The organism is Weissella paramesenteroides (genome assembly GCF_036327715.1).
Lineage (GTDB): Bacteria > Bacillota > Bacilli > Lactobacillales > Lactobacillaceae > Weissella > Weissella paramesenteroides.
Genome location: NZ_CP130559.1, coordinates 173,015 through 230,685 on the forward strand (window position 1 = coordinate 173,015; position 57,671 = coordinate 230,685).

Consider the following 57,671-nt stretch of genomic DNA (forward strand, 5'->3'; position numbering starts at 1 on the left):
ATGAAGTTGTTCAATTTGCTAAGGACATTCGGATGGTGCCATTCCGATTGTATAAGGAACAACATGGTTATATCCTAAACTCATTGCTAGTGCCGCTGCTAGATGCTGCACAAAAGCTCTGGGTAAATGGAGTTGCTGATCCCGAAACAATTGATAAGTCATGGATGATTGCTACTGGTGCACCACAAGGTCCGTTCGCGATTTTAGATGTGGTTGGTCTAAATACACCTTACAATCTATCGTTGGCGCAAGCCGAAACTGATGCAGAAGCTGGAGAAATAGCCAAGGCGTTAAAGGCAATGATTGATGCAGGAAAGACGGGAGCTGCTTCAGGTGAAGGATTCTATAAGTATCCAAATCCAGCATTTTTGGATCCGGATTTCTTGAAATAAAGATTAAAAGTTTTTAGTATGGAAGAGAGCGAGACAAAAGTTGTTTTGGAACGCGTTTATGCTATCAAGCTTTCATGACTATAATTAAGACGTTTTTAGCAAAAAGAGGTTGGGACATCATCTTTTGTCTCAACCTCTTTTTTTTAAAATACTATGAAAAAATTTTGGAGCAAGTGAATGACGAAATATAAAAATATCTTGGTGACAGGTGGTGCTGGATTTATTGGCACTAATTTTGTTCGCTATGTAATCACTAAACATCCAGATGTAAAACTAACAGTGTTAGATAAATTAACCTATGCAGGCAATGCTGAAAATTTGGCTGATTTACCAGATGAGCGTGTGACATTGGTTGTTGGAGATATCAATGATGCACAGTTGGTGGATAAATTGATGCGCGAGACTGATGCTGTCGTTCATTTTGCAGCAGAAAGTCATAATGATAATTCACTAACTGACCCATCACCATTTATGCAGACAAATTTAATGGGTACCTTTACACTTATTGAGGCAGCTCGTCGCTATGATGTCCGCTTCCACCATGTCTCAACGGATGAGGTTTACGGTGATTTACCATTAGATGAAACTAGTCGAAATGAAAAGTTTACGCCAGTGTCTAGGTATAATCCATCTTCACCATACTCAGCAACGAAAGCTGGCTCAGATTTACTGGTTCGAGCGTGGGTGCGTTCTTTTGGATTAAAAGCAACCATTTCTAATACATCGAATAATTATGGTCCCTATCAACATATTGAAAAATTTATCCCACGCCAAATTACTAATATTATGAGTGGCATTAAGCCAAAAATATATGGTAATGGGCGAAATATTCGAGATTGGATTCATGTTACTGATCATGTCGCTGGTATTTGGGAAATTCTAATGCACGGGACCATCGGTGAGACCTATCTTCTTGGTGCAAATGGTGAACAGGATAATCTCACTGTTTTAAAGAAAATTTTACAGGCAATGGGAAAACCTGTAGATGATTTTGAATTTGTTAAGGATCGTGCCGGTCACGATTTGCGATATGCAATTGATGCAACGAGAACGCAGGAAACATTAAATTGGCAACCAAAGTATTTGGATTTTGATGCGGGGTTAAAACAAACCATTGACTGGTATCAGCAAAATCAAGCATGGTGGGAAAAAGACAAAGCGAAAATTGAAGCGAATTATGCGAAAAATAGACAATAAATCAAGCAAAATTTATTCATAATGTCAACACTGTTTCTCAGTAGAAAAGAGTGTAAAATGTACCCTGAAAAGGGAGGAATGCAAAATATGTCACAAATTAATTTAGGTGGTTCTGGTTTGATGGTACCAACAATTGCGTTGGGGGCCATGCGCATGGGGGATAAAACAGATGCGCAAGCACAAGAAGTCGTAGAAACCGTGTTATCAAAGGGTGTTAATTTTTTTGATACAGCTGATATTTATGGTAATGGTCAGTCAACTTCAAAGTTGGCAGGGGCACTAAAAGCGGCTGGCGTTCAGCGTGAAGATATCATTCTACAATCAAAGGGTGGTATCTTATCGGACAAGGGACCAGTGGCTGAAGATGGTATTTTGGGACCACGTTACGAATTTTCTAAGGAGCATCTGATTGCCTCAGTCGATGCAGAACTATCACGCTTAAAGACAGATTATTTGGATGTTTTCTTATTACATCGGCCAGATGTGCTAATGCAACCTGAAGAAATTGCGGCTGCATTTGATACATTATCAGCAGCAGGTAAAGTAAAGCATTTTGGTGTTTCAAACATGAATCCTTGGCAAATTGAATTGTTACAATCAGTTTTGAATCAAAAATTGGTTGCTAATCAACTGCAATTTGGTGTGATGCATACGGGGATGGTTGATGCAGGTTTGCACGTTAACATGGCAGACAGTCGCTCAGTCGATCATGATGGTGGTATCTTACCATATTCACAATTAAAGAATATGACAATTCAAGCATGGTCACCATTCCAGTATGGGATGTTTGAAGGTCACTTTATTGATAATGATAAGTTCCCAGAGTTGAACAAGAAGTTACAAGAAATTGCCGACAAGCACCATTCAACAAAGAATGGGATTGCAGTCGCATTCATTTTGACACACCCAGCAAATATGCAAGTTATCCTTGGTTCAATGACGCCGAGTCGTTTGACTGAGATGATTGATGGGCGTGATGTGCAGTTATCACATCAGGAATGGTACGACATCTATTTTGCGGCAGGTAATGATTTACCATAAAATATTGATTAAGAAAAAATGGTTGGATGCTAACTAAAAGCATCCAACCATTTTTTATTCATGTGTTATTTCATTTACTTAATCGTGATTTATTAAGTAAATTGGCTTCTAAAATTATTCACCATAATCAATTGTTTTATCCAACTTATTAAAACGATTCTTTTGTAAATCCATAATGTAGGCTTTTAACTGTTGCCAATCACTTTTTTGGGGCATTGCAGGCCAAATGATTTGTTGTTTGGTGTACGAAGGATTAAAAGTATCGGTTAAATAGATATCCGTCAGACTGCTAAGGTGCTGATCGATTTTAATATTTAAACCAGTAATGCTTTGAATCCCACTGGCAATATAATCATTGAATAAATTGCCTTCAGAAAAATCAATGACAATATGAACTGGCAAAATGAGATTGTGAATTGATAATTTAGGTAAAATAATCAAGGCGTAATCCTTTTTTATTTGAGCAATTTCTTGTTTATTGAAAGGAGTAGAATTAACGCTACCAATTAAGCTAGTAAATTCATCGATTAAGTTCTCAACAGCACCATTACGCAATAAATTGGCATAGTGCCAGTGCTGTTCGGTGAAAAATAAATCAGTTTTAAAAAAAGGACTTAAGATTCTGGCATTCGCTTTTAATAATTTATTCTGACAATCTATTATGTCAGTATCAACCAGTGATGTGCCAGCCAAATCTTTAATAATGTCTACTTGTTGATTTGTTACAGATTGAATTTCATCAAAATTCTTTAAAAATCCTAACTGCGATACGGGTAAATTGTTGATGCTAATAAGAAAAGTCAGTGCATAGCGAGTAACTAATAAAGCATTTTTTTCAAGCAGGTACCAGTCTTTAGATAAATGTTTCATGAACAATAACACTTGTTCCTGTGAAAGTACTTCTACTAAATATTTATTGTCGTTTTCGGGGATATGATGTTGATTTTTCGATCGTAAGATACCGATAGCGACAAAATAATTAATTTGTTTTCGTTGACTTTCAGTCGGTGTAATTTTCCAGATCAATGAGCAGTAAGCAATGGAATTTTTCATTTTAATAAATTTTTTACTGTCTTTTATGCATTTTGGAAAATAGTCAAAGTATGAGAAATAAACTAGTACTTGATAAATATAGTATCGTGCAAAAACTTCACTCTTTCTAATACATTCAATTTTACTTGAACCGATATCCTGGTAAAGCCCTTTTTTTAAACGAAAGTAAGTGGATGGACTAATACCGACATTGCGCTGAAACTCTGTGTCAGACTCACTGTAAATATTTAAGGTCGTGTGCAAAAATATGCGGAAACGCAGAGATTTATGAGCCTCAAAATCAATGATTTTATTTAATAAGGAGTTGTTGATATTAAAGGCAGATAAAATATCATTTTCAAATGTTAGTTTGAAGGTTGGAAAATCTTTTGAAAGGTTAATAGCATCATGAATAGTTATTTTCACTCGATATTGACTAACTTGTAGAGCTTCCTGGATTTCAAAAAATGTATGAACTGTCTTTTTTTGTGATGCTAGAAACTCAAACAGTTGAATAGTGAGGTAACGGTCTTTATCGATAAATGGAATAAATTCTTTTAGCATTTTAAATACCTCACATTGATTACATGGTTGATTGTTTAAGTTATACTTAAGCAATATATACCGATAATCATAGTTCGAAATTTATGTTAAATTTCTTCAAAAAAGAAGGTGAATTATCATTTTTTTGTGAATTTTTGAAAAATATGATAATTTTTTGACAAAGAAATTATGATTTGTTCTTGATAGTATTGACCTTAAAATAGATTAACCGTGTATCTTGCGTACATAAACTTTAGCCACTTAATTGTGGAACTTTTATTTCCTAATCAATAATTCTGAAATAAAATGGTGTAAATGCTCATTCATAATTATAGGCGCACTATAATTTCAACTAAGATTGATAGTATAAATAAAAGCCATCCGTTTGACGGGTGGTTTTTATTTATGATTAAATGTCACATTTTTATACATAACAAAAAATATTGATATTTTTTTGAATAAATTAAAAATTTCACCTTACACAATTAGTCTATTGTATTAAATGTAACTTAAAGTAGAAAAAAGCAGGAGGGGAGAAGGTATGTGTTAACAAAAAAATGGCATTGGGTAATGGCACTTCTTATGGGAATATTTGCTATGGTATTCATGATCAATCATGTATATGCAGCGGATAACTCGTTATTAAATTACACAAATGATAGTAACGGCATTTATCCAACAGCAAGTTGGCAACCAACGGGACAAACGACGGTTATTAACCACCAAGGTGGCTTTGGTACACAAGTTGATGGTAATAAGTCGTGGAGTGGTGATTCGTCAGATACCAAAAATTCTTATTTAAAATTTGGCGCTGATCAAAATAAGCCAGATTATGCAATTCGTAAATATGCTAAGGAAACCAGCACACAAGGTTTATATGATGTTTATTTGAATGTTAAGGGATCTGCACAACAGGATATAAAACCAGTTGATATTGTTTTGGTTGTTGATATGTCTGGTTCGATGGAACAAGGAACTGGTCGAGCAGAAGCCGTTCGACAAGGTGTAAAAAATTTCATGTCGTCAATTAGCCAAGCTGGCGTGGGAAAGTACGTCAATGTTGGTTTAGTTGGCTATTCGAGTCCTGGCCGCGGATATCGAAATGAAGAAGTTGGTATGGCATCGCTTTCAGATGCTCATCAAAATCAAATAAATAATGCTCTGTCAGGTGCATTTAATGGTGGGACATATACACAGGACGGTATTCAACGCGGGGCCAACATGTTATCTAGTGATAATAGTGGCAACAGGAAAATGATGATTTTGCTGACTGATGGTGTGCCAACATTTTCTAATAAGGTCACATCAGCAACAACGATTGATGGCACTATATATGCAACTGGTTTTTCTACCGCAATGGATCAACCAGGAAATACTTCTAAGTTACAACGTAGTTATACTGTAGGTTCTGGTCAAAATAGGTTAACAATCAGTGATACTTTTCCAGCGACATTGGGGCAAGCAAAAATTGCCAAAGATAATGGGGCTGAGATTCACACATTAGGGATCCAATTATCTAATGATGGCAACTATCTTACAGCTGCTGAAGTTCGAAACCGTATTAGTAAAACTGCATCACCAGGCATGTATCAAGATGCCAATTCTGCAGATGATATCGTGACTTATTTAAATTCACAATCAGATAATATTATCAACAATTTTAATAATGTTGCTAATGGAACAATTGCTGATCCTCTGGGAAAACAATTCATATATGCTAATCCAAGTTTGGTTGATGTAACCAGTGTTGGTTCTAAATCAATTGATAATGATCATTTGCCTAAGGCTGTTATCTCAGGTAATCAATTGAACGTCTCAAATATCACTTTAGGTGATGATCAAGAAATTCAAGTACATTATCAAGTGCATATTAATACCGAAACGAATGATTTTAAACCGGATTATTGGTATCAAATGAATGGTAATACGACCTTTAAGCCCAAGGGTGATGAGGATACGACTGTTCAATTTGGAATTCCTTCAGCGAAGGCACCAAGTACAACATTAAATGTTAAAAAAGAATGGCATATATTAGGTGATGAAAAAGTACCTGATAGTATTACTTACACTGTTAGTCGTGATTCAGTAACTGATGCTAATAATTGGACGACTGCCACTGGCACGTTAACAAAGGCGGACAATTGGCAACAAGAAAAAATTGATCATCTATTGGTCAATAATCAAGAAGTTGCTCTGCCAAAGTTTAACAATGCAGGCCAAAACTTCAACTATCAAGTAAAGTCAGAAGTAGATGTGCCGGGTTTCGTATCAACAATCGATGGTCAAGATAATACGTATACGATTACCAATACTAATTTAGGTGTAACCGTTAAAAAATTTGCTGCAAATAGTCAAAATTCGTTATCGGGTGCTAATTTTAAATTGACACAGTACACAGATAAATGGGCAGCAGTCGATACAAGTTTTACGCCAGTTGATTTTAACGGTGTTGATACGTTGAAATCAATCAAACCGGGCTACTATGAAGTTATTGAGGAAAAGGCACCACAAGGTTATGATCTTAAAACTTCAAGAGTTCGTTTCCAAGTAACTGATGATGGTAAATTCTTGAATGAAAATGGTCAGGAAATAACAGCAACAACGACACCGAATAATGATGGCTTTTATGTTTATAAAGATAAGAGCGGTGCACCTGTATTAACAATTGTGCAATATGATGCATTGAAATTATTTGATTTATCAGTTGTGAAAGTAGATGCAAGTAGTGGTAAGCATTTAGCTAATGCTGAATTTCGTTTAACTGGTGATAATAATGTGAATGTTACTGGCAAATCAGATGATGACGGTCACTTGACCTTTACCGATTTAAAACCTGGTCAGTATGTTCTGGAAGAGACCAAGGCGCCAAGTGGGTATCACATTATGGCTAAAAAGTTGAACATAACGATTGATAATCAAGGAAAGGTATCATTCTCTGATAGTACCATAGCAAATGAAGTAACGCTTTCACAAGATGACAAGCATAACCAAATTACAGTAACGATTAAAAATAGTGAGAATGGTGTATTACCTAAGACTGGTGGTACAGGCATTTGGCCATATATTTTAACCGGGATGATTATTTTTATTAGTTCACTAGTATTTGGTTACTATGGCTATCGTCATGCTGATGGGGAGGTGTAAATATGAAATTACGATTCTTATTTACATCATTCTTATTAGTTATTGTTGGATTATTTGTAGAATCGTCGCCAACCGTTAATGCACAAGAAATTGTGCCAACTGTAACTCAGCTGGTCATTCACAATGGGCAGTTGTTGGATATGGACGGTAGGACTGATGGTAAGGATACAACGTTCCAAGTTTATGATTTATCAAATCAATATCAAATTTCATCTGATCCCACTAGCTTGAAGAAACATTTAGCAGGTAAAGATGCCATGCGGATACAGTCTTATATTGGGGCAAATCATTTGTCATTGATAACAACTGTAAAAACAAATAATAATGGTCAAGCACCAAATGTTGTGCTGAATCAGGATGTCATAGCTATTTTAATTGTTCAAACAGGTGATAGTTATAATCAGAATGGGGACAAGGTATTTGCGCAACCGACAGTTATTAATTTACCCGTTAAAGATGATACGGGTCATCAACAAGGGGTGGTCAATATCTTTATTAAAGCGACTGTTTTACCAGGTGATGTGCCACCGATTGTGCCATCTCATCCTGAACAACCAGCAACTGTTACGCCATCTAAGAGTGGGTCAACAACATCAAGTAATCAACCACATAGTTGGTTACCTACAACCGGGCAAATGAAACGTCAGACGTTTTGGATTGGTATTTTTGTAATGCTAATCAGCGGTGTAATAATTATTTATCTCAGAAGGGAAAAGAAGACGAATGAAAACTAGGAGTGGGTTTTTCCATATTTTAGCAAGCATCATTTTAGTGGTACCGTTGGTATTTCAACTATTTGCTAGTGTGCAAACAGTTAACGCAGATACGACAAGTGATGCATTTAATGTGACATTACACAAACGTGTGTTTGATGAAGGGCAAGTACCTGCAGACAAGCAAAATACAGGTGATGTGATGAGTGATTTTGGTGGTACTGGATTAAACGGGGTCACATTTACTGTCTATGATGTCACTGATCATTACTTAAGTTTACGTGCTGCCGGTGATACAGCCGAACAAGCAACGACAGCTGTCCAAAAGGATGCTGTTGATGCTGCACCAGCTTACGCTAACAAAGTAGCAGATCAACTAACGACAACGACAAATCAGGAAGATGGTGTTGCAACATTTAGTAATTTGCCAATGAAAGATAGCAAGGGAAACTATAAGACATATTTATTTGTCGAAACAGATTCTCCTTCAAATATCACACAAAAGGCTGCACCCATTGTTTTGACTTTGCCAATTTTTAAGTCAGGATCAAATACGGAAATTAATAATGACGTACAAATTTATCCTAAGGATGAGCAGACAGAAGCAATCACAAAGGATTTAAATGATGATTCAAAGAAATCATTAGAAGTTACTTTACCTAATGGTGATAAGGTTTACAACGCTGAATATGGACAGACATTTGGGTACAACATTACTGTGGCTGTTCCTTGGAACATCAAAGATAAAGCAACTTTTGAAGTAGTGGATACACCAAATAAAGGTATCAAAGCTGATGTCAATAGTGTTGCCGTTACTGGGTTAACAAAAGGTACTGACTATACAGTTACTGCTAACGGTGATGGTTTTAAGGTAACGTTTGATACATCAAAGGCAGCTGTTCAAGCAGCAGCTGGCAAGAAGTTAGTTGTTAATTATGATGTGACATTGACTAATGATGCTGTGCCAGATGTTGCTATTGGGAACAAGGCAGAATTGACCATTGGTAATGGTAGTGATGTCACAACTACACCTGCAGAGGGTCCTAAGATTTATACTGGTGGTGCTAAATTTATTAAGCAAGATAAGGACAGCCACAAGACGTTGGCCAATGCTGAATTCCAATTAGTTAAGGTTGATAATTCAGGAAAGGTTGTTTCTTATGCAAATCAAGCTGCTGATGGCAAGTATACTTGGTCAGGTACAGATACTAATGCAACAACTTACACTTCAAATGCAACTGGTTTAGTTGAAGTAAAGGGTCTTCCTTATTCAAGTAAGTTAGAAGAAGGTCAAAGTTATGCTTTGATTGAAACAAAGGCACCTGAAGGTTATGCAAAGTTAACTGCTCCAGTTAAGTTTGTCGTAACACAAGGTTCTTATGCTGATGCACAAAAGGTTGAAATTGATAATATTACTAAGGGATTGTTACCTTCAACTGGTGGTAATGGTATTTATATTTACATTGCTGCAGGACTTGTTGTTGTTGTACTAGCAGCAATTGGTTACCGTATTGCAAAGCGTCGTGAAGAAGTCTAATTTTTGATTTCATAAATGAGGAGTTGACTTTAAACAAAGTCAGCCCCTTTTTTAATACATATCAATTTAATAAAGGAAATAAGATTATGCGTAGAAAAAGACCACGTCATTTTAATAAGTTATTACAAATATTGATGGTTATTATGGTGTTTATTGGACTGGGCATTGCGCTCTATCCATTTTATGTGAACGCTGCAAATAGTTTTATTGATGATTTTCGTCTTGCTCATTTAACGGGTATTAACAATCAGACTGCTGATAAGATGCGTAAGGAGAATGCGAGATTAGCTGGAGTGGGTATGACAGCTGGAAAAGATCCATTTTCAGGTAGTTCTAAAACTGAGCGAATTAACATTGATAAGCATTTAATTGGAAGTGTTTCAATTCCAAAAATTAAAGTAAATGTACCACTTTTTGATAAAACAACACCACTGTTGTTAAATTATGGCGCAACTGTTGTTCAAGGAACTTCATATCCTGTAGGCGGTAAAAATACGCATACTGTCATTTCAGCACACCGTGGTTTAGCAAGCCGTAAATTATTTACTGATTTAAATCATGTCAAAAAAGGAAACGTTTTTGTACTGACAGTTAATCATAAAAAGATGGCATATAAGGTGTATAAAATTCAGGTCGTTAAACCAACAAATACGGCTGTCCTTAAAATTACAGCAAATCAGGATTTAGCAACGTTATTAACTTGTACACCATACATGATCAATACCGATCGCTTATTGGTTACAGGACATCGAGTGCCATACACGAAAGGAATTGCTAAACAAATTAAGCGAGCTAATCAACAAAATGTAATTAATCAATTATTGATTTTAGTAGCAATTGCTGTATTGGCAATATCATTGTTAATCCTACTAGCGAGATTGATTCATAGGTATCTATTAAAGGGCTATTCTTACGATTTTATCTTTAAAGTAGTTGACCAAAGTAATCAACCAGTAGCTGGTGTGCAATACCAGTTATATAACCAGAATGGAAGAAAGAAAATTTTTAGACACCAAGAACCATATATTGTTATGACAGATAAAGAAGGGTTAGCACAATTCAATGACTTACCAGGAGGTTTGTATTGTATGAAAACAATGGATCCGATACAGAATATGTCAATTTTATTTGGTACAAAGAAAATCAAACAACTGTATATGAAGAGTTATCCATCAAGGAAGACAACGATAATGAATGAGGATAATGGTCAGTGGTCGGTAAAAATTTAATATGAAAAAAGCAAAAATATTATTGCAGATCCTTTTATCTATTATCATTTTATGTAGCATTAGTTACATTTGCTACCAACAAAATTGGTTTGATGTTCATAATAAAATCGTGCAAGAAATACGTTCACATAGGGTCGTAGTTGATGATAACAAGAAGACGAGTTTAGTTGATCGTAATAGAATTAGACAACGCCTAATGCGTGAAACGCAAACTGGTCTAAAAAAGCAAGGATTTGTTAGTATACCTGTTGTTGGTATTCTTGAGCCTATTTTTAATGATGCTTATTCAGAAAAAGGTCTGCAAGCAGGTGCAAATTATGCAAATCGTAGCTCGGTAGATCCAACTGGTAAGCAAGTACCAGTAATGGGGCAAGGTAATTATGGACTGGCTAGTCATAATTCTGATGATGGTTTAACGGGGTTTAGTGGTTTGCAGCAAAATTATCAAAATGATTCACCTTATCTTGTGAATGGGCAGAGACAAAAAAGTAATTGGTTGAATAATCAAGCCATTTACCTAGCTAATAGTGACGGCATTTTTGAATATCGTATCAAACAACAACGGCTGGTTAAGGCTGATGACGTGAGTGTGCTTGATCCCAGTCAAAAGGCACAGGTAACAATTATTACTTGTTTATTTCCAAGTACAGCATATCGTATTACAACAATTGGGCAGTTGAAGAAAAGCTATACGTGGGCCAAAGCACCTGATCCTATTATTAACTATTTTGATTTAACGAAACAAAAAACGAATGCTCACGTTGATTGGTACAATCCAGGTGTAGAAGAGGGGGTTAACGGTGATGCTGGTGGTACAAAAACTGTAAAATAATGAAGCTCTGTACACCTCCAACTAATTTTTTCAACACTTATAACTTAACAACAACAAAGTAAATATGTTATGGTGTGGATATGGTAGATGATAGGTCTACTAACCACGGGAGGTTATTAACAATGAAAAAGAAAGTTGCAGTTCTTGTTACTGATTTTGTAGAAGATGTTGAGTATACTGATCCGGTTAAAGCAATTGAAGATGCTGGTCATGATGTGGCCACAATTGGTTTTGAAAAGGGAACCGTCACAGGAAAGCATGGGACAAAGATTACCATTGACCAGGCGATTTCTGAAGTAAAGCCAGAGGACTTTGATGCATTATTTATTCCTGGCGGCTTCTCACCTGATCAACTACGTGCTGATCAGCGATTTGTTGATTTCGTCAAATATTTCTTGGCAAAGAATAAGTTAACAGCAAGTATTTGTCATGGCCCACAGCTGATGATTCAGACGGGCTTGGTTCATGGACGCACGATGACATCTTATTTGACGGTCCAGCCTGATTTGTATTATGCTGGGGCACGCATTGAAGATAAGCCGGTGGTAATCGATGGTAATTTGATTACAAGCCGTGAACCTAAGGATTTGCCTGTGTTTAACGATGCGGTTGTTGCGGCACTGGGTTAACGGCGATTAAGACGTTTTACTTTTTATTACGAATTCGTTCTGTTAGAATAACGTCATAGCCTACAAGGATTGATTAGTTTTATTCACCAAGGAGGGTTTTATTTAATGACTGAAAAAGATAACAAACCAGAAGAAGTAGAAAAAGATTCTCAAGAAGAGGAATCAACCCCATTTAGCCCACAAAAAGAAGTTAAGGGTAGACCAGCACCGGCCGATTATAAAAAGGCTGATTAATGGTCACATAATCAATTTTGAATAAAGTAATTTAAATTTTGTTCTGGAAGGAATCGTGAAAACGATTCTTTCCAGAACTTTTTTGTTTGTTGTTTTAAATGAAAATAAAATGAGTGGGTCAAAATTGCTAGTAATTTTAAATAATTTATTAAAAACTTGTTTGTGAAAAAAAGTTTTTTTAAATTTTATTTGTTAATGACTTTCATTATACAAATTACATAAACAGTAAAAATGTAAAACAATTTCATATGTGGGTATAATGAATGTTCAATAGCATGCATTATGACAATGTTTTACCTGTTTAGTCATGAAATGAATTCAAGAATTAGTTGATAAATTACTGTTTTGTGAATTTTTTAATGATTTAAATTGAATTAAAAATGAACATTGTGAAATTTATTGTTTCGTTGTACGCTGGATGAGTTGTTAGAAAACGCTTACACCATCAATGACATGAAAAGTCGTCTGTGTGGTTGAGTCATCCAATGGGGGTATTAATATGCAAAAGTATGTACTATCAATTGACGAGGGGACAACAAGTACTCGTGCCGTGATTTATGATAAGCAAGGCAAGATTATTGCATCAGCACAACGTGAAATCACAATGTTCTATCCAGAACCAGGATGGGTTGAGCAAGATGCTAATGAAATTTGGATTGCTGTTCAAGCAGTGATCGCTACGGCTCTGATTCAATCAGGTATTCATCCTAATGATATTGCGGGCGTTGGTATTACTAACCAACGAGAGACAACCATTGTCTGGGATAAGGAAACTGGATTACCAATTTATAATGCGGTGGTTTGGCAATCACGTCAAACGGCACCAATTGCTGAAAAATTGATTGCTGACGGTTATCAAGAAATGATTCAAGAGAAAACAGGATTAGTGCCGGATGCTTATTTCTCGGCAACTAAGATTCGCTTTATTTTGGATCAAGTCAGTGGAGCTCAAAGTCGAGCAGAACATGGTGAATTACTGTTTGGTACGATCGATACTTGGTTGGTATGGAAATTAACGGGTGGTAAGGTGCACATTACTGACTACACCAACGCTTCTCGTACCATGATGTTTGATATTAAGAACTTAAAATGGGATCAAGAATTATTAGACTTGTTGAACATTCCGGCAAAGATGTTGCCAGAAGTTCGCCAGTCTTCAGAAGTTTATGGGACAGCCATTCCGGTCCACTTCTTTGGTGCTGAGGTACCAATTGCGGGGATTGCAGGTGATCAACAGGCATCATTGTTTGGTCAACTGGCTCTTAATAAGGGGGATGTTAAGAACACATACGGTACTGGAGCTTTCGTTGTCATGAATACAGGTGATGAAGCGAAGATTTCAAAGAATGGGCTGTTAACAACAATTGCCTACGGTATTGACGGTAAGGTAACTTATGCGCTTGAAGGTTCAGTCTTTGTTGCTGGTTCAGCATTGCAGTGGTTACGTGACGGAATGCGAGTGATTAAGCAAAGTCCTGAAAGTGAAGATATGGCCAATGCTTCAGCTGATGAAGATGAGGTTTATGTTGTACCAGCCTTTACAGGATTTGGTGCACCTTATTGGGATTCAGAGGCCCGTGGTTCAGTCTTTGGTTTGACTCGTGGAACGACGCGTGAAGATTTTGTGAAGGCAACCTTGCAATCATTGGCTTATCAAAGTCGTGATGTTGTTGATGTTATGCGCAAGGATACTGGTCTTGATATTGCTAAGTTACACGTTGACGGTGGTGCATCAATGAATAATTACCTCATGCAATTCCAATCAGATTTGTTACAAACAGAAGTATCACGTCCTGCCAATGTTGAAACAACTGCCATGGGATCAGCATTCTTAGCCGGTTTAGCTGTTGGTTTCTGGAAAGACATTGATGAATTAAAGACAATGACTCAACAAGCAACGGAGTTTAAACCAGAAATGTCCGTAGAAGATGCTGAAGAACTGTATGAAGGATGGCAATTGGCTGTTAAAGCTACTCGGGTCTTCAAACCTAAGAAGCGAGGCACGAAGTAATGCGATTTAAGAGTGAACAACGTATCGCAGCCATTCAAAAATTAAAAGATGAAGATTTTGATGTTGTCATTATTGGTGCTGGTATTACAGGTGCTGGTATTGCGCTTCAAGCAGCTGCGTCAGGATTACGCACAGCAATTATTGATATGCAGGATTTTGCTGAAGGAACAAGTAGTCGTTCAACTAAACTGGTACATGGTGGTATTCGTTACCTAAAGACATTTGATGTTGATGTGGTTGCTGACACCGTTTCAGAACGTGCCCGTGTGCAACAGGTTGCACCACACATTCCGCGTCCATCGCATATGTTAATGCCACTTTATGATGAACCTGAAGCAACATTCACGCCGATGGGTGCTGAAATTGCCATGGAAATTTATGATAAGTTGGCCAATGTACCTGATGATAGTCCGTATGTTCATCGGTTGTTGTCAGCTGAAGAAGCCCACGACTATCTACCAATGTTGGATAATGAAGGCTTGGTTGGATTAGCAATTTACCTTGATTATCAGAATAATGATGCACGCTTAACCATTGAAAATATTAAACAAGCCGTGAGTGATGGTGCTGTTGCTGTTAGTCATTTAAAAGCTACCGCAGTTGTGGCTGATCGATCAGAAAAACGAATTAGTGTGGTAGATACTTTTACCAAGGAATTATTTGATATTAAAGGAAAAGTTGTAGTAAATGCGGCCGGTCCTTGGCATGACACGATTACAAAATTTGCGGATGAAACCACCAGCGATGCGATTCGTCCGACAAAGGGTGTGCATTTAGTTATTAATCAGGATCGTTTACCAGTGCCAAATACGGTGTACTTTGATTCTGGCTTCCATGATGGTCGCATGTTATTCGTTATTCCACGTGCCAATAAGACTTACTTTGGGACAACTGATACTGATTATACTGGGGATTATATGCATCCAAAGGTAGAAAAGGCGGATGTTGATTACCTATTAACGGCAATCAATCGTCGGTTCCCTAATGCGCATATTACCATTGATGATGTGCAAGCAAGTTGGGCTGGCTTGCGTCCATTGATCAGTGGTGTCGGTGATTATAACGGCAATACTGCTAAGAAGGTGGCATCGGATGAAAGTTTGCATGCCTTAGATGAAAAACTTGATCAGTATTTCAACCACGAAATTGAACGACAGGTAGTAGATGAACAATTAGATCATCTGACTGGCTTTAAAAAGAGTACGTCAAGTGTTTCACGTGGTTTCCAAATTAATGTAGAGAATGGCATTGTTAATGTATCAGGTGGTAAGTTAACGGATTATCGTTTGATGGCATCAGAAACGATGACTGAATTAACAAAACTCTTTACTGACAAATTTGATAAAGCAGTGACACCAATTGATTCAACTAAATATCCAGTATCAGGTGGCCATTTTAATCCAAATGATGTTGATGGTGAACTTGCGAAGTATGCGGAAGAATTAGAAAAACATGATGTGAATGAAGTTAAAGCGATGGAGATTGCAAATTTGTATGGCTCTAATACGCCTGAAATCATTGCATACATTGAATCAGGAGTTTCAGCACCTAAACTATCTGTCGCTGAAACAAGTATGTTGCATTACGCCATAGATAAAGAATTTGTTCTACGACCAATTGATTATTTCTTACGTCGTACGAACTATCTATTATTTAAATCAGAAAACTTAGCACGCATTGAAGAACCTGTGATTGATGAAATGGCTAAGATATTGGATTGGTCTGATGAGACAAAGCAAGCTATGACAGCAGAATATGTACATTTACGTGATGAAGCGCAATTAAAAGCGCTAAAAGAGGAGTTAAATTAATGACGGGGAGAATTCCTTTAATTGTTGCAAACTGGAAGACCAACAAAAAGGTTGCCGAAGTTTATGATTTCTTACAAGAAATCCAAGGAAAACTGCCAGATCCTAAAAGAGTAAGGGTAGGTATTGCAGCGCAAGATATTTATTTACATGAAATGGTTAAACAGAGTCAAGAGCTGGACATACCAGTCGCTGTGATTTCTGAAAATTTGCACTGGGCTGATGAAGGTTCATATACTGGTGAAACATCACCGGCTGCCTTGGCTGATATTGGTGTGTCAGGATCGATTGTCGGTCACTATGAGCGACGTAAAATGTTTAAGGAAACCAATGGATCAGTGGGACTAAAGGTTACCGCAGCACTACGTAACGAGTTGATACCAATTGTTGCAATTGCTGAAGATACGACACGCTATAACCCGGATGACGAGGATATGGCACCGTTGACAGAGATTGCAGTGGGCTTAGCAGGTGTTGATAAACAAAGGGCGGAAAATATTGTGATTGCTTACGAGCCAGCTTGGGCAATTGGCGCAAGTGAGACGCCATCACTAGAAGTAATCGAACACTCTGCTAAGGTTATTCGTCAGTCATTAGCTATCTTGTTTACACAAGAAGTCGCTGATAAAATTCGCATCCAATATGGTGGGTCAGTCACGCCAGAAAATTCGAAAGAAATTCTTGGCTTAGCAGATATTGATGGGTTGTTAATTGGTCGCGCATCACTAGAACCAGCTGCATTCTTGCAGATGGTCAATGATGCAATTGAGGGGTAAAAAAGTGAAAAAGAAGATTTTTGGGGAAGTTTTTGGAACAGCATTGTTGGTGTTTTTTGGACCTGCTTTAGTCGTTATGGGTGGATATAATGACTTATTAGGACCTTCAATTGGTTGGGGTGTTTCACTAGCCGTCTTGGTTTATGCTTTTGGACCATTGTCTGGGGCACACTTTAATCCAGCTGTGACATTGATGATGTTTTTAACAAAGCAAATGAAGGCGGCTGAAGCAGTTGTCTATGTTATTGCACAATTAGTCGGTGGTCTTATTGGTGGATTGTTTTTGACTTTAACTTACAAAGCTTACCTCAAAGGGGCAGGCTTAAGCTGGTCAACAGAAATAGCTAAGAATAATCTGAATGGTACGGTATTTCCTAATATATCTGCCGGTATGGCTTTTCTGGTCGAGGTAGTTTTGACCACAGTATTGTTAGTTGTTATCTTGGTATTAAACAATGAAAAGACAAAATCATATAATTTACAAGCACCAATTGCAGTGGGGCTAACAATTGCTATTTTGGTCTTTGCTGCGGGTAACTTAACTGGTGCATCAATGAATCCGGTTCGTTCGTTATACCCAGCATTATTTGCTGGTGGATTGCCAATGAAAGATTTGTGGGTCTACCTCACAGCACCATTTGTTGGATCAATTGTTGGGGCATTGATCGATCGTTTTATTATGAACGATTAGTGGGTTGTGTTTTGAAGTATTAGAAAATTTTGATTAAATAAAAAGCCTGTGTCTGATTGTGTTCAGACACAGGCTTTTCACTGTTACTGTTTGAAAAATTTTAGAACCATAATAAATGGCGATTTTTTAATAAAGTTTCCTATAATGTTAGAATATTAAGGACGTGTTGCGTAGTATTTGAGCATTAGGAGGGAATCTTTTGTCTTTAAATGAACATCAAACATGGCTAGTTAACTTCTATAAAAAACGTAATTGGTATCAATATTCAGCGTTTATTCGATTAAATTTTTTGACTGAAGAGGTAGGAGAACTTTCTAGATCCATCAGAGCTCTAGAAATTGGTAGAGATCATCCAGGAGAAAGTGAGCAGTCAACCAGTGATGCAAAAGCCAATTTAAAAGAAGAGTTAGCGGATGTTTTAGATCAGGTTTTGATTATGAGTGCAAAATTTGATATTGATCCGCAAGCTTTACTTAAGCAAAGTGAAAAGAAATTAGAGCAAAGGTTTAATGAATGATAATTAAATAAAGTCGACATCATTTAACATAGCCTCAGTTCTGGAAGGGTAAGGATCCAAAAAATCTAAGCTATTTTTGTCCCAACCTCCTGCTATTTTAGTTAATGGTTTAATTTGTCTTCAGCATCTTAATGAAACCGATACCACCGCCAAATCCAATGGGTGCCGTATGCACCGAGTACTAGCCAGCTAAGAGCTGCCAACCAAAGTAAACCACTGACCCAGGTGGGGGTCTCGTATTTAAGAATCAATTTATTGTTTCCTTTGTGACTCCAAACAATGGGCGCGCTGATACGTGTCCTGCCATATTGCGATCGGTTGAGCGTTTTACCATTTAGCGTTAACAACGAATTATAGTATGTTACAACAGGAATCACAGCCTGCGACTGCGTTGTTGCGCGCCACTGAACCTCGAGGCGACTACCGTTGCGTACCATGAACTTGTAAGATTTGTGGTGCTTGAGAACCTGTTGTTCATAGAGACTACCAGGACTGTTCGATTCATTTTTAAACGTGTGTGTTAGAGGTAAGTAGTCACCGCTATGCTTTTCTGCTAGCTGTAATAGGATTCCAGGATGTTGACTGTTCAATGCCGCGCGCAGTTGTTCTGGTGAACGTTTGGTCAACGATGTCCCACCCAAATGCCTGAGCACACGATGATGCTGAATTTGTTTGCTTGTTATTGCAATTTGACGCACATTGATCCCGATGAGCAATCCAGTAACCAATATTGCGCCAATCATAACCAATTTTTTTTGTCGTATTGGTCGAATCGGCTGTGAAAACGTCAATGCCAACCCACAAAGTAGCAATGGGTAAGCCAAAACGGTCAGCCGCACAGGAAATTGGAGCATTGATGAGAGGCCCGGCACTGATCGGGACACCAGCTGCCATGGAAATAGCAAAGTGGTCATCCAAAGTACAGTAAAGCCTAGACCGCTGATAAACCAGTTCATTTTGGAAGGGTGTTTACGTTTCGCTACCAGAAGACCTAACTGGATGGCAAATATTAAGATTAGCAACCAGTTCACTGTTTGCCGTTTATCCTCAAGCCAAGTCATTTGAAGGGTGTTATGTACCAATGATGAGGTGTGGGGCATTGCTAGCGAATTATGGCTATACAGAGACAACATTGCACCCCAGACATTCGCGGACAATAGCAACGTAATTCCTACTGCAATGGTGGTATCCCAGATCATTTTCGACCGTGAGTTGGCGTGGTAGAGACCAACTAGCCAAAATGGTATCAGAATCAAGAAGGCCATCAGCGTACTCAGAACATGGATTTGACAGAGAACTGCCATTAAAAGGGCAAGCTTTATCGGTTGCATTGGCCGGTCATGTTGTTTCACCATAACCACACCGCAAGCAATCACGGAAGGCAAAATGGCTGCCCCAATTCCGCTCATGTTTTGATCTACTCCCCAGCGTGGCAACCAGCCGACATTGACAAAGATCAGGGCGGCAAGCAAGCTAGGATTTCGTCGTGCACCAGCTATTTGGGCCAGTCGAAACATACTCCAGCCGCTGATGGCGTACACCGCAAACGTTGAGACTAATTGAAACCGATACCAGTTTCGGCAAATTATTAACAATAACCCCGCAATATAAGCGAAGTATGGACCATAGACGGCATTGATCACTCGACCACTCTGTTGAAAACCATAGTTCATTTGAAAATAGCTAAGTTTTAGATTACTAATTTGTTTTGCGGTTTCGTAAAATCGGTTAAAGTGGAAAATACCATCAGTTCCGACAATTGTACTGCCAGTGATGAGCTGTGGTACAAGAGCAAGCAATGCCATTAATACAATAATTGAAATGGGAAACCAGCGTTGGTACCACCAACGTTTAACTATTGTTATGAAATTCCCTTCCATATAATGTCTTTCAGAAAATAATTATCTATATTGTTTAGAATAATTAATTAATCTCAAACATTCCTTTAATGTGAGGATGGATATCTTTACATAATTGACTTATTTTAAATAGATACACATTGCTTGGTCCTTGATTTCTCCTAACTTTGTTTTATCTATTCTAGGTTTTCCAATTATTTTGAATCCCATTTTGCTATAAAATTTTATAGCAGGCACATTATTATAAAGCACCCATAGAAAAACAGAATGGTAACCATGTTGCCTTAAGTTATTTAATGCCTGTTTTAGAAGTTGTGAACCAGCTCCTATATGTTGGTATTCAGAATCGATATATATTGAATATACCTCACCGTAGTTCGAGAACATATCGGATCTCGATGGTCCAAAGCTACAAACACCAATTATTTTTAAATCGTTTTCTGCAATAAGGGTATTTTGCCATCTTTTTTGTGGTGACCAAGTATGTTCGCTTAATTGCGTAAGTAACTTTTGTGACAATAAATTTTTATAAGCACTTTTCCAAGTTTTTAAATATAGCTTGGAAATTTCAGAAAAGTTTTCATTTTTTCTACATGGTCTGATAGTTATGCTTTTAGTCATTGAAACTCACCTCATTCTCCATAAAAATACAGCTAATTTGTTTTCAGAATAATTTTATCTATTGTTTTTTGAGTCAATTAAATTCATGATCAAGCTCATCATTGCAGCTATGAAGATAGCTACGGCACCGGTAACAATGAAAGACGTATAATTAACGTAGCTACCATCAAAGAACATTTCAACTGAAAGATAGGTAAATGTTACTAGAAAGGCAGCAAAAACTCTGACATACTTAGAGTGAAATAACTTGGTTATTATCCAAGAGACCAAGTAGAATCCAGCAATGAAAAATACTGAATCCATGTCATTAAATATTTGACGACGTTGGATGACATTTAGCAGTATTTTAAATAGAGCCATCAAAACTGTTAAAAAGAGTAAAAAATACAAGGGATTATTTTTCAATAAATTATCAAATTTTTTCATGCATGTTCACCCTCTTTCCATGTTTTAATTATAGTTACTTCGTCCCTAAGTATTATAAAAAATAGCTAATTATGCAAAGAATGTGTTTGTGTGGGATACTGGTGAGGTTTAGAAGTTTGCTGGAACAGCAATTAATAAAATTTATAACAGATAAATGCACCCATTAACTTCCGGACGGTTAATGGGTGCATTTTTATTAAGAATTGAATTGAGCAAGTACTAATTAATACACAGACCACCTGTTATAAAACTATTTTGCAATGACTAAGCTTGGCGAGATAAACCCCACCAATTTGGTATTAATTTTTCTAAAGTAGTAGTCTCTTTATTTTCGTAATCGACTAATATTTCGGTGTCTTTATTTTTTGAATCCAGTTGCATTAGAAATTCGCGACAAGCACCGCAAGGTAAACTATTATTTTCATCTGCAACAGGTGCCTTGTCTCTAAAAGCGATTAGGCGTTTGATATGAGTTTGACCACTGTTAGTGTACATATTAAGTGCTGCTACTCGTTCTGCACATAAGTTACAAACACCACTACAACTTTCGATACAAAAGCCGGTAAAAATTTCACCATTTTCAGCTTCAATGGCACTAACAACATTGTGTGCGTAAATAAATGGTGTGACATCCTCTGGATGGTATTCTTTCTTTGCTGCTGTATACATTTGTTCCCATATATCCATTACTATTTCCCCACTAAATAAAGTTATGTCTGACGACTTCAATATATCTTCTTAAATTTTAATTAATTATTCGCTTGTAATGGTAACCAAGCAAAAACTTTTTTAATTTCATCATCCCAGAAAAACCAATCATGATCACCAGGTGTGACTGAGTATGTTTCATTGATGTCTAATGAGTTCATGAAACTTGTGAAATTATCATTGGCAACACGCATAAAATCATGATCACCAATTGATCGATACCACTGCATTGCTTGTAATTGCTCCTTTGGTGCAGCCAGTGCCAAATCTTCTAGATAGCTTTCAGGTAATTTTGGACCAAACACACGTGAAATATCAGACATAATCGGAATGATATCGCGCAAATCAACAGCAGGAGATAATGCGGCAACTGCACTAAACCACTCGGGATGACTGAAAGCCAACTTTAATGCGCCAAAACCACCCATAGAATTTCCCACCACAAAGTTTTGTTCACGTGAAGTGCTCAGCGGGAACATATGCCGTATTTCTGGCATGAATTCTTCAGTTAAATAAGTCCAATATGGTAAACCATTGGCTTCATCCATGTAAAAACTGCGATTAACATTTGGCATGATTACTGCAACTTGATATTGCATGGCAAGATTTTCAATACTTGTAAAACGTTCCCAACAAGTACCGTTTTCTCCTAGTCCATGTAGTAACCAAATGGTAGATAAGGGCTTGTTTGGTAAGACATCTGGCAAGATAACACTAGCCTTTAAGTGTTCCTGTAAAGTTGTTGAAAAACGTGTGATGTGAATTAAAGACATTGTTTTTACCCCTAAAAATAATTTAATTGTATTTAGAAATAAACGATAGTTCGTTTTATTCAGAATAGTAGACGTTAGCTTTGATATTTTGACGATGATTACCAAAGTGTTCACCGAAAAGTGTTAGACCACCATAAGTATCTTTTTCGATTGGCAAAACGGACATTTTTAAAGCTAATCGTTTGCTGTCTGATAAATGTAAATCACTGATTTTAACATCTGAAATGCTCTTACTATCAACAGAAGTATCCAGTTCGCCAATCCGAAGATGTTTAAGTAGACCATATTGACTAAATTTTTCGGGCCACCAGTCAGGTGTGTAATTTCCTTGCACATCAGAATAATTACCTGGCAATTCAGTTTCACCAACAAAGGTATCGTTGATCCAAAAGCCGATTTTAGAATGCCAATTATTATTAGATAGTGGGAATTCACTCGCCATTTCTAACTCAAATTCAATCATCTCAATTTTACCGTCCGCAGGTAACTCATTTGGAATAATATATTCAATTGTTCCTTGTGTGAACCACAAGATTTGTGAACGAAAGCGTTCAACAGAGAAAAACGCATTGACGTCATCCATGCTGCCAATAATTGCATTTTCAGATGATAAGCCACAAGATGGCATGACCTGATTAATGGCAAAGTAGTTACCAATAGGAATATCATAAGTTTTTTTATAATACTCTGGGAATATTTTTTGTGGAAAATGAATATTAATCTGATCAATATTCATAGTGGGGTAGCTTTTTCGATTATCAGCATCCTTCTTAAAACTAATAATGTTGGCTTTTTCTAAAATGTGTAAATTTTTAGAGATAGCCGCTTTACTGATATTCATTCTTTGGGCTAATTCTGTTGCGGTAATTGTTTCGCTCGAAATGATTTCAAGGATTTCTAGTCTAACCTCAGAATCTAAGGCTTGATACACACGCAAAGAATTTGGACTGATATCGATGTCCATGTAATTACCTCCGTTATAAAAGCAGTTAACTTTTGCGTTAATTATTATAAAGCCGATTATCCGTCTAAAGTCGATAGTTGTCAATATAATTAACCGCTTTCAATACTGATTCAATAGTATTGACAGCGCTTTCATAAAGCGTGATAATTCAGTCATTGGGATGGTTAATAATAATGTTAATCATTTAACAATGTAGATTTATTAAGAGGGGTTATTTATGAAAAAGGCACAAATTTTTGGGGCAACAATTGCATCATTTTGCCTATCATTTGGGCTAACAGAAGTGTTTAATCCAGTAATTCATGCAGATTCCAATAAAGAAATTGTTTTTTGGAATCCATTCACTGGGCCGGATGGTACAAGTATGCAAAAGTTAGTGAATCAATATAATAAGACGAATCCTGAGTACAAGGTGAAGAATGTTTCACTGACTGAATCAGATATGTATTCAAAGATTCCGACTATTGTTAATTCTAAGAAGGGGGTTCCTGATCTACAGATTGTGCACGTAGAGCGTATTAAGGATTATGTGCATAATGGGCTACTCGATGATTACAATCCTTACTTAGGTGATTTTTCTGATATTAATAAATCAAACTATGTACCTGAAGCATGGGAAAACGGTGCTTACCAGGGCAAAAGATATGGTGTGCCGCTAGACATACATACAACCTTCATGTATTACAACAAAAGTTTAGTCAAAAAGTATGCACCACATGCTCTTGATGACAATATTGTGACTTTTGATGAAATTAAAGCGGCTGGTGAGAAGTCACAAAAAGATGGCATCACTGGTCTAGGATTAACATGGTGGAAGCCAAGTTTCCTATCACTGTATGGGCAACTAGGTGAGGAACTAACCAAGGATGGTAAGAATCCGAATTTAGATAATAAAAAATCTCGACAGGTTATCCAATTATACAAGGGGTTACATGATCAAAAGGTGACATCTCAAGATGGTCAAGACCCAATGCAATTGTTCTTAACGAACAAAGAAATCTTCTTCCCAGAAGGTATTTGGATGAATAATCAAATTAAAGAATCTGATGTCAAATATGGGGTAACGAATGCACCACAATTATCAGATGATCCTGACAAAATGGTTAACTGGTCATCAAGTCACCAATTTGTGTTATTAAAGCAACCTAAGCGTGATAAAGCAAAGACTGAAGCGACCTTACAGTTTATTAGCTGGGTACGTACACATTCATTAGAGTGGGCAAAGGCAGGTCAAAATCCAGCAACATTGGCTATTACTGAGGATAAAGAATATCAAAAGATGCAACAATCATTCTTGTTGACTGATAAGACTGAGCAAAAATCATTACGGATATTTAATTATCGTTATAACGGGTACTTAGCTGATTACTTAGATCGATATGCCTATGATGCAGTCTTTGGCAAGACAAGTATTTCAAGTTATTTGAATAAACTACAAAATACTGTACAAGACGAAGTTGATGCACAAATGGCAGATTAGTCAAAATATATTGATAGGAGTGAAACACAAATGGCAGATATTCCTTTTAAGTCGGGAAGTACTAGTACGGATCGAAAAAAGTCGCGGCGCTCACATGGGAAAAGCCTTCCTATATTGTATTTGCTACCGCATTTAGTTATTTTCACAATATTCTTTTTTATCCCATTGATTTTTGGAATCTATATTGCGTTTACAAAATGGGATTTGGTTCGCACGCCTGTATTCGTCGGTTTTGATAATTTCAAAACGATATTGTTCTCAAATTCAATATTTCATGACCAATTAACGAGTGGTTTGTGGCATACGATTTTGTTCGTGTTGATATCGGTACCATTCTGTATTTTAGTACCACTGCTATTAGCGGTTGTGCTAAATACAAAACCAGCGTTCGCAAAATTTTTCCAAGGGTTGTTCTACTTACCAAGTCTATTTTCAATCTCAGCGGTTGTTATTGTTTGGTCACTAATCTTCAACCCTAACTATGGTCCATTGAATACACTATTCCATTTGAACCAAGTTTGGACAGGAACGCAACCATGGGCATGGATGACGATTGTTATTTTGACCGTCTGGTGGACAATCGGTGGCAATATGATTATTTACCAAGCAGCCTTAAATGGTATTCCACAAGACTACTACGAAGCAGCGGATATTGATGGTGCTTCACGTTGGAAGAAATTTATTCACATCACGTTACCAAGTATTCGTGGACAATTGTTATTTACGATTGTGACAACAACCATTGCACAGTTTAACATTTATGGACAACCACTAATGATGACCAACGGTGGACCAAATGGATCAACGACTGTATTGATGATGAATGTGCAACAAAACGCCTTTGGATCTGGACAATCGTTAGCGGGTATCTCATCAGCTATGGCGGTCATCCTAGGTATCTGTATAACAATCGTTTCAATGGTTCAACTATTTCTTCTAAGAAATAAAGATTAATGCGGGAAGGTGAGAAGATCATGAAAAATAAGAAACAAGGGTCAGTTCAGTGGTTATCGCTCATTTTCCTAATTGTATTAGGGATTGTTTGGGTGACACCATTATTGTATGGTGTCATGTCATCATTCAAGAGTAACCTTGAAATGCAATCAGTTGGGTTTAAGTTTTTGCCCATTCACTGGATATTTACTAACTACACACGTTTACTAGAAAACACAGCTAATACACCAGTCTTTCGCTGGTTCTTAAACTCAATTGTTATTTCTGGTGGGTCAACGATTTTGGTATTAGTCGTCACATCACTTTCGGCATTTGCGTTTTCACGGTTACGCTTCCGTGGCCGCAACGCCTTGTTCATGTTCCTACTATCAACAATGATGTTCCCAGCAGTCATGAACATTATTCCACTATACAAAATTATGACAACATTGGGTTGGGCAAACACCCCATGGGCGATGATTTTTCCAGCAGCGACAGGGATATTTAATATCTTCCTAATTCGACAATTTATGGATAACATCCCCATCGCGTATGATGAAGCCGCACGAATTGATGGTGCCAGTGATTGGCAAATCTTTAGAATTGTTATTCTACCATTGATTAAACCAGTTTTGTTCGTGGTTGCGCTATTTACCTTTACGGGAACATGGAATGACTTCCTATGGCCATCAATTGTGTTCTCAGACATTAACAAGATGCCAATTACGCCAGGACTAAAGTTATTGCAAGGTATGTACGTTGCGGATATTCCAACTTTGATGGCAGGTGCTATTATTGCGATCATTCCAACGTTCATCCTATATTTGGTTGCACAGAAGTACTTCTTGCAATCAATGTCCTTGTCAGTAGGTGTGAAAGGATAGTAGTTAAATATGTTAGATAAGAAATGGGATAAAAGATTATTGATTATTTGTGCAGCTTGGCAATTTATCGATGGCGCAATCACGATTGTTTTAGGCTTTTTGAATATGACAAAAATGAATGACATTGGTAAATTGGTACCAATTAGTTCATTTAATGGTCTCATTGGCACGATGTTCATCTTAGCTGGATTAACGAATTTATTAATTGCCTATTATTTCTTGTCACAAAAAGAAATTAACAAGTGGATCATGCCAATTCTAGTGACTGAAATTATTATTTCATACTTCTGTATGGATATTATTGCAGTCGGTACCTTGGTGCCAGCCACAATTATCATTAGTTTAAAGAAAAAAAGACAAAGTTTAGCAAATACGCAGTAAAAGAAAGCGAGAAAAAGTATGTACCGTACAGAATATCCTGAACCGCAATTTCAAAGAGAGCATTGGTTAAATTTAAATGGTACTTGGCAGTTTGCCTTTGATGACCAAGATTTAGGTGTTAAAGAAGATTGGTACCAACAACATGATTTTAACCAGACAATTGAAGTGCCATTTGTTTATCAAACTAAGTTGAGTGGTATCGATGATCAAAGTGAACATAGTGTTGTTTGGTACCAACGTCACTTTACCGTAGATGCTTCAGCTGATGAGGCAACGATCTTGCATTTTGGAGCCGTTGATTTTGAAACAGATGTTTGGGTTGATGAGCAACACATTGGTACGCATGTGGGTGGACATACTAGTTTCTCTTTCGATATCACTGACCACGTTAAGGCTGGTGAAGATCATGTCTTAACGGTTCGTGCTAAAGATCCGGTTCGTGATGAAGAGCTTACGCGCGGCAAGCAAAATTGGACAGGCGAAAGTGCTGGTATTTGGTATACCAATACTACCGGTATTTGGCAGACTGTTTGGCTAGAAATGAAACCATTAACTAATTTGACAACGGTTAAATATGTGACGGATATCGACAAAGGCAATGTCAAAATGACTGGTGAGATTGCTAACTTTATCCCTGGTACACAAGTTGTTGCTGATATTAAATTTAAAGACCAACAATTAGCTAAAGTTGCTATTTATCCGGAAGAAAGTTCATTTGAGTTGAGCATTAATGTATTAGGAAAACATATCTTCCGAATGGGATATCACAATGAAGGGTGGTTATGGTCACCAGAACATCCTAATTTGTTTACTGTTGATTTTGAAACGACAGCCCCAGATGCACAAACGGACCACGTATCATCATACTTTGGTATGCGTAAAATCCATACGTCAAAGGGGATGGTTTACTTAAACAACCGTCCTTATTATCAAAAATTAGTTTTGGACCAAGGTTATTGGCCAGATGGTTTGCTAACCGCACCAAATGATGAAGAATTCAAAAAGGATATTACCTTAGCGAAGGAAATGGGCTTTAATGGTGCAAGATTACATCAAAAAGTTGAAGACCCTCGTTTCCTATATTGGGCAGATCAACTAGGATTTATTACTTGGGGAGAATGTGCAGCTGCACCAGTCTTTACGCCGAAAGCTGAGACAACCTTGTATCAGGAGTGGTTAGAGATTATTGAAAGAGATTATAACCATCCATCAATTTTGACTTGGGTACCAGTTAATGAAAGTTGGGGCGTGCCACAGGTACACATTGATCGACAACAACAACACTTTACACAAGCTTTGTACCATATGATTCATTCATTGGATTCTACAAGACTTGTACAATCTAATGATGGTTGGGCACAAACAGAAACTGATATTTGTGCCGTTCATAATTATGCGCATGGTACGAAAGATGATTTGGAAACGTATGATTATTACACTGAAACATTAAGTTCATGGGAGAAAATCATTCGTAACCCGCCAGTATGGGATATTTTCGCTGATGGTTTCACTTATAAAGGGCAACCAATCCTACTCACTGAATTTGGAGGGATTGGTTATAATAAGCAAGCACCTTCAGAAGGCTGGGGTTACACAGGGGCAAAGTCTGATGAAGAGTTCGTGAGTGAGTATCAAAGAATTATGCATGCTGTTAGTCAATCACATTGCTTGTATGGCATTGTCTATACGCAACTGGCCGATACAGAGCAAGAAGTTAACGGACTATTAACGGTTGATCACGAACCGAAAGTCGATCCAGCAATCATCAAAAAAGCAAATGACTTTTTCATTCGTTCGTTTGTTGAAACGCCACAAAAGGATCAAGAAATTGTTGATATTCTAGAAGACAACTTGGACTAAAACAAAGGGTTTAATAAGAAAATATAAAGAAGGATAGGGTGACGTTCTAATGGCTCAAATAGCACTGGATCACATTTATAAAAAATACGAAAATGCTTCAGATTATTCGGTGACTGATTTTAATTTGCAGATTAAGGATCGTGAATTTATTGTTTTCGTTGGTCCGTCAGGATGTGGTAAATCGACGACACTACGAATGATTGCCGGTTTGGAAGATATTTCAGAGGGTGATCTAAAAATTGATGACAAAGTCGTTAATAATGAGTCACCAAAAGATCGTGATATTGCGATGGTATTCCAAAATTATGCTTTGTATCCACATATGACGGTATATGATAATATGGCATTTGGTCTTAAGATTCGTAAATATGATAAAGCTGAGATTGATAAGCGCGTGAAGGATGCGGCTGAAATTCTTGGACTAAGTGATTATCTAAAGCGTAAGCCAGCCGCTTTGTCTGGTGGTCAACGACAACGTGTTGCTTTGGGACGTTCAATTGTTCGTGACGCACCAATCTTCTTAATGGATGAGCCACTATCTAATTTGGATGCTAAGTTGCGTGTATCAATGCGTGCTGAAATTGCAAAGTTACATCAACGATTGAATACAACAACTATTTATGTGACTCATGATCAAACTGAAGCGATGACGATGGCTGATCGCATTGTGATTATGAAGGACGGTAAAATCCAACAAGTTGGTACACCAAAAGAAGTTTATGATAATCCAGCAAATGTATTTGTGGGTGGATTTATTGGATCACCAGCGATGAACTTCTTTAACATTACTTTGAAGGGCGATAAAATCACTGATGAAGGTGGTAATTTTGAGCTCGAAGTGCCACAAGGTTGTGCCAAAGTTCTTAATGACAAGGGTTACCAGAGTAAAAAGCTAATCTTTGGTATTCGTCCGGAAGATTTGCACACAGAAAATGCCTTTTTGGAAACGTTCCCTAATGCAGTTGTCTCGGCTAAAATTGTCGTTTCAGAGTTGCTTGGCGCAGAGTCACAACTATACAGCAAAATTGGTAATACAGAAGTTGTTGCTAAGGTAGACGGACGCGATTTTAAAGAAACAGGATCAGAATTGAAGCTTGGCTTTGATTTGAACCGTGCTCATTTCTTTGACCCTGAAAGTGAAATGGCAGTTTATTAATTCAATAAATCATTAATCGCTTTATATAAAAGTAGCACTATGGACTCCGATTTGATTGGGAGGACATGGTGCTACTTTTTTGTATAAGGTTATTGAAACTTTTTAAAACTATCACGATAAATCAAAGTTGGTGTAATCAAAGTTGATGTTTGCATTGTGCGGTTAAAGGAAATCATATCATCAAGTTTATCAAAACCAGCGGACACTAATTGTTGCATATCAATATGAAATGTTGTTAGTGCAGGCTGAGTATATGCAGCACTAGCACTGTCGTTGATGCTGATAATTGCTAGCTTTTGAGCTAAATTAGCGTCTAGTTCATTTAGTGCATTAAGGACACCGATTGCTAGTGAATCAGAACTGATGAACAAGGCATCTAGTAGTAGGCCATCTTGCATTGCATCACCAATTGTTCGACCAATTGCTAAACCACTAGACATTGTAAAATCATGGGCCTGAAATAATAAATCAGCATTATATAAAGCAGCATCCGTCATAATATTTTTAAAATAATTCAAGCGACTGTCAAGCCGAACAACTTGATTATTTGGAACGTTCGTCGACCAATATTGTCCAGTGACAATACCGATATTCGTAAATTTCCGATTAATAAATAAATTTACTGCTTTTGTCGTGGCATATTCTAAATCGGGTTGAACAGAACTAAAGTATTCAGGATCAGGATTGCTATCAATAAATATGATGTGGGAAAAATTTTGATGTAGTTGTTGTAGTTGAAAGGTATCAAAGTAACCAACAGCTAGAGCACCATCATAATCTTTAGTATCTGACGTATCCGGATTCTTCATAAATGTAATATCAATATATTCTCGATTCGCATATTCAACAATGCAGCGACGTAAATCATAATAATAAACATCTTCGATTTCATGTTGTGGGTTTAGACTGAAAAAAACGGCAATTTTATATTTCTTTTTAAGCTCTTGTGGTCGCAATGGATAGTGTAATTTTTTGGCCGTTTCCAATATCTTGATACGTGTGCTTTCTGACACGGATAATGTTTCATCGTGGTTTAATAACCGTGAAACAGTGCTTTGAGAAAAGCCTGCAACTAGTGCAATTTCTTTAATTGATGTCATGGCTGCATTCCTTTATAAATTATTGGTAAATAATTTTACTAACTAACACTATATCAGTTTAAGAAAACGCTTACAATAAAAGTTGTCATTGAAATTATTAAAAAGATACTAGAGGTTAGAGATGAAAGAAAAAACATCGTTTGGACATGGTGGCGATTATAATCCTGAACAATGGCTAGACCATCCGGAAATTATTGCACAAGATTTTGAATATTTTAAGAAAGCACATATCAATACCATAACGGTTGGTATTTTTTCATGGGCGCAATTGGAGCCAAGTGAAGGAATTTACCAATTCGACTGGTTGGATGATGTTTTTGATCGGGCAGAAAAGCAGGATATAAATGTGATTTTAGCAACGCCAAGTGGTGCACGTCCGCGTTGGATAGCTGATAATTATCCTGAGGTACTCCGAGTTGATGAAAATGGGCAACGAAATTTATTTGGCGAACGGCATAATCATTGTTATACCAGTCCGGCTTATCGAGAAAAAGTTCAAACAATCGATCGTAAATTAGCGGAGCGATATGGAAAGCGCAAGAACTTAGTACTTTGGCACGTTTCTAATGAATTTGGGGGGGCATGTTATTGTGATTTGTGCCAGAACGCTTTTCGTACTTGGCTAAAACAGAAGTATCAGACATTAGAAAATTTGAATAAAGCTTATTGGGCAACGTTTTGGAGTCACACATATACGAGTTGGGACCAGGTTGTTGCGCCATCTCCTCGTGGTGATCAAAACTTATTGGGCTTGAATTTAGACTGGCATCGTTTTGTTTCAGATCAAACGATTAATTTTTATGAAGTTGAGGCGAAGATACTCCGAGAAGTAACCCCGGATATTAAAATCACAACGAACTTTATGGGTGGAAACCCTGATGATGAACATGTTTTCTTTGATTTAAACTATCAAGATTTTGCCAAGCATGTGGATGTTGTTAGCTGGGATTCGTATCCAAATTGGGGAACGGATGCAAAAAGTTCAGTTGAATTGGCCATGAATACAGCGGCAATGAATGATGTCATGCGTAGTTTAAAGCATGATAATTACATGATTATGGAGAGTACACCGTCTCAGGTGAATTGGCATCCTTTTAACCGTCCCAAAGCACCAGGTATGCACCGCATGGGTGCTTTGCAAGAAGTGTCTCATGGGGCCAATGCAATTAATTATTTCCAGTTGCATCAATCACGTGGTTCATCGGAAATGTTCCATGGTGCTGCAATTGGTCATGATTTACGTGATGACACACGTATTTTTAAAGAGGTTACACAAGTTGGTGAGAATTTAAACCAGTTGCAACCAGCTTTAAATACGAAAGCTCGTCAAGCAAAAGTGGCTATTGTGTATGATTATGACAATATGTGGGCATTAAGTGATGTTCGTAATTATGCTGCTGAAACAATTAAATATTGGCGAACAATTCAGGAACATTATCGATATTTCTGGGAACACGATGTACCAGTTGAATTTATTAGTACAGCTGATGATTTAACAGCCTATAAGTTGGTGATCGATCCGATGCACTTTATGATGACTGAGGCATTTGCTGACAAATTACGGGCATATGTAGCGCAGGGTGGCACCATCGTTGGTACTTATATCACGGGTCAAGTTGATGATCGATATCTTGCCTTTCTAGGTGGTTGGCCAAAAGCGTTACGTGCTGTTTATGGTGTTGATCCACTTGAAACGGATACATTATATCCAACGCAACAAGTGGCAGTAGTAGATGGAAAGAAAAAATTCCAAGCACGCGATTACGCAACCGTACTATCAGTTGGTCGTGCAACAGCAATTGCGAACTATGCGAGTGAATGGTATGCCAAAACGCCTGCAATAACACAAAATAAATATAAGAATGGTCAAGCATATTATATTGGTGCACGTTTTGACAGTGATTTTATGGTAGCTTTTTATGACACATTGGTAACGCAATTAGACTTGAAAGAAGTAAATCTTATCCATAAAACGGATGCAGCGGTTCATATTAATGTGCGTCTTAATGAACAAAAAATTTATTATTTTGTTACTAACTTCAGTGATGAAGAAAAAACAATTACGGTTAATACACCAATGCGGGATTTGCTAACAGGCACGGTTATTAGCATTGGAACATATGATGTGGCAGCGTATGACACTAAAGTATTGGTTAAAGAAGGTTAATAGAGGAAATTATTATGAGCAAGATTAGTTATAAGGAGCGCATAGGGTTTGCGTTAGGTAACCTAGGGCATTCAGCTTTTTATGGAGCATTGAGTACATATTTTATTGTGTATGTGACGTCAGGAATGTTTGCGGGTGTTGAAAAGTCAATTGCTAATAAGCTGATTGGTTTAATTACGACGCTTGTTGTTATTATTCGTTTAGCAGAAGTCGTTTTAGATCCAATTTTAGGTAACATTGTTGATAATACACGTACTAAATATGGTAAGTTCAAGCCTTGGCTTTTAATTGGTACGATTGTCAGTGCAATTTTGTTGATTATTTGTTTTACTGGTGTATTTGGATTATCAAAGGTTAATTGGTTATTGTTTGCAATTGCCTTTGTCATTATTTTCGTCGCTTTAGATATTTTCTATTCATTTAGTGATGTGGCTTATTGGGGGATGGTACCAGCCATTTCCGAAAATAGTCAAGAACGTGGCGTTTTCACTGTTCTAGGTAGTTTTACTGGAACAATTGGTTGGAATGGTTTAACAATCATTGTTGTGCCAATTACAACGTACTTTACTTATCTAGCGACTGGTAAGCATGAACAAGGAAATGCCGGTTGGCTAGCATTTGCGATTATTATATCTTTGGTGGCTGTTCTATGTGCACTTGCTACGGCATGGGGAACGAAGGAAAAAAATAATATTATCCGTAACTCAGCCAATCAAGAAAAAACATCAATTAAGGATGTCTTTGTGGGGATTGCTAAGAATGACCAGATGCTCTGGACATCATTAGCTTATCTGATGTACTCTGTTGCTTACGTTGCCACTAATGGTGTATTGTTCTACTATTTTAAATTTGTTCTTGATAAGCCAAATCAATTCTGGATTGCTGGTGTTGTGGCTACAATTGTTGGTTTTTTTACAGCGCCACTTTATGGTATTTTGAATAAATTTATTCCACGTAAAGTATTGTATACTATTGGTCAAATTTCAATGATTTTGTCGTATATTATCTTTTTGACGGCACATGACAATCCGGTACTGATTACAATTGGCTTGATATTATTTAATTTTAACTACGCACAATTAGTTACTGTGCTAACACTGACTGATGCAATCGAATATGGACAATTGCATAATGGTATTCGAAATGAAGCAGTAACATTGTCAATCCGACCATTGTTGGATAAAATTTCAGGTGCATTTTCGAATGGTATTGTTGGTTTTATTGCGGTGGCAGCAGGCATGACAGGTTCTGCAACTGCTAACGATATGACATCAAGTAATATTCATACCTTTGAGTTGTTCTCATTCTACACGCCATTAACATTGGCAGCATTAGCTTTGATTATTTTCCTGTGGAAGGTAAAACTATCCGAAAAAGTGCATGCTGAAGTTGTTGATCAGTTGGAAGCAAAACTAGCAACTGAAAATATTACTATACCCGTAGATGCGAGTGCAATCAAACATCAAGACATTATTGCACCAGCTGATGGAGATTTAACAGCATTGGAAACATTAAAGCAAACAAATCAAGATTTGGCTTTGTTCCATGGTGTTGGATATGCAATCGAACCAACAAAGGGCGAAGTTTATGCCCCATTTGATGGGAAGATTCGTTTCACTTTCTCGACGCAACATGCATTTGGTATTGAATCTGATAATGGTTTGTCAGCTATTATTCATGTGGGTATCGGTACTGTTAATTTGCGCGGTGAAGGATTTAATTTGCACTTCGTTGATGGACAAGAAATTCATCGAGGTGACTTGTTAATGACCTTTGACAGAGAGATTATTCATGATAATGGATATGATGACACAATTATTATGTTCTTTGTTGATCCTAAACGAATTGAAGAGTTCGAAGTAAATAGTGGCACTATCAATCATGGCGATGATTTGCAGCCAGTGACATTTAAATAAACTAATTGCAAACAGTGAAGCTGATTCTTAAGACTAAGGATGGCTTCACTTTTTTTGTAAATAAAGCAAAGCTAATTTTTTAATTTTTGTATAATTTTGTGTCATGAAAAATATTGTTTTCTGAAACGAAACAAAGTAACATTTGACTATAATTATCTGATGAAAGGTTACTTTATGAAGCTTAATAAACAACACATAACAGAAAAGAAAGAGCAAGTAGTCACTGATATAAAGAACTTTGAGAGTTTTGTAAAAAAGATTTATACCAGTGATAGTTTATTATCACGTCAGCAATTGCATAAATTGAACCAAACTAGTCAAATCATGCTAAGACCTTTGCAGTCACAATTGGATGATAAATTACCCACACAATCATTTAATTTAAGTTTAATTCGTTATAAAAATGATTTGCGGGTGCGACAATTACAGGTCGTTTTGCCAACTGGTGAAGTAACCAATATTCAAAAATTTTTAAAGCAATTGAATTTATTATTATTAGGTAAAATTTTGGAAAGCGATTTCTATCAAAATATTAAATTAACTGTTGTGTCCAACGTACAGATAGAAACAGCTGACAAAATAAAGCGAGCTAACCAGTCGTTGAAGCAACGTATTCGACAATTAACTGACGCAAAAATTCAATTAATGGAGCAATATGACTGTACCCAGGTAAAGTTGGCACAGCAGGCAAAACAATTGATTATTAGAGAAAAGCAGAATGAGAAATTACAAACAAAGATTAAACAACTTGAACAGACAATTCTGGATTGCCGATTTGAATTTGAAAAACAAAAAACAGAAATGAGTACACTTCGTGAACAAATCCGGATTAAACAGACAAAACAAAATCGTCAAAAAGTAGTCAAGCAGATTTCAAATATCAAACATGTTTGTCCAAAATTAGATGATAAATCCTTCAAAGAAGAAATTGCATCCTTAAAACAGAAATTCTCAGAGGTGCAAGCAGAATTACGTTTGTACAAGAAGCGAAGCCATCCTGATGCACCAATTAGCCGTTCAGAGAGAATTCGACAGTTAACCAGTGAATTAAATTTTGCATGTGTTGAAGATTATCACCCATTGCTTCGTCTGGTGCACAAATATAATGATTTAGTTGCGGAAGATTTGACCTTATGGCAGCAAATACAGGGTCACTTTGAAAAAATTGATGAATGCTGGCGATTTATTGATCAAAATGGGCAAGTGTATGCATTGTCTGATATATCTTTAAATGGTATTACACAAGATTCACTGACAACAGACTATTATTACTCTGCTCGACAACGTTCTGATACGGGATATGTGATGATGATTCGTCAGCTAAACAAGCGCGTCATTGATCAGCAACCGACACAGGAGGAAACCGAAACTACTAGTCCAATACTGTCCTTGAAGAAACAGGTATTGATTATCTCTTGGTGGGGTGAGACAGTTAAAAATGCCACGAAAAAGTTAAATCATTTAGGTATCGATGTCGTCTGGTTGGATCCATCAGATGTTAGTAATGATAAAATTATGCATGAAATGCAAAAAGCGCAATATGATTTTGTACTAATTGTTATGCGTGGTGCGCATCATGAAACGGTTACTGCAGCGCATCGGCTGCGACGTTCAGGTAGACAAATCAAGGTTGCAAATAACCCCGGGGCAAGCGCAATGTTTGATTATGTAAGTGGTGCACTGGGGTTAGCTGATGAATGCTAGTTAAGGACACTTACTAAAAATAACTTGCGGAATAATAAAAAAATCAGTATTATAGGTTAAGTATTAAAAAGTAAATAACTCGACATCCTATCAAGAGTCAGGGAGGGACTAGACCCCGTGAGCTGACACCAACTACCGTAACGGTGATGTGGTAATTTCTAGCAGATAGGCGCATATCGACTAAACCCCGACGTGCCGCCTATGTGTGGTCGCCGGGGTTATTTATTTTGATTTTCGTTAGCAAAGGAGATATTTAATAAATCATGTCAGAAAAGCGTTTATTTACGTCAGAATCCGTTTCAGAAGGTCACCCAGATAAGGTGTCTGATCAAATTTCAGATGCCATTTTGGATGCCGTTCTAAAAGAAGATCCACAAGCACGAACAGCCGTTGAAACATCTGTCACAACTGGATATGTTAATGTATTTGGTGAGGTATCAACGACCGCATATGTGAATATTAATGATATTGTACGTAAGACCTTGAAGCGTATTGGGTATGATGATCCCGATGCTGGTTTCTTGGCTGATGATATTCATGTGGGTATTACAATTGATGAGCAATCACCAGATATTGCCCAAGGTGTTGATTCAGCTATTGAACAACGTGAGGATGGTGGCGTTGATCCGCTTGACCAAATTGGTGCTGGTGATCAAGGTTTGATGTTTGGTTTTGCAACCAACGAAACTGATGAATATCTACCACTATCAGTTGTTTTGTCACATAAGTTAGTAAAGAAGCAAGCAGACGTTCGTCGTGCAGGTATTTTGGATTACCTATTGCCTGATGCAAAAGCTCAAGTAACTGTCGAACTTGATGAAAATGATAAGCCAATTCGTATTGATACAGTTGTTTTGTCAACACAACACCGTGCATCGGTATCATTGGAGCAATTACGTCGTGATGTACGTGAGTTAATTATCAAGCCAATCCTACCTGCAGATATGGTTGATGATGAGACACGTTATTTGATTAACCCAACCGGTCGTTTTGTTATTGGTGGACCTAAGGGCGATGCTGGTATGACGGGTCGTAAGGTAATCGTTGATACATACGGTGGTTATGCACGTCATGGTGGTGGTGCTTTCTCTGGAAAGGATGCTACAAAGGTTGACCGTTCAGCTGCATATGCAACGCGTCACATTGCCAAGAACATTGTGGCTGCTGGTTTGGCTGAAAAGGTTGAAATTCAAGTTGCCTATGCCATCGGTGTGGCAGCGCCAGTTTCAGTTAACGTCAATACATTCGGTACTGGTAAGGTATCTGATGATGATTTGGTTGTCGCTATTCGTGATTTGTTTGAATTGCGTCCAGCTGGTATTATCGAAGACTTGGATTTGCGTAAGCCACGTTATGAAGCCACTGCTGCCTACGGTCACTTTGGTCGTCCAGAATTGGACTTGCCATGGGAGCGTTTAGACAAGGTTGATGAATTGAAGGCATATTTTAATAAATAAATTGTAATAAAAAAGGAGCTGTGAAAATTTATTTCACAGCTCCTTTTTTTAGAGTAAGTCATTCATGGCAGGTATCATTATTTAAATAGTAATGCGAGTCCCATTATCAAATTTCCTAAAATAAGCAAAGCATCGACAATCTGATTGTTTTGTGATTTTGATTGTTTAGCGATACTAATTTTGAGCAAATTTGCACCTAAAGTGGCGCCTACGATAGCGCTACCAGCAAGTATACTAGCGAGTAGCCAATCAACAGAGCCACTTGTTGCTCTTGCAATAAAACCGACCAACGAAATACCAGATAAAACAAATACTGATGTGCCAACAGTTTGAAATGTTGTGCAACCAAGAAGTGTTAAACCAGCAATAATTGTTGTTGTACCACTCGTGCCAACTGATCCGGATAATAAGCCGCTGATAATACCAAAAAAGCTGGTTTGACAAAAGGTGTATTTGTTACTGTGGTAGACTGATTTAACAAGTTTGACAGGTTGCCTTTTTTTAATTATCATCAAGACGGTTAGCAAGATGATGATACTACCGATTAAGCGGTTGTAGTGATTTGTGGGGATATCATTAGAAAAGTATGATCCAATTAATGCACCGATAGTGCCCCAACCAATCATGATCCAGCCAATTTTAAAATTTATGTTACCTGATTTAGCATGTAAACCACTACTAATGGCTGCTACTGGGAACATAGTTGCTAATGAAGTAGCTGTTGCAACAACGGGAGAGACGTTAAAACCTAAAGTTAGGATACTAACATAGAGTGCCCCAGCGCCACCTCCTGTGATAACAGTGAATTCTCCCATGATTACACCAGCGATAACTAGATATAAAAATGACATATTTTAATTTCCTATCCTTATATAATTTATATTGTACTTAAAATTATAAAAAAATATTAATTAGAAACAACCAACAATGTGCACTGTTTTGTTGGGAGACGTGAAATCAGAAAGAGTCGTGTGATGGTTAATATAGTGAAAAAACAAATGATGAATTACAAAATTATGCAGGCTTTTTGGACGTTATATCAACAAAAAAGCCTACAACAAATTAGCGTACGTGAGATCATTGAGCAAGTACCATGTAATCGTAGTACTTTTTATGCACATTTTACTGATATATATGATTTGTTGGACCAGTTTGAAAATCACCTACTGCCAAAATCTTCACAACCTAGCGTACAGAAAATGATAATAAGTGATAATATTCAGGTATCTATTGAACAATGTCGCCGGCTCTATAGTCAGTATAAAAATTATTATGAAGTATTATTGGAAAATAAACATAATACAACTTTTCGGCCAAAACTCATCGATTTCTGTAGTGAAATTATCAAAAGGCATTTGAATTATCCTTTAGATAAGGAGGATTTTGATATTGATTTACTAGTAGAAATTACAGCTAATACAATTTTAACGACACTTATTTTTTATATGAAGAGAACGGATCGACCAAAGGCAACGGTAATTGTAAATTTAATAACAGAAATTCTTAATAATGGTATCTCTGAACAATTACAATGGCAGTTATCATTAAAAAATCAAACATAGTTTGAAACTCGCTTCAGTTTTTAAAGTATGAAGGCGTCAAACTACCGATTTCAAATAGGTGGTTTGATGTCTTTTTCTGTTCAGAATAACTATTCCCTTCCAAGCACTTGTAAAATGATTAGTATGAGTTTTAATGTTAAAATAATTTAAAGAGTATATAACATATTAGTAAAGGGTAGGTGAATTTAATGCAAATTACAGTTTTTGGCGCAAGTGGTAAAACTGGTAGTCAAGTTATTCAGCAAGCTTTGAATCGTAGTTATCAGGTGGTTGCTTATGTCAGAGAAGCAGCAAAATTGACTTTGACTGACTCAAATTTAAAAGTTGTTGAAGGACAGTTAGATGATTTAAACATGGTTAAACAGGCAATTTCAGGCAGTCAAGCCGTTGTAAGTGCCTTGGGTCCCACAGGCAAGCCGGAGAGTGATCAACAAATCAGTTTGGGAATCGCAAATATTTTGACGGCGCTAAAAGAATTTGGTATCAAACGCTTTGTGGCGTTATCAACAACTAGTGCACAGGATGCACTTGATATTGATAGCACAAAATTTAAATTAAGACGGACAATGATTCGTAAAGGTAGTCCGAGTTATTATGAATCAATTGTTAAATATACGGAGTTAGTTCGTCAATCTGACTGTGATTGGACGCTACTTAGAATTGCATCGCTATTAACTGATAAACCTTTAAATAAAAGCGTGCATGTTGGGTATTTGGGTAAGGATAAATTACAGTCAAAACTATCGCGAGCTAACCTAGCTTGGTACATGTTAGAACAATTAAATAGTACAGAATTTGTACGTCAAGCACCAGCAATTAGTGACTAAGTTCAAGTGGTGGTGTAGATAATAAATACTAGTAAAGAGCACCAGGCTAACAGTTGAAGTGCTACAAAAAAGTTGGGCATTTAAATAAATTTTTATAACTCAAGACCTGTTTTCAATATGTAATTGGAGCAGTTCTTTTGTTTTGGGATAAATTTCACTAATTAGTGATTATATACTTTTGACAATTTTACATAATTTCAGAAATTGTGAAAAAATTAACGGCAAGTTTCATGAATATTGTTTTAAAAACATTTGAATGTTTTGTGAAAATGTTCATTAATTATTAGACATAAATTTATGAAATAAATTTGAAGATAAAAAGGAATTTTTTTATAAATCAAACATTTTTTCTGACATAGTAATATAATACAAAATAATCATAATATATTGTATTTAGTTATAATAAGTTTACAATAATGTTTTATTTGAAAGAATCCCTGTATATGCTTCTATATTATATTGATTTATTTTATAAAAACTAGCTTGACATTATACTACTACTTAAAATATAATTTTAACTGGTAAAAGTAAGAAAGCGTTTCCAGAACGCAAACATGTAGGGAGATATGTTGAAATGTCAGAGAACAAAACAACTGCTGGTTTAGCAGCTTTGAAGGTTATGGAAGGTTGGGGTGTTCACACTGTATACGGTGTGCCATCCGGAACATTGAGTGGATTCATGGATGCGATGGGAAATCCTGAAAACAACATCAAGTTCTTGCAAGTTAAGCACGAAGAAGTTGGTGCCATGGCCGCAGTTATGCAATGGAAGTTTGGCGGTAAGATTGGTGTTACTGTTGGATCAGGTGGACCTGGTGCAACTCACTTGATTAACGGTTTGTACGATGCAGCAATGGATAACGTTCCTGTATTGGCAATCTTGGGTTCAAAGCCAGTTCGTGAATTGAACATGGACTCATTCCAAGAATTGAACCAAAACCCAATGTATGAAAACATTGCGGTTTATAACCGTCGTGTTGCTACTGCAGAGCAACTACCTCACTTGGTTGATGATGCAATTCGTACTGCAATCGCTAAGCATGGTGTAGCAGTTCTTGAAGTTCCTGCTGACTTTGGATTTGCAGAATTAGATGCAGATTCAATCTATTCAACACCTTTGTATTCTTCAGGACTAAAGTTCAAGAACTACAAGTCAGCACCAGTTGATGCAGCAGATATTGACGAAGCTGTAGAACTATTGAACCAAGCAAAGCGTCCAGTTATTTATGCCGGTGTTGGTACTATGGGACATGGTCCAGCCGTTCAAGAATTGGCTCGTAAGATCAAGGCACCTGTTATTACAACAGGAAAGAACTTTGAGACTTTCGATTGGGACTTCGAAGCTTTGACTGGATCAACATTCCGTGTTGGTTGGAAGCCAGCTAACGAATCTGTTCTTGAAGCAGATACTGTCTTGTTCGTTGGAACAAACTTCCCATTCTCAGAAGTTGAAGGTACATTCCGTAACGTTGAAAAGTTCATCCAAATTGATAACAACCCAGCTATGCTAGGTAAGCGTCACCAAACTGACGTTGCTATCCTTGGTGATGCTGGTGAAGCAATTGATGCTATCCTTGCAAAGGTTGCACCTGTTGAAGAATCAGCTTGGTGGAATGCTAACATTAAGAACGTTCAAAACTGGCGTGATTACATGAACAAACTTGAGCAAAAGACTGAAGGTGATCTTCAAGCTTACCAAGTTTACAATGCTATTAACAAGTACGCTGCAGAAGATGCAATCTTCTCAACTGATGTTGGTAACGTTACTCAAATGTCAATCCGTCACTTGCACATGACACCAAAGAACATGTGGCGTACTTCACCGTTGTTCGCCACAATGGGTATTGGTTTGCCAGGTGGTATCGGTGCCAAGAACACTTATCCAGACCGTCAAGTTTGGAACTTGATGGGTGATGGTGCCTTCTCAATGACTTACCCAGATGTTGTGACAAACGTTCGCTACAACATGCCAGTTATCAACGTTGTGTTCACAAACACTGAGTACGGTTTCATCAAGAACAAGTATGAGGATACTAATACTTACAACTTCGGTGTTGACTTTACTGACGTTGATTACGCTAAGATCGGTGAGGCACAAGGTGCTGTTGGTTTGACGGTTAGCCGTATCGAAGATATCGATCGTGTCATGAAGGAAGCTGTTGATTACTACAACCAAGGTCGTGTTGTTGTTATCGATGCTAAGATCACTAAGGATCGTCCAATTCCTGTTGAGACATTGAAGCTGGATACTAACTTGTACAGCGAAGATGTTGTTAAGTCTTACAAGGAAAAGTACGAAGCTGAAGAGCTTGTACCATTCCGCGAGTTCCTTGAAGCTGAAGGTCTAACTTCAAAGTACATCAAAGAAGACAACGGTAACAAGTTTAGCTTCTAATTAAATGAATGCAAAAAGTACTATTAGCGCTATGCTGATGGTACTTTTTTTCTGGCGTAGAATTCATTAGTCTTTTTATAGTTAATAAAATTATAAGCGGAGTATAATAAATTTATTGATATAAAAATAAATTTAGCCAATGAGGTGGCTAAATAGATAGCTGGGTAGAAAATTTGGAAAATCTAATGAAAAGCTATGGCATGGCTGTCAGGGAACAGTTAAAAGCACAAGGATTAAATGATGGCTTAATTTTGCAGACTGATGAACGATGGGCTAATGAAATTTATGGCTGGGGAACCGATGCAACTGTTGGTAACAACGCATGCGCCATTGCTTCATTAGCAATGATTAATGCTTATTGGCAACATACACCATTAACGATTAATCAAGTGCTTAACTGGGCGGGAAATGACTATTTTACAGATGCCGGCACCTTATGGTCTATTTTTCCTGCTTTTGCAGAAAAGTATGGTTATAAGTATAAGGATCTTGGGACAGACGTTGCGGATGCATTACCATACCTAAAAAACAACGTGCCAGTGCTCATTTCTGTGAAACCTGGTCGATTTACAACAGTTGGTCACATCATGGTTCTAACGCACGCAGATGACGAATATATTCGGTTGCTAGACCCTAATGATAATGAAAACAAGAATCACGCGTTAACCTCCTTTTCAAAGGAAGTGATTCAAAAGGAGTTACGGCATATTTGGGTGTTTATAGGGGGATGAAAAAACTTGTGCAGTTGTAAAAAAATAGCTGCACAAGTTTTTTTAGAATGCTCATATTTTAAAACTTTATCTCTGAAACATACGTTAGTTTCCTATGATAATCTAACTCAATAAAATCGGTTGGTTGCACATGACCAGGTTCTTTATCAAAATAGGTCGCATCAGCAATTTGCAACATGGTATAAACAAATTGTGAGCAAAACATGATGTTACGACGCATCGAATGTTTTGTTACTAGTCCCAGTATGTTATAGGCACTACCCGTCTGATTGATTTGTTTAATGGTATCAATGACTTTTCGTTTTTGAGCAACTGACACTGGGAGACGATAAATTAATACTGATGCATCAGCTTTTTTATGGAAAGCATGAATCATTTCAGGATTTAAGCCGGGCGGATAGACACGTCCACCACCATTGTAGCTAATGATAGTTGTTAAGTCGGCATCAAAACTAAGTGAAGCATGATTAAATTGTTTTTGCGTGAATAAACCAATTAGTTCACTGGCAGCACTACCGGTGTTTGAAATGACGATGTAGAGACCAGGGTCAGTTAGAGATTGTTCAGCCTTTTGAAAATAATCATTATCTAAAGAGCCATTATTTACATAGCGGATGGCACTATGCCGATTTAAATCACTAAAAATTTCTTGGAGATTATGCATTGACAGTGTATGCCGGAATTTGCCAAATGTATTTACTGCTTGGTAAATACGTTTTTGATGACGCTTCATCTGTGAAAAAGTAATTGTGCTAACTTCTTCAACAGAAGGTAAATAAAAAGATGTATTTTTTGTGTAAATAACAACATCTTCCAGTAAAAATGGCAATGGTAATGTTGCTGCTGCAATAAAGTGCAGTAGCAGTTGATGCGTTCCTTGATTTGAGAAAACAACACTAATATAAAAAACAAGCTGCAGAATTAGTGTAATGGTGTAACTAATAAATAGGATGATTTTCAAACCGAGTGAATAGGGCACCATCGTAAATAGTTTAATCACTAGGAATACGAAAATAAAAATGGCAGTGAGAATAAATAAAGGTAGTGTACCGAATAGTATGATTATCAACAGTAGACGGGTCGTTATAACCCAAAGGAATCGTTGATAATTAAGAATGTTATTCATAGAGATTGGTTGTCCTTTTAATTTGGTGTGATGCCTGAAACTGACTAAACAATATACTACCTTAGCTAGTCGTAAAATAGTAGATTTAATTATGTTGATCCGCAAAAAAACAAGCTATCTTACTGGCAAATTTTTAGTCAGTGATAGCTTGTTTTTTGCTAGTATTTTATTGATTAAGCGTGGTTAGCGCTGCCGAACACAGCAATACGATCTACTAGAGCATTCTCAATGGCTTTTACACCAGGTGCAAGTAACTTACGTGGGTCGTAGTTCTTACCTTCCAAGTCATGATCAGCCAGAATGAAATCACGCAACGCTTGGTGGAATGCTAATTGGGCTTCAGTATTAACGTTAACTTTTGAAACACCCATCGAAATTGCTGTTCGAATTTGATCATCAGGAACACCTGAACCACCATGCAAGACCACGGGTACTTTATAACCAGCAGCTTCATCAATGGCTGTTGTAATCTTTTGCAAATGGTCGAGGTGGAGACCTTTCCAATTATCTGGATAAGGACCATGAATGTTACCGATACCAGCTGCTAAGAAATCAATACCAGTTTCTACCATAGCAATTGTTTCTTCAACAGGTGCAATTTCACCATCGCCGATAATACCATCTTCTTCGCCACCAATTGTACCAACTTCGGCTTCTACCGAGATACCTTTAGCATGCGCCAAGGCAACGATTTCACGCGTTTTGGCTAGGTTTTCCTCTAATGGTAGATGCGAACCATCAAACATGACTGATGTAAATCCGGCAGCGATGGCAGACTTTGCAGCTTCATAATCACCATGATCAAGATGAATCGCAATTGGTACGGTGATGTTTAACTCGTAATCCAAGTTACGAATTAAGTCAGCAACGGTTTTGAAACCACCCATATACTTAATGGCACCCATTGAAGCAGCAACGATTGTTGGTGCTTGTTGTGCTTGTGCAACACGTAAAATGGCTTCTGTCCACTCAAGATTGTTGGTGTTAAATGCACCGACAGCATATCCTGATAAACGAGCTTTTGAAACAACATCTTTTCCTGAAACAATAGTCATTTTTTATTCCCAACTTTCTTTTTTAAATTCTGTGGTTGCATGACGTAATGCGTATTGGTTTTGTTTATTCGCATATGCGATATCGTCACGCAGAGAGCCCTCGTTTGAATTGGCGATGCTAATCAAAAAAGGCACCAGTTCTGCAGTCCATACAAGTCGACTATCATAGCCGTATTGTAGCCAAAAACTATCTATTTTGGCATCATCCCAATCACTCGCACCATGATAAGGGCGATCGTCTAGTAACAGGCTATCTGGCATTTTTACTAAATTCTTTTGATGAGTTAAGACAACCTTTTTGTAAAAGGGACTGTCTGCATCATTACCGAAGTACTCGGTTAGCCAGTTGATTTTATCTTGCCAAGAACTAGGATTTTCCCAAGGCGCAGTGGAAAGAATGTATAAATCAAAGTGTTTGGCTAATTCTTTGACACCTTCTATTGCACCAGGTAATGGTTTTAGGTGGCAGAAGATGCCAGGAATTTGGTCTGGTTTTTTAACGTTATATTTTTGGACATTTTGACTTTCAGCATTTAATGCAGGCAAAGTATCAACTAGTGTATTGTCCATATCGATAAATAATTTTTTGATAAAAGCCCCTCTTTTCTGCGTGATATGTAATGACATGACGCAAAATGAGTATACAGCCAAAATATGAGTAATACAAGGTGATTTTTTGCAATGGTATATATTCACAAATGCGATGAAAATTATTTTCAATTATTTATTTAAAGGAATTTTTAACACTTGATGTGATAGAAAAAGTATATAATCGCATATTATCAATCTTTAAAACGTTTGTGCATTTCAATGTGATAAGGATTTTCGTCAAAAACAAGCATGTGAATGACTATATTGGTATATAAAATTATTTTGATGACTAGAAAAAATAAAAATTATTTTCATTATTTAATCATTCATCACTTTTAGCCAGAGCAAAAGAAATATTCGCGTGACTCACCTATTGTATGGGATAATGGAAAGAAGAAATAAATCTCATTAGGTTATTGGAGGATTTAAACGATGACCGATAAAGAAAGATTGCGCCAGTACCAAGATTTATTGGAAGCTGGTGCTATTACAGAAGATGAATTTAATGATATGACGAAACATTTGCGTGAGAGAATTCAAGCAGATGAGCAGTTACCTGACGAAGAATCAGCAGCTGAATCTGAAACAGCAGCACCTTCTGTAGCAGAGAATCCGATTAGCGAGGATAAAACTGATTCAACAGCGGATGAAGTACAATCCGGGGATAATGTGGCGGATGAACCTTCTATTGAAGAGGCGGCTGAGGTAAATCAGTCTGAGAATGTTGAAGATGAACAAGCTGCTTCTATTGAAAATGATAGTGTTGCAGATCAGGAATCCTTGAATTCAGGTGATTTGAATGAAGAGCAACCGTTGGAACCAGCTGAAGAGTTACAACCAACAAAGTACAAGAAGCCAAAATATAATTATGATCTAATTATTGCGGCTGCCGTTGTGCTAATCGTATTAATTGGTGGTGGGGTTGTTGTGGTAAGACACAATCAACAAAATGCCCAAATTGGTACGGAAACAACCCAAAGAGATACAAGTAAGTCAAAAGCAAGCTCGGCAAAAACATCAAAGAAAACAAAAACAGATAGCAAGAAAAATAGTAGTGAAAAAAAGAAATCAAGTAGTGAGAAGAAAAAAACATCAGAAAAGGTAGCTGCCCAGTGGTCAGATAGCCAAATGAAAGAGTTAGCTGATTACATGGGAGTCTGGCAACAGGCAGTCGGTCAAACCTATGTTGGTACTTACGATGGTGGGACACCACAACACTTAACCTATAAGTTCCCCGAAGCATTGCAAAAGGGTAAGCTAGATGGTCATCTAAAACTTGATAATAAAGATGTATCATTTACCTGGTCACCTAAGGCAGACAAAAAGGCTGACTATCAAGTTGTTGCAGTTGCGACTGGTTCACGACAAGGTTCGGATGCACCAACGACTTATTTCTTCGTGATTCATGATGGTCAAGGTACTGTCTATGCGACAGAAACGGCAAGTGGCGAGGATCTAACCTTATCGCAAACGCAAAATGCTGATTTACAAAATAACTTTGCTAGCATTGTTAATGAACAAGCTGAAAGTTCATCGGCAACTTCAGAATCACAAGCAAACATTACTTTCAATGACGGGACGACTGTGTCTGAATCATAAGTGATTTAGATGAAAGCAGGCAAGAATACATTTTTAGAATAAGGCTAAGAATCAAAGTTGGACCAAAAGGCTATGTCCCAACCTTGGTTCTTTTCTTTTTGCTCGTTATAAGTAATCTGTGATACACTTACTTTTAGTAGGCAAAATAAGGAAAGAGATGTGTAAAATGAAAACGTCAAGATATGATATTCAGCATTTAACAATGCGTGTTGTAGATGAAGAACGGACACGTATTTTTTATGAAAAAGTTTTGGGCTTAGTCGATGTCTCATCAGATGAAAACCATATTGATTATGCGTTTCGAGAAGGTGAAGCACCATTTCTAACAATGTTATTAAATGGTAAAGCACAAACTGTTGCTCAAACAGGACTGTATCATGTTGCGTTATTATTTCCAAGCGCAGCAGAATTAGCTTCGTTGTTACATCGTTTGCTAACGTTACAGATTCCGGTTGGTGCAGGTGATCATACGGTCAGTGAAGCACTGTATATTAATGACTTTGAAGGAAATGGTCTTGAACTTTATCATGATCGCGATGCAGCAGGTTGGCAGTGGACAGATGGACAGGTAAAGATGGGCACTGATGAAGTTGATGCTGATGCGCTACTAGCTAAAAAAACACATGAATGGTCAGGATTTTCGGTGGGGATGAAAATTGGTCATTTACATTTTATGGGGAATGACTTAGACGTGGCTGATCACTTCTTTTTAGACTTTTTACAGATGGATCTAGTAACTGATATGCGGCCGGGTGCTAGTTTTTATTCGAATAATCATTATCATCACCATCATGCAGTTAATCTATGGCAAAGTCGCCATAGTGACCGTCGCCATCTCGATGAGGCTGGTCTAGTTGGTTGGCAGGTGATTGTCGACGAAAAGTACTTTGCACTGTTAACACAACGTGCAGAACAAATGCCAGGTTTAATTGAAAATTCTCATGATCAAATCGTCATTGTTGATCCAATGGGTTCGACACTAACAATCAACCATGAATAGTAGGAATTACCCACCCTTCTCACGTCTATAGTGATGAGTGTGGGGTTTTTAGTTAGAAAATTTGGCAGTAACATCAGAAACTAGTTATTTACGTATTAAAATGGTATAAAATATATTATCATGCATTTTTAATTTAATATTCAAGGAGGTGAGAATGTGAGCATTTTCATAAAATTAAGTTGGTATTTTAAACAGGAATGGCGAATTTATGCCATTGGGGTGCTGGGATTAGTGCTAACGGCTATCTTTGGTATTTTTCCGCCTTGGATTATCGGGCACCTTGTCGATTTAATTCGTGATGAAAAACTAACCGCTGATTATCTGTTTCTACTATTAGGTGGGTTAGTAGCAGTTGCTATTATCCAGTACATCGCACGTTATATGTGGCGTAATGCAATTTGGGGTGAAGCAGCAAAATTAGAATCATTATTGCGTCACCGTATTTTTTGGCATTATATGCAAATGGATACAGCTTTTTTTCAGCGGTATCGTAGGGGTGATTTGATGGCGCATGCGACAAATGATTTATCAGCTATTCAACGAGTTGCTGGTGGTGGTATTCTGCAATTTGCAGACTCATTGATAACGGGTGGCACAACTTTGATTGCCATGATGTTAGTTGTTGACTGGCGGCTGACCTTGATTGCTATCTTACCATTGCCATTATTGGCAGTGATGGCACGTACACTCGGTAATAAGATGCATATTGCCTTTAAAAAATCACAAGCAGCATTTTCACGATTGAATAACAAAGCGCAAGAAAGTATTAGTGGTGTCAAAGTTATCAAAAGCTTTGGTCAAGAAGCGGAAGATATACAAGATTTTAATCAACAGATTGATGACACGATTACGATTAATCAACATGTAAATAAACTAGATGCCTTGTTTGATCCGATTACAACGATGATTATGGCCATTTCATATGTTGTTACGATTATCTATGGTGGTCATTTAGTAAATAATTCGGTAATTACTTTAGGCGCATTGGTTTCGTTTGTCTCTTATTTATCAATGCTTGTTTGGCCGATGTTTGCTTTAGGTATGTTATTCAATACTTTAGAACGTGGTAATGCGAGTTATGATCGAATTGAAGCGATCATGGCAGAAAAAAGTAGCATTATTGAACCTGAAGATGCTGTGAATAAAACGCCGGTAGGAAATGTCGATTATCAAGTTGCATCATTCACCTTTCCGGGGGCAACAGATCCGGCGTTAACAAATATTAATTTCAATATTGCAGCTGGTAAAACGTTAGGTTTAGTTGGATCAGTTGGATCTGGGAAAAGTACGATTATTCGTTTGTTATTACGAGAATTTGATAATTATCAAGGTGCAATAACGTTTAATTCATTAGACATTCGCCAGTATCAACTGGATGCATATATGCCAGCGATTGGATACGTTCCACAGGAAACGTATCTGTTTTCTGACACCGTTCGTGAAAATATTCGTTTTGCACGTCCAAATGTAACGCAAGCTGAAGTTGAGAAAGCTGCTTATAAAAGCGATTTAGCAGAACAGGTAGATAATATGCCGGAAGGGTATGATACACCAGTTGGTGAAGAAGGAATTTCATTATCGGGTGGTCAACGACAACGACTAGCCATTGCCCGTGCATTATTGATTGATCCTGAGCTACTGATTTTGGATGATGCACTGTCAGCGGTGGATGCTGAAACGGAAACAGCAATTTTACAGACGTTACGCCAGGAGCGACAAAATAAGACGACCATTATTGCTTCACATCGTTTAAGTTCGGTGATGGATGCTGATGAGATATTGGTTATGCAAGATGGTCAAATTATTGAAAGAGGAACGCATGATTCGTTGATCTCACAAAATGGTTGGTATGCAAAAACATTTGCTTTGCAAGCTTTAGCAGTTGAAGGGGAGGTATGATATGGCGAAAAAAAGTGAATCTGTCTGGGCACATAGCATTCCTCTCAAACAACAAGTAAACATTATCAAGCGCTTATTTTTGTTTGCCAAGCCATTTAAATGGTATTTTTATTGGTCAATTATTTTTTCAGCGGTTGTTAGTGTTATTAATATTTTGTTGCCTAAAATTATCCAAATATACTTTGATAATTATTTGGCCAAACATCAAGCAACGATGGGAATCATTTGGTTCTTTGCCGGATTATACTTATTTGGAATGATTATTCGAGCAATCACTGAATTTGGCGAAATGTACTTGTATAGTATGGGTGCTGAGTATATGTTGGAAGATACGCGACGAATTTTATTCAAAAAATTACACCAATTGGGGATGCGTTACTTTGATCAAGTACCGAGCGGATCAATTTTATCTCGATTAACAAACGATACCATGGCATTTCAGAATTTTTGGCAATTATTTAGTAGCTTGATTATTGCCGTATTTTCGATGGTTACAGCATTCTTTGCAATGTTTACCACGGACAAAGAAATTGCTCTATGGTTGACTATTTTTTGGCCATTTTTAGGACTTATTATTTGGTATTACCAAAAGTACAGTTCAAGGGTCTATCGTCGCATGCGTGAAAAATTGAGTGCGCTTAATAATAAGTTGGCTGAATCAATTAATGGTATCAGTGTTATTCAAGAATTTCGACAAGAGACACGAGTTGATAATGAATTTCAAGAGGTTAACAGTGAATATTTGGCGACTCGCAAGGCGATGATACGTGTCAATTCTCTATTGTTAGGACCAATCATCAACTTGTTTTATGCCTTGGGAACAGTTGTCGTATTGGGGATTTTTGGTATTCACGGGTTACATTCTTATGTTGCCGCTGGTGTGGTCTACGCATTTGTCACATATCTAGAGAATTTTTATAATCCAATGGGACAAGTCATGGAGAGTTTTAGTGACTTTCAAGATGGTATTGTGGCTGGAGCCAGAGTGTTAAGAATCGTTGATGAACAAACTTTTGCGCCACAACAACATGAACAAGCTAATGCAACTTTAACATTGGGGAAAATTGAGTTCCGACACGTCACTTTTTCTTATGATGGTAAACATCCAATTTTAAAGGATGTGTCATTTATCGCTGAGCCAGGTCAAACAATTGCTTTAGTTGGTCAGACAGGAAGTGGTAAAACGTCGATTATTAATATATTAATGCGCTTCTATGAATTTGGCTCTGGTGAAATTTTATTGGATGACCGCGATATCAGAGATTATCCAATGGCGGAATTACGTTCTAAAATGGGACTAGTGTTGCAGGAACCATTTATGTTTTATGGCACGATTAAATCAAATATTAGGTTATTTAATGAGCAAATAACCGATGAACAAATAAAAGAAGCGGCTAAATTTGTTAGTGCAGATACATTCATCGATAAATTACCAGCTAAATATGATGAGAAAGTGATTGAACGAGGAGCAAGTTACTCAACGGGTGAAAAACAATTGATTGCTTTTGCTCGAACAATTGCAACAAATCCGAAAATTTTGATCTTGGATGAGGCAACTGCCAATATTGATACAGAAACTGAACAGTTAATTCAACAAAGCTTGGCAAAAATGCAAGCCGGACGAACAACGATGGCTATTGCACACCGTTTATCAACAATTCAGCATGCTGATACAATATTGGTTTTACATCAAGGTGAGATTGTTGAGCGTGGCACGAATGATGAACTCATGAAACAACACGGCGCCTATTATGACATGATTCAAAAACAAAACATGGCTCATGAATTGTGAAAAGCGTCGTTAGTTGCTTACTTTTAATTAGGTTTAATCATTAGACTTTATAATGAAAGTTATGATAGGCTTTGAGCGTAGAACGATTACTCAATTTGGAAACAAACTTTTAAGCGTAATGACAATCAGGTTCTATTCAGTATTGTGCAAGTTGTCGCTTAATTACTTTTATTTGTAGGAAGAAGGATATTATGACATCAATTTATGATTTTACAGAAACTGAAATGAACGGGAAAGAAATCAATTTAAAAGACTATACTGATAAAGTTGTCATCATTGTTAATACCGCAAGTAAGTGCGGTTTAGCACCTCAACTTGAAGGGTTAGAAGCGTTATACAAGAAATATCAGGATGATGGCTTGGTTGTACTAGGATTGCCTTCAAATCAGTTTAAACAAGAGTTAGACACGGATGAAGAGACTAGTGATTACTGCCAAGTACATTATGGGGTCACGTTTCCAATGACAAAACGGGTTATGGTTAATGGAAAAGATGAAGATGAATTGTTTGCGTATTTAAAAGATATGTCAGGTAACGGTTCGATCAAGTGGAATTACACAAAGTTTTTAATCGGACGTGATGGTCAACTAATTCATCGTTATGCACCAATTACTACCCCTGAAAAAATGGAAAAGGATATTATTGCTGCATTGGGTGTGCAAGTGTAAGTAAGATATTGTGATTTTTAAAACAAACATATCCCCTTTTTATAGAATATAATTTAAAATATGTAAGCGTTTTTATGTTAATTAATTCACATTAACCTTGCTGTAATGGTGTTTCCTGAAAAACGGATTTTTATTGTTTCGTTTTTAGGTATACTTACTATTGCATAGTTTGAAATTTGGGAATAAAATGTAGTTATTCATGAGAGATATATTTCATGGAATGATGGTTTTAGTATTTATTTTAAATAATTTATGTTTTTGGGGGTATTAACATGAAGGCAGCAGTATGGCATGGCGTAAAGGATATTCGTGTTGAAGATGTAGACTTGAAGCCAGCAAAGGACAATGAAGTCGTTATTCGTGTTGCATATGCAGGAATCTGTGGAAGTGACTTGCATGAATACTTAGAGGGACCAGTTTTTATTCCAGTTGATAAGGTTGATGAATTGACTGGTGGGGAAGCACCACTAACAATGGGACATGAATTCTCAGGTGTCATTGAATCAGTTGGTAAGGATGTTAAGAACTATAAAGTTGGAGATCATGTATCTGTTAACCCAACGGTGACACATGGTGAATCACCAGATGATGTTGACGTTTATGATGGCTATAGCTTTATTGGATTAAGCACTGATGGTGGTTTTGCTGCTCATGTTAATGTGCCAGAGGCTAACCTATATGCATTGCCAGAAGAATTCCCACTAAAGTTGGCTGCAACCATTGAGCCAACTGCCGTTGCTGTACAAGCGGTCAAAGAGGGTGGCTTGAAGTTTGGTCAAAAGGTTGCCATCTTCGGTGCCGGACCAATCGGTGTGTTAGTTGCCGCAGCTGCAAAGGCTGCTGGTGCTACCAAGATCGTTGCTGTTGATCTATCAGCTGTTCGATTGGAAAAGGCATTGGCCATGGGAGCAACTGATGTTGTGAACCCTGGTGAAGTTGATGATGCCGTTGCAGCTGTCCGCGAAATCTTGGGTGGTGGTGCAGATGTATCATTTGAAGTTGCTGGTGTACAACCAACCTTTGAGCAGGCAATCGATGTGACGAAAGCTCGTGGAACAGCAGTAATCGTTTCAATCTTTGCTCACCCAATCTCATTTGACCCAATGCAATTAATGAATGCTGGTGTTAAGTTGACATCAACGATTGCATACTCACGTGAGACCTTCCAACAAACAGTTGATCTTGTTAGCTCAGGTCAAATCAATGTTGAGCCAGTTATTACGGATATTATTGGTTTAGATGATGTCGTTGAAAAGGGATTTGATCGCCTATCAACAGACAAGTCACAATCTAAGATCTTGATTGACCTAACTAAGGAAGATTAATCAGACTGAATTTTAGATAAAAGAAAGTACGTATCAAGTCGATACGTACTTTTTTGCTAACTGATTCACTTATTAAAAATAAGTATTTACAACTTCCAAAAAGTAAGCTAAACTAGTATTAACGAATTAATTGTTGTACATACGAAAGAAATTTAAGGAGAATTAACATGACAAAATATGGTGTAATTGTTGGATCACTTCGTAAGAACTCATACTCATTGGGTGTTGCAGAAGCATTGGTTGCTGGTTTACCTGCAGATGCTGAAGTAACATACTTGGACATCTCAAAGTTGCCTTTGTATAACCAAGATTATGATGAAGCTTCACCTGCTGAATACACAGAATTCCGTGAAGCTGTTAAAGCACAAGATGCATTTATTATTGTAACGCCAGAACACAACCGTAGTGTTCCAGCTGCATTGAAGAATGCATTGGATGTTGCATCACGTCCATGGGGACAAAGTGTTTGGGCAGGTAAGCCAGTATTGCCAGCTTCTCAATCAATTTCTGGTATTGCTGGTGTGGCTGCACACCACGTATTGCGTAATTCATTGGACTTCTTGGATATGAAGATCATGCACCAACCTGAGTTGTACATTGGTAACACAATGGAACTTGCTGATGAAAACGGTAAGATCACTAACGAAGGTACTAAGGAATTCTTGGCTGGCGTTGGGGCACAATTTGCTAATTTTGCTACAAAGTAAGCGACGAAGTTTTCAAATATAAGTAATTATGTCAGTTATATTTAAAATAGCTGGCTTTTTATTTTGCCCATTTTATTATATGGTTGTGAGTAGAACTTATTTGAAGGAGCAGAAAATGAAGAAAAAGTGGTTATTTACACTGAGTATTGTCTTATTAGGTGTCGTCATGCGATCAACATTTACCACAATACCAGTAGTTATTGATAATGTTGCGCATTCATTTGGGCTACCTGTTAGTCAACTTGGCATACTGACAACCTTGCCATTATTAACTTTTGCAATTTTTTCGCCAACGACAAGTTATTTCACACGTCGTTTTGGTATGGAAAAGACATTGTTAGTTGCTTTGTTACTCGTACTATTTGGGTCACTTCTACGTGTTGCCAGTGCATCAATGTTATTTATCGGCACAATTTTAGTTGGTTCAGGAATTGCCTTTATCAACGTTTTGTTGCCAGCAACATTGGTTAAATTTACCCCTAATAAAATTGGTGCGTACACGTCATTATATAGCACAACCATGACATTGATGACCGCAATTTTTCAAATCATTGCAGTACCAATTACCAAGGCCTTTAGTTGGCAAATGTTGGTATTATTCTTGTCAGTCATTGTTTTCTTAGTTGTGGTAACGTGGGTGTTACATATGGCTATAAATGTTGACACATCTGTTAATCAACGAGTCCGTTCAGTTGACAATATGCCGGATCATGTGCATCCATGGCGTAATAAATATGCATGGGCAATGTTAGTCATGGCCGGTATTCAATCAGCAGTTTTTTATACGAGTATTGCTTGGGTGCCAACGGTTGCACAACATACTGGATTAACAGCAACGCAATCAGGCTGGGTTATTGGGGTCATGTCACTGATTGGTATTCCGGCATCAATGTGGGTACCAAGTTTCTTAGAACGGGCGAACTATAAGCAACGTGTGCGTTTTATGACTGGTGCAACAGTGTTGTGGTTAATTGCAATCATTATGATGTATAACACGCAGGCAGGTCTAGTTTGGTGGTTAATTGTGACTAGCTTTATCGGATTAGGCGGCACGGCTGTCTTTGTCTACATGGTAACATCATACGCAATCAGAACTCGCAATCCATTGGAAAGTTCAGCGTTATCAGGTATGGCACAAACGGGTGGTTATTTAATTGCCGCTGGAGCCCCTTGGGCATATGGTGTACTGTTTGCACAACTTGATAGCTGGTTCCTACAGACAACCGTTATGGTTATCGCAATTTTGATTTTTATTGGTCTTATGTGGTTTGTCGAACGAGATCAAACTATTTTTGAATAGTTATTTAGGAAAGCGTTATATTAAGGCTTCAGACTTTTGGCGCGCGTTTATGCTATATGAGCTACAGGATTATAATTTTAGTAAACAAGGTTGGGACATTTTTTCGTTCCAACTTCTTTTTTTAAAAACGAATAAAACCTCGTCTAAGTTTTGGGAAAGTTATTGATATAATAAGCTCTACCAGTAATGAAATGGGGATGAATATGGTGGCAACGAATTTAGAAGTACACAACTTAATGACAGTAGATGATTTCATGTCGTTTAAAAATAATGATTTTAAGCATTTACAACAAGATTTTAAGCATTTACAACAAGATGTTGCTTCTTTAAAGCATGAAAGTATGCATTATAATGATGAAATTTCCGGTTTAAAAAGTGA

At 37.3% G+C, this 57,671-nt stretch carries 50 protein-coding genes and 1 riboswitch (2 of these 51 running past the window's edge); of the genes, 38 read left to right on the forward strand and 12 right to left on the reverse strand.

The annotated features are described in order from the left end of the window. The 3 genes from QRX23_RS00850 to QRX23_RS00860 form a co-directional block, all read left to right on the forward strand. A protein-coding gene (locus QRX23_RS00850; protein ID WP_040761024.1) for a 3-hydroxyacyl-CoA dehydrogenase crosses the window boundary here: on the forward strand, window positions 1-392 show its end. 493 nt of this gene lie to the left of the window's left edge; only the last 392 of its 885 coding nucleotides appear in the window; its start codon lies off the left edge, out of view; it ends in the stop codon at window positions 390-392. Window positions 393-569: 177 nt separating this feature from the next. Beyond that, window positions 570-1,589 (forward strand): dTDP-glucose 4,6-dehydratase, encoded by a 1,020-nt coding sequence (gene rfbB / locus QRX23_RS00855; protein ID WP_330155599.1) that lies wholly within the window; start codon window positions 570-572, stop codon window positions 1,587-1,589. 87 nt (window positions 1,590-1,676) lie between these two features. Then, window positions 1,677-2,630 (forward strand): aldo/keto reductase, encoded by a 954-nt coding sequence (locus QRX23_RS00860; protein WP_330155600.1) that lies wholly within the window; start codon window positions 1,677-1,679, stop codon window positions 2,628-2,630. Between the two features lie 114 nt (window positions 2,631-2,744). On the opposite strand, the gene QRX23_RS00865 is transcribed toward QRX23_RS00860, so the two are convergent. Continuing rightward, the gene (locus tag QRX23_RS00865) at window positions 2,745-4,226 is read right to left on the reverse strand and encodes a hypothetical protein (RefSeq protein WP_330155601.1); all 1,482 of its coding nucleotides are present in this window, start codon (window positions 4,224-4,226) and stop codon (window positions 2,745-2,747) included. Between the two features lie 522 nt (window positions 4,227-4,748). Between QRX23_RS00865 and QRX23_RS00870 the strand changes: the two genes are divergently transcribed. The 12 genes from QRX23_RS00870 (at window position 4,749) to QRX23_RS00925 (ending at window position 18,326) form a co-directional block, all read left to right on the forward strand. Next, window positions 4,749-7,349 (forward strand): SpaA isopeptide-forming pilin-related protein, encoded by a 2,601-nt coding sequence (locus QRX23_RS00870; protein WP_330155602.1) that lies wholly within the window; start codon window positions 4,749-4,751, stop codon window positions 7,347-7,349. Between the two features lie 2 nt (window positions 7,350-7,351). Next, on the forward strand, window positions 7,352-8,083 hold the full coding sequence (locus QRX23_RS00875; RefSeq protein ID WP_330155603.1) for a pilin N-terminal domain-containing protein: 732 nt from the start codon (window positions 7,352-7,354) through the stop codon (window positions 8,081-8,083). After that, window positions 8,073-9,599, forward strand: coding sequence for a SpaH/EbpB family LPXTG-anchored major pilin (locus tag QRX23_RS00880; RefSeq protein ID WP_330155604.1), 1,527 nt, complete (start codon window positions 8,073-8,075; stop codon window positions 9,597-9,599). The genes QRX23_RS00875 and QRX23_RS00880 overlap by 11 nt, the downstream gene beginning before the upstream one ends. Before the next feature lie 86 nt (window positions 9,600-9,685). After that, window positions 9,686-10,828, forward strand: coding sequence for a class C sortase (locus QRX23_RS00885; protein ID WP_330155605.1), 1,143 nt, complete (start codon window positions 9,686-9,688; stop codon window positions 10,826-10,828). A gap of 109 nt (window positions 10,829-10,937) precedes the next feature. Continuing rightward, a complete protein-coding gene (locus QRX23_RS00890) occupies window positions 10,938-11,660 on the forward strand; it encodes a class A sortase (protein WP_330155606.1) in 723 nt (240 codons plus the stop codon). Between the two features lie 122 nt (window positions 11,661-11,782). Continuing rightward, window positions 11,783-12,289, forward strand: coding sequence for a type 1 glutamine amidotransferase domain-containing protein (locus QRX23_RS00895; protein ID WP_330155607.1), 507 nt, complete (start codon window positions 11,783-11,785; stop codon window positions 12,287-12,289). A gap of 105 nt (window positions 12,290-12,394) precedes the next feature. Then, on the forward strand, window positions 12,395-12,523 hold the full coding sequence (locus QRX23_RS00900; protein WP_002828812.1) for a hypothetical protein: 129 nt from the start codon (window positions 12,395-12,397) through the stop codon (window positions 12,521-12,523). Between the two features lie 499 nt (window positions 12,524-13,022). Then, window positions 13,023-14,534 carry a glycerol kinase GlpK gene (gene glpK / locus QRX23_RS00905; RefSeq protein WP_251939614.1) on the forward strand — a complete coding sequence of 504 codons (1,512 nt, stop codon included), beginning with the start codon at window positions 13,023-13,025 and terminating at the stop codon, window positions 14,532-14,534. Continuing rightward, on the forward strand, window positions 14,534-16,345 hold the full coding sequence (locus QRX23_RS00910) for an FAD-dependent oxidoreductase (protein ID WP_330155608.1): 1,812 nt from the start codon (window positions 14,534-14,536) through the stop codon (window positions 16,343-16,345). The genes glpK and QRX23_RS00910 overlap by 1 nt, the downstream gene beginning before the upstream one ends. Next, window positions 16,345-17,118 (forward strand): triose-phosphate isomerase, encoded by a 774-nt coding sequence (gene tpiA / locus QRX23_RS00915; protein ID WP_140837277.1) that lies wholly within the window; start codon window positions 16,345-16,347, stop codon window positions 17,116-17,118. Before QRX23_RS00910 ends, tpiA begins: the two co-directional genes overlap by 1 nt. A 4-nt stretch (window positions 17,119-17,122) precedes the next feature. Next, entirely contained in the window at window positions 17,123-17,809 is a 687-nt protein-coding gene (locus QRX23_RS00920) for an MIP/aquaporin family protein (protein WP_277361709.1), read from the forward strand. Between the two features lie 199 nt (window positions 17,810-18,008). Next, entirely contained in the window at window positions 18,009-18,326 is a 318-nt protein-coding gene (locus QRX23_RS00925) for a MazG nucleotide pyrophosphohydrolase domain-containing protein (RefSeq protein ID WP_330155609.1), read from the forward strand. Between the two features lie 128 nt (window positions 18,327-18,454). Here QRX23_RS00925 and QRX23_RS00930 read toward each other — a convergent pair whose 3' ends face one another. The 6 genes from QRX23_RS00930 to QRX23_RS00955 all read right to left on the reverse strand — a co-directional run bounded on the left by QRX23_RS00930 (window position 18,455) and on the right by QRX23_RS00955 (window position 23,677). Continuing rightward, window positions 18,455-20,206 (reverse strand): hypothetical protein, encoded by a 1,752-nt coding sequence (locus QRX23_RS00930; protein ID WP_330155610.1) that lies wholly within the window; start codon window positions 20,204-20,206, stop codon window positions 18,455-18,457. A gap of 99 nt (window positions 20,207-20,305) precedes the next feature. Then, window positions 20,306-20,806, reverse strand: a complete 501-nt coding sequence (locus QRX23_RS00935; protein WP_330155611.1) for a GNAT family N-acetyltransferase — start codon at window positions 20,804-20,806, stop codon at window positions 20,306-20,308. A 54-nt stretch (window positions 20,807-20,860) separates the two neighbouring features. Further along, window positions 20,861-21,232 (reverse strand): hypothetical protein, encoded by a 372-nt coding sequence (locus tag QRX23_RS00940; RefSeq protein WP_330155612.1) that lies wholly within the window; start codon window positions 21,230-21,232, stop codon window positions 20,861-20,863. Between the two features lie 264 nt (window positions 21,233-21,496). Further along, entirely contained in the window at window positions 21,497-21,919 is a 423-nt protein-coding gene (locus tag QRX23_RS00945) for a cytidine deaminase family protein (protein ID WP_002828802.1), read from the reverse strand. Between the two features lie 62 nt (window positions 21,920-21,981). Continuing rightward, on the reverse strand, window positions 21,982-22,713 hold the full coding sequence (locus QRX23_RS00950) for an alpha/beta hydrolase (protein ID WP_330155613.1): 732 nt from the start codon (window positions 22,711-22,713) through the stop codon (window positions 21,982-21,984). A gap of 55 nt (window positions 22,714-22,768) precedes the next feature. Continuing rightward, on the reverse strand, window positions 22,769-23,677 hold the full coding sequence (locus tag QRX23_RS00955; protein WP_330155614.1) for an ArsR/SmtB family transcription factor: 909 nt from the start codon (window positions 23,675-23,677) through the stop codon (window positions 22,769-22,771). Between the two features lie 217 nt (window positions 23,678-23,894). On the opposite strand from QRX23_RS00955, the gene QRX23_RS00960 reads away from it, so the two are divergent. Genes QRX23_RS00960 through QRX23_RS00985 form a run of 6 tightly spaced genes read left to right on the forward strand, consistent with a single transcriptional unit; the run spans window position 23,895 to window position 30,371 of the window. Continuing rightward, entirely contained in the window at window positions 23,895-25,157 is a 1,263-nt protein-coding gene (locus QRX23_RS00960) for an extracellular solute-binding protein (protein ID WP_330155615.1), read from the forward strand. 30 nt (window positions 25,158-25,187) lie between these two features. Then, the gene (locus tag QRX23_RS00965; protein ID WP_330155616.1) at window positions 25,188-26,111 is read left to right on the forward strand and encodes a carbohydrate ABC transporter permease; all 924 of its coding nucleotides are present in this window, start codon (window positions 25,188-25,190) and stop codon (window positions 26,109-26,111) included. Between the two features lie 20 nt (window positions 26,112-26,131). Beyond that, window positions 26,132-26,974 carry a carbohydrate ABC transporter permease gene (locus QRX23_RS00970; protein ID WP_330155617.1) on the forward strand — a complete coding sequence of 281 codons (843 nt, stop codon included), beginning with the start codon at window positions 26,132-26,134 and terminating at the stop codon, window positions 26,972-26,974. Window positions 26,975-26,983: 9 nt separating this feature from the next. Beyond that, window positions 26,984-27,355 (forward strand): hypothetical protein, encoded by a 372-nt coding sequence (locus QRX23_RS00975; protein ID WP_140837267.1) that lies wholly within the window; start codon window positions 26,984-26,986, stop codon window positions 27,353-27,355. Window positions 27,356-27,373: 18 nt separating this feature from the next. Then, on the forward strand, window positions 27,374-29,215 hold the full coding sequence (locus QRX23_RS00980; RefSeq protein WP_330155618.1) for a glycoside hydrolase family 2 protein: 1,842 nt from the start codon (window positions 27,374-27,376) through the stop codon (window positions 29,213-29,215). Window positions 29,216-29,264: 49 nt separating this feature from the next. Continuing rightward, on the forward strand, window positions 29,265-30,371 hold the full coding sequence (locus QRX23_RS00985; RefSeq protein WP_330155619.1) for an ABC transporter ATP-binding protein: 1,107 nt from the start codon (window positions 29,265-29,267) through the stop codon (window positions 30,369-30,371). An 89-nt stretch (window positions 30,372-30,460) separates the two neighbouring features. Here the strand turns inward: QRX23_RS00985 and QRX23_RS00990 are convergent, their stop codons facing one another. Next, window positions 30,461-31,471 (reverse strand): LacI family DNA-binding transcriptional regulator, encoded by a 1,011-nt coding sequence (locus QRX23_RS00990; protein ID WP_140837263.1) that lies wholly within the window; start codon window positions 31,469-31,471, stop codon window positions 30,461-30,463. Window positions 31,472-31,592: 121 nt separating this feature from the next. Here QRX23_RS00990 and QRX23_RS00995 point away from each other — a divergent pair, with 121 nt between their 5' ends. From QRX23_RS00995 to metK, 4 genes are all read left to right on the forward strand, one after another. Continuing rightward, complete coding sequence (locus QRX23_RS00995; RefSeq protein WP_330155620.1) at window positions 31,593-33,638, forward strand: beta-galactosidase; 2,046 nt, start codon at window positions 31,593-31,595, stop codon at window positions 33,636-33,638. 14 nt (window positions 33,639-33,652) lie between these two features. Beyond that, on the forward strand, window positions 33,653-35,554 hold the full coding sequence (locus QRX23_RS01000) for a glycoside-pentoside-hexuronide (GPH):cation symporter (protein ID WP_330155621.1): 1,902 nt from the start codon (window positions 33,653-33,655) through the stop codon (window positions 35,552-35,554). A gap of 174 nt (window positions 35,555-35,728) precedes the next feature. Continuing rightward, window positions 35,729-37,258 (forward strand): coiled-coil domain-containing protein, encoded by a 1,530-nt coding sequence (locus tag QRX23_RS01005; protein ID WP_150191388.1) that lies wholly within the window; start codon window positions 35,729-35,731, stop codon window positions 37,256-37,258. 84 nt (window positions 37,259-37,342) lie between these two features. Further along, window positions 37,343-37,430, forward strand: a riboswitch (SAM riboswitch). 91 nt (window positions 37,431-37,521) lie between these two features. Further along, on the forward strand, window positions 37,522-38,715 hold the full coding sequence (metK, locus tag QRX23_RS01010; RefSeq protein ID WP_330155622.1) for a methionine adenosyltransferase: 1,194 nt from the start codon (window positions 37,522-37,524) through the stop codon (window positions 38,713-38,715). A gap of 77 nt (window positions 38,716-38,792) precedes the next feature. Here metK and QRX23_RS01015 read toward each other — a convergent pair whose 3' ends face one another. Further along, window positions 38,793-39,566 (reverse strand): sulfite exporter TauE/SafE family protein, encoded by a 774-nt coding sequence (locus QRX23_RS01015; RefSeq protein ID WP_330155623.1) that lies wholly within the window; start codon window positions 39,564-39,566, stop codon window positions 38,793-38,795. A 123-nt stretch (window positions 39,567-39,689) separates the two neighbouring features. On the opposite strand from QRX23_RS01015, the gene QRX23_RS01020 reads away from it, so the two are divergent. From QRX23_RS01020 to QRX23_RS01035, 4 genes are all read left to right on the forward strand, one after another. Then, window positions 39,690-40,277 (forward strand): TetR/AcrR family transcriptional regulator, encoded by a 588-nt coding sequence (locus tag QRX23_RS01020; protein WP_330156114.1) that lies wholly within the window; start codon window positions 39,690-39,692, stop codon window positions 40,275-40,277. A 188-nt stretch (window positions 40,278-40,465) separates the two neighbouring features. Continuing rightward, complete coding sequence (locus QRX23_RS01025; RefSeq protein ID WP_330155624.1) at window positions 40,466-41,104, forward strand: NAD(P)-dependent oxidoreductase; 639 nt, start codon at window positions 40,466-40,468, stop codon at window positions 41,102-41,104. Window positions 41,105-41,678: 574 nt separating this feature from the next. Next, a complete protein-coding gene (gene spxB / locus QRX23_RS01030; protein ID WP_002828784.1) occupies window positions 41,679-43,499 on the forward strand; it encodes a pyruvate oxidase in 1,821 nt (606 codons plus the stop codon). 185 nt (window positions 43,500-43,684) lie between these two features. Further along, window positions 43,685-44,230, forward strand: a complete 546-nt coding sequence (locus QRX23_RS01035; RefSeq protein ID WP_330155625.1) for a C39 family peptidase — start codon at window positions 43,685-43,687, stop codon at window positions 44,228-44,230. Between the two features lie 58 nt (window positions 44,231-44,288). Here the strand turns inward: QRX23_RS01035 and QRX23_RS01040 are convergent, their stop codons facing one another. From QRX23_RS01040 to QRX23_RS01050, 3 genes are all read right to left on the reverse strand, one after another. Next, a complete protein-coding gene (locus QRX23_RS01040) occupies window positions 44,289-45,230 on the reverse strand; it encodes a hypothetical protein (RefSeq protein ID WP_330155626.1) in 942 nt (313 codons plus the stop codon). A 299-nt stretch (window positions 45,231-45,529) separates the two neighbouring features. Then, on the reverse strand, window positions 45,530-46,411 hold the full coding sequence (locus QRX23_RS01045; protein ID WP_330155627.1) for a class II fructose-bisphosphate aldolase: 882 nt from the start codon (window positions 46,409-46,411) through the stop codon (window positions 45,530-45,532). 3 nt (window positions 46,412-46,414) lie between these two features. Next, on the reverse strand, window positions 46,415-46,981 hold the full coding sequence (locus QRX23_RS01050; RefSeq protein WP_330155628.1) for a 5' nucleotidase, NT5C type: 567 nt from the start codon (window positions 46,979-46,981) through the stop codon (window positions 46,415-46,417). Window positions 46,982-47,434: 453 nt separating this feature from the next. On the opposite strand from QRX23_RS01050, the gene QRX23_RS01055 reads away from it, so the two are divergent. The 9 genes from QRX23_RS01055 to QRX23_RS01095 form a co-directional block, all read left to right on the forward strand. Continuing rightward, window positions 47,435-48,601, forward strand: a complete 1,167-nt coding sequence (locus tag QRX23_RS01055) for a DUF4767 domain-containing protein (RefSeq protein WP_330155629.1) — start codon at window positions 47,435-47,437, stop codon at window positions 48,599-48,601. A 166-nt stretch (window positions 48,602-48,767) separates the two neighbouring features. Then, window positions 48,768-49,601 carry a VOC family protein gene (locus QRX23_RS01060; RefSeq protein WP_330155630.1) on the forward strand — a complete coding sequence of 278 codons (834 nt, stop codon included), beginning with the start codon at window positions 48,768-48,770 and terminating at the stop codon, window positions 49,599-49,601. A gap of 156 nt (window positions 49,602-49,757) precedes the next feature. Continuing rightward, window positions 49,758-51,500 (forward strand): ABC transporter ATP-binding protein, encoded by a 1,743-nt coding sequence (locus QRX23_RS01065; RefSeq protein WP_330155631.1) that lies wholly within the window; start codon window positions 49,758-49,760, stop codon window positions 51,498-51,500. Between the two features lies 1 nt (window position 51,501). Further along, window positions 51,502-53,292 (forward strand): ABC transporter ATP-binding protein, encoded by a 1,791-nt coding sequence (locus QRX23_RS01070; protein ID WP_330155632.1) that lies wholly within the window; start codon window positions 51,502-51,504, stop codon window positions 53,290-53,292. A 191-nt stretch (window positions 53,293-53,483) separates the two neighbouring features. After that, window positions 53,484-53,960 carry a glutathione peroxidase gene (locus tag QRX23_RS01075; RefSeq protein WP_330155633.1) on the forward strand — a complete coding sequence of 159 codons (477 nt, stop codon included), beginning with the start codon at window positions 53,484-53,486 and terminating at the stop codon, window positions 53,958-53,960. A 272-nt stretch (window positions 53,961-54,232) separates the two neighbouring features. After that, window positions 54,233-55,285 (forward strand): 2,3-butanediol dehydrogenase, encoded by a 1,053-nt coding sequence (locus QRX23_RS01080; protein WP_330155634.1) that lies wholly within the window; start codon window positions 54,233-54,235, stop codon window positions 55,283-55,285. Window positions 55,286-55,452: 167 nt separating this feature from the next. Next, complete coding sequence (locus QRX23_RS01085; protein WP_330155635.1) at window positions 55,453-55,992, forward strand: NADPH-dependent FMN reductase; 540 nt, start codon at window positions 55,453-55,455, stop codon at window positions 55,990-55,992. 115 nt (window positions 55,993-56,107) lie between these two features. Further along, on the forward strand, window positions 56,108-57,292 hold the full coding sequence (locus tag QRX23_RS01090; RefSeq protein ID WP_330155636.1) for an MFS transporter: 1,185 nt from the start codon (window positions 56,108-56,110) through the stop codon (window positions 57,290-57,292). Between the two features lie 203 nt (window positions 57,293-57,495). Further along, window positions 57,496-57,671, forward strand: partial view of a hypothetical protein gene (locus tag QRX23_RS01095; protein WP_330155637.1) — the start only. 250 nt of this gene lie beyond the right edge of the window; only the first 176 of its 426 coding nucleotides appear in the window; its start codon is at window positions 57,496-57,498; its stop codon lies off the right edge, out of view.

Bases quoted from the DNA above. Each gene is read 5' to 3' on its own strand.
- rfbB (WP_330155599.1), top strand. From the start codon at position 570: ATGACGAAATATAAAAATATCTTGGTGACAGGTGGTGCTGGATTTATT.
- QRX23_RS00860 (WP_330155600.1), top strand. From the start codon at position 1,677: ATGTCACAAATTAATTTAGGTGGTTCTGGTTTGATGGTACCAACAATT.
- QRX23_RS00865 (WP_330155601.1), bottom strand. From the start codon at position 4,226: ATGCTAAAAGAATTTATTCCATTTATCGATAAAGACCGTTACCTCACT.
- QRX23_RS00875 (WP_330155603.1), top strand. From the start codon at position 7,352: ATGAAATTACGATTCTTATTTACATCATTCTTATTAGTTATTGTTGGA.
- QRX23_RS00880 (WP_330155604.1), top strand. From the start codon at position 8,073: ATGAAAACTAGGAGTGGGTTTTTCCATATTTTAGCAAGCATCATTTTA.
- QRX23_RS00885 (WP_330155605.1), top strand. From the start codon at position 9,686: ATGCGTAGAAAAAGACCACGTCATTTTAATAAGTTATTACAAATATTG.
- QRX23_RS00895 (WP_330155607.1), top strand. From the start codon at position 11,783: ATGAAAAAGAAAGTTGCAGTTCTTGTTACTGATTTTGTAGAAGATGTT.
- QRX23_RS00900 (WP_002828812.1), top strand. From the start codon at position 12,395: ATGACTGAAAAAGATAACAAACCAGAAGAAGTAGAAAAAGATTCTCAA.
- glpK (WP_251939614.1), top strand. From the start codon at position 13,023: ATGCAAAAGTATGTACTATCAATTGACGAGGGGACAACAAGTACTCGT.
- QRX23_RS00910 (WP_330155608.1), top strand. From the start codon at position 14,534: ATGCGATTTAAGAGTGAACAACGTATCGCAGCCATTCAAAAATTAAAA.
- tpiA (WP_140837277.1), top strand. From the start codon at position 16,345: ATGACGGGGAGAATTCCTTTAATTGTTGCAAACTGGAAGACCAACAAA.
- QRX23_RS00930 (WP_330155610.1), bottom strand. From the start codon at position 20,206: ATGGAAGGGAATTTCATAACAATAGTTAAACGTTGGTGGTACCAACGC.
- QRX23_RS00935 (WP_330155611.1), bottom strand. From the start codon at position 20,806: ATGACTAAAAGCATAACTATCAGACCATGTAGAAAAAATGAAAACTTT.
- QRX23_RS00940 (WP_330155612.1), bottom strand. From the start codon at position 21,232: ATGAAAAAATTTGATAATTTATTGAAAAATAATCCCTTGTATTTTTTA.
- QRX23_RS00945 (WP_002828802.1), bottom strand. From the start codon at position 21,919: ATGGATATATGGGAACAAATGTATACAGCAGCAAAGAAAGAATACCAT.
- QRX23_RS00950 (WP_330155613.1), bottom strand. From the start codon at position 22,713: ATGTCTTTAATTCACATCACACGTTTTTCAACAACTTTACAGGAACAC.
- QRX23_RS00955 (WP_330155614.1), bottom strand. From the start codon at position 23,677: ATGGACATCGATATCAGTCCAAATTCTTTGCGTGTGTATCAAGCCTTA.
- QRX23_RS00960 (WP_330155615.1), top strand. From the start codon at position 23,895: ATGAAAAAGGCACAAATTTTTGGGGCAACAATTGCATCATTTTGCCTA.
- QRX23_RS00965 (WP_330155616.1), top strand. From the start codon at position 25,188: ATGGCAGATATTCCTTTTAAGTCGGGAAGTACTAGTACGGATCGAAAA.
- QRX23_RS00970 (WP_330155617.1), top strand. From the start codon at position 26,132: ATGAAAAATAAGAAACAAGGGTCAGTTCAGTGGTTATCGCTCATTTTC.
- QRX23_RS00975 (WP_140837267.1), top strand. From the start codon at position 26,984: ATGTTAGATAAGAAATGGGATAAAAGATTATTGATTATTTGTGCAGCT.
- QRX23_RS00980 (WP_330155618.1), top strand. From the start codon at position 27,374: ATGTACCGTACAGAATATCCTGAACCGCAATTTCAAAGAGAGCATTGG.
- QRX23_RS00985 (WP_330155619.1), top strand. From the start codon at position 29,265: ATGGCTCAAATAGCACTGGATCACATTTATAAAAAATACGAAAATGCT.
- QRX23_RS00990 (WP_140837263.1), bottom strand. From the start codon at position 31,471: ATGACATCAATTAAAGAAATTGCACTAGTTGCAGGCTTTTCTCAAAGC.
- QRX23_RS00995 (WP_330155620.1), top strand. From the start codon at position 31,593: ATGAAAGAAAAAACATCGTTTGGACATGGTGGCGATTATAATCCTGAA.
- QRX23_RS01000 (WP_330155621.1), top strand. From the start codon at position 33,653: ATGAGCAAGATTAGTTATAAGGAGCGCATAGGGTTTGCGTTAGGTAAC.
- QRX23_RS01005 (WP_150191388.1), top strand. From the start codon at position 35,729: ATGAAGCTTAATAAACAACACATAACAGAAAAGAAAGAGCAAGTAGTC.
- metK (WP_330155622.1), top strand. From the start codon at position 37,522: ATGTCAGAAAAGCGTTTATTTACGTCAGAATCCGTTTCAGAAGGTCAC.
- QRX23_RS01015 (WP_330155623.1), bottom strand. From the start codon at position 39,566: ATGTCATTTTTATATCTAGTTATCGCTGGTGTAATCATGGGAGAATTC.
- QRX23_RS01020 (WP_330156114.1), top strand. From the start codon at position 39,690: ATGGTTAATATAGTGAAAAAACAAATGATGAATTACAAAATTATGCAG.
- QRX23_RS01025 (WP_330155624.1), top strand. From the start codon at position 40,466: ATGCAAATTACAGTTTTTGGCGCAAGTGGTAAAACTGGTAGTCAAGTT.
- spxB (WP_002828784.1), top strand. From the start codon at position 41,679: ATGTCAGAGAACAAAACAACTGCTGGTTTAGCAGCTTTGAAGGTTATG.
- QRX23_RS01035 (WP_330155625.1), top strand. From the start codon at position 43,685: ATGAAAAGCTATGGCATGGCTGTCAGGGAACAGTTAAAAGCACAAGGA.
- QRX23_RS01045 (WP_330155627.1), bottom strand. From the start codon at position 46,411: ATGACTATTGTTTCAGGAAAAGATGTTGTTTCAAAAGCTCGTTTATCA.
- QRX23_RS01050 (WP_330155628.1), bottom strand. From the start codon at position 46,981: ATGGACAATACACTAGTTGATACTTTGCCTGCATTAAATGCTGAAAGT.
- QRX23_RS01055 (WP_330155629.1), top strand. From the start codon at position 47,435: ATGACCGATAAAGAAAGATTGCGCCAGTACCAAGATTTATTGGAAGCT.
- QRX23_RS01060 (WP_330155630.1), top strand. From the start codon at position 48,768: ATGAAAACGTCAAGATATGATATTCAGCATTTAACAATGCGTGTTGTA.
- QRX23_RS01070 (WP_330155632.1), top strand. From the start codon at position 51,502: ATGGCGAAAAAAAGTGAATCTGTCTGGGCACATAGCATTCCTCTCAAA.
- QRX23_RS01075 (WP_330155633.1), top strand. From the start codon at position 53,484: ATGACATCAATTTATGATTTTACAGAAACTGAAATGAACGGGAAAGAA.
- QRX23_RS01080 (WP_330155634.1), top strand. From the start codon at position 54,233: ATGAAGGCAGCAGTATGGCATGGCGTAAAGGATATTCGTGTTGAAGAT.
- QRX23_RS01085 (WP_330155635.1), top strand. From the start codon at position 55,453: ATGACAAAATATGGTGTAATTGTTGGATCACTTCGTAAGAACTCATAC.
- QRX23_RS01090 (WP_330155636.1), top strand. From the start codon at position 56,108: ATGAAGAAAAAGTGGTTATTTACACTGAGTATTGTCTTATTAGGTGTC.